We start from the raw sequence: 56,897 nt of genomic DNA, 5'->3' as shown, positions 1-56,897 counted from the left end.
GATCCGCACCGGTGACGACATCGAGATCCGCGGCGCCGGATTCGTGCCGCCGGGTGCACAGACCGCCGACCGCCTCTCCCGCATGGTCGTCCGCATCGGCGCCGTCCACGTCCATGTGCCCCTCGTCCCGGTCACGGGCGGCTTCAGCAACCCCACCGACGCGGTCCTCACCGTCCCGGTCCCGGTGGAGGTCGAGCCCGGCCGGGTGGAGGTACAGGTGGTCACCGCGGCCGGCGTGGAGACGAACCGCTACGCGATCGACGTGACGGACTGAGACGGGCGGGGCCCGGCCTTGCGGGGCCCGAATGCCCAGGGCCCGAACACCCAGGGTCCGCAAGAGGTGTTCGGCGACCTGACCGACCATTGAGCGCACCGCCCCCTCCGTACGTATGGTTTGTCGAGGGCTCCACCACTGCGGGCGACGGGCGGCTACGGGCGATGACTCACGGCAGGCGGACGGACACGCACTCCCTCCATCGCGACGGCGGCCGCGGCAGTCGGCGGGACACCGCCACCCGCTACGCCCTCCTCCCGCTCCGGATCTTCCTAGGCGTCACCTTCGTCTACGCCGGCCTGGACAAACTCACCGACGGCGCCTTCCTCAAGGACAGTGGCGCCGGCTCGATCGGCGACACCATGCGGGCCGTACGGGACTCCTCGGCCATCCCCGCCCTGGTCGACCTCGCGCTGAAAAGCCCCACCGGCTTCGGCTACGCCATGGCCTTCGGTGAACTCGCCGTCGGCATCGGCACCCTTCTCGGCGTCCTCGCCCGCCTCGCCGCCCTCGGCGGCGCGCTGATCTCCCTCAGCCTGTGGCTGACCGTGAGCTGGGCCTCCGACCCGTACTACTACGGCAACGACCTCGCCTACCTCATGGCGTGGCTGCCGCTCGTCCTCGCCGGTGCCCCGGTCCTCTCCCTCGACGCCGCCTGGCACACCAGGAGGCGTCAGCGGTCCGGAGGCTTCCTGTAGGCCGTGCCGCCCCCGGCACGGCCCCCTTCCGGGGCAGTTCCTCCGCCGGCCCTGCTCCCGCTTCCGAGGTCAGCTTCCCGCCGGCCCCGCTCCCGCGCCCCGTTCCGCGGAGGCATCCGGCTTTCCGTCCCGGTGTCCGCGGATCGCGCGGGCCACGAGGCCGGTGACGGCCGCCAGACAGAGACCCGCCACGACGACGGGTATGACGGTGAACCAGGGCGTCTCCCAGTGACCGCCCGCGTCACCCGCGTACATGACTCCCGCGAGGACGAAGGCGGAGCCGGCGACCAGCCGGCCCGGCCGGAACTCATGACGCAGCACGGGCCACCTCCGCCTGTCCCGCCCCGACCTGGAGGTCGAGGTCGATCGTCCCGGTGTCCTTGCCGCCGGAGACGGGGGACAAGGTCACCTCCTTGTGCTTGCCCGGCTCCACGTCCACGTCCTTCTGGTCGTCACCCGGCAGTCGGATGTCGCCCAGGCCCACGTCGATCCGGACGGTCACCGTCACGTCCGGCGGCACGATCACCCGCAGCCGGCCGAGTCCCACCTCGGCGTCGGTGCTCACCGTCTGTCCCTTCGCGGGCCGGAGCCGGGAGAGGTCCAGGGTGGCGTCGCCGGTGCCGAGGTCGTAGCCCTCCCGGACGTCCGCCACCGCCGTGGGCCGCCATGTCGTGTCGACCCAGCGCGTGCCGACGTTCTTCGGCACGGTGGTCGAGCCGGCGAGCAGACCGGCCGTGACGATCGCCAGGAGGACCGACCCCGCGCCGGTGCGCCCCAGCAGCGAGCTGACCGCGATCCCCGTGCCGAGCACGACCAGCGCGACGGACAGGCCGGCCTGGAGGCTGGTGCCCAGCGGGTGCTCGTCCCAGGCGAGCCGGGTCGCCAGGCCGCCCGCGAGCAGCGCGAGCAGGAAGGACCAGCCGCCGATCCAGCGGGGACCCCGCGGCCGGGGCGCCCGGCCGTACGGGGCGCTTATCGCCTCGCGGGTGTGCGCGTGCCCGGTGAGGTCCACGTCGATCGAGGACACGAAGTCCGGGGCGTCGGAGCTTCCGGGGCCCCACAGGTATCCCGTGCCGCCGTCGTGTGTGCCGTCCTTCACGATCGGGTCGCGCCACCAGGACGGGTACGCGGCCGGGACCGGGGGCGCCTGGGCCTCCGGCGGGGCGTCGGCGACGGCCTGGGCGGCGAGCGGGTCGGCGTCGGAGGCCTCCCGGTACCGCGACCAGTAGCCGGCGCCGGCCAGCAGGAGGGAGAGGACGACGGCAAAGGTGAGCACACCGCCGTTGTTGAGCATCGACAGGAACACCCCGCAGCCCACCAGCGCGAACAGCACGGCCGCGAGGGCCTGGCCGTCGACCCGGCCGGTCAGCAGCTTGCGCACCTCGTTCTGGCCGTCGTCGGTGTAGGGGACGAAAAGCCAGGCGAAGCCGTAGAAGATGAGGCCGATGCCGCCGGTCGCGGAGAGCACGGCCAGCGTGATCCGGAAGATCACCGGGTCCATGTCGCACTGCCGCCCGAGGCCCGCGCACACGCCGGCGAGCATCTTGTGCTCGCGGTCGCGGCGGAACCGGTGCGGGGGACGCTCGGCGAGGCCGGGGCCGCCGCCGGGGTGGGAACCGGGGCCGGGCGCCGACGCCCCGCCGTGGGCGCCGGCGGGCGGGATGGCCGCGTCGGGTGCGCCGCTCCCGTCCGGTCCGGTGCCCGCGGCGTGCTGGTGATCCGTCATGAGTCCATGGTGGCGGGCGAGCGGCCCCGGCGGCAGTCGGAACGACCCTGGTCGGACCCTGATATCGGCCCTGAGCCGCCGCCCGGGACGCGTGCGACGTGCGGGGCCGTCGAAGATCAGGGGCGTCTCGGGGGCGAACCCTGATGCCCGGGACCTGCGGCCGTGTGACCATCGTTGGCATGCCGGAAGCCGCAGCAGCGCCACTCGTCGAACCGCGGCCGCCGCGCAAGCTCTACCGCAGTGGCGACGGACGCTGGCTGGGTGGTGTGGCGCGGGGGCTCGCCGGACATCTCGGGCTGCCCGTGATCTGGGTGCGGCTCGTGTTCGTCGGCCTGTTCATGGCGGACGGCCTCGGCGCCCTGCTCTACGCGGCCTTCTGGTTCTTCGTGCCGCTCGGCATCGGCGGGGTCGGCGACCAGCGGCCCCCCTCCTTCGTCGCCACCGGGACCGCGCCCGACGGCCGCCGCAGACTCGTCGCCCGCAAGCCCGACAAGGGCCAGATCGTCGCCCTGCTCCTCATGGTCGTCGTCGCCATGGTCTTCGTCGGCAATGTGAACGTGGGCAGTGGCGCCAAGGCCTACCTCCTGCCCGCCGTGCTGGTCGGGGCGGGGGTAGCCCTCGTCTGGCGCCAGGCGGACAACGCCCGGCGGGCCCGCTGGGTCGAGGTCGGCCGCCGACGCCGTACGCTCACGCTGCTGCGCGCCGGCGCCGGTGTCCTGCTGGTCACCGCGGGCGTCTCCGGCATCTTCGTCCTCCAGGGCTCCGCCGCCCACCTCGGCTCGGTCCTGCAGGCGGCCCTCGCCGTCCTGGTCGGCATCACCCTGCTCGCCGGGCCCTATCTGGTGCGCATGACGCAGGACCTGTCCGAGGAGCGACTGATGCGCATCCGCGCACAGGAGCGGGCCGAGGTCGCCGCCCATGTGCACGACTCGGTGCTGCACACCCTGACCCTGATCCAGCGCAACGCGGAGAACGCGGGCGAGGTGCGCCGCCTCGCCCGCGCCCAGGAGCGCGACCTGCGCACCTGGCTGTACAAGCCGGAGGGCACCGGCAAGGACGAGGCGGACGAGCCCACCGCCCTCGCCGACGCGGTCCGGCGCCACGCCGCCGAGGTGGAGGACAAGCACGGCGTCCCCCTGGAGGTCGTGGTCGTCGGCGACTGCCCGCTCGACGAGCGGCTGACCGCGCAGATGCAGGCCGCGCGCGAAGCGATGGTGAACGCCGCCAAGTACGGTGGCGAGGGCGGCGCCGTACAGGTCTACGCCGAGGTCGAGGGCAGGACGGTCTTCGTGTCCGTCCGGGACCGCGGTCCCGGCTTCGACCTCGATTCGATACCCGCCGACCGGATGGGCGTCAGAGAATCGATCATCGGCCGCATGGAGCGCAACGGCGGCACGGCGCGGCTCCGGGCGGTCCCGGGCGGCGGCACGGAGGTCGAGCTGGAGATGGAGAGGGCGGAGAAGTGATGAGCGACCCGACCGAGACGAACGGCACGACGGGGGCGGCCCCGGCGGCTGCGCCCGCGCACGGCGAGGGCGGCACCGGACGGCACGTGCGGGTGGTCCTCGTCGACGACCACCGCATGTTCCGCACGGGCGTGCAGGCCGAGATCGGCCGGACCGAGGAGACCGGTGTGGAGGTCGTGGGCGAGGCCGCCGACGTCGACCAGGCGGTCACGGTCATCACCGCGACCCGGCCCGAGGTCGTCCTGCTCGACGTGCATCTTCCGGGCGGCGGCGGCGTCGAAGTGCTGCGCCGCTGCGCCCCGTTGATGAGCGACGCCGAGCGGCCCGTGCGTTTCCTCGCTCTGTCCGTCTCGGACGCCGCGGAGGACGTGATCGGCGTCATCCGCGGCGGCGCCCGCGGCTACGTCACCAAGACGATCACCGGCACCGACCTGGTCGACTCCGTCTTCCGCGTCCAGGAGGGCGACGCGGTCTTCTCGCCGCGGCTCGCCGGGTTCGTCCTGGACGCCTTCGCCTCCACCGACGCCCCGCCGGTCGACGAGGACCTCGACCGCCTCACCCAGCGCGAGCGCGAGGTGCTGCGCCTCATCGCACGCGGTTACGCCTACAAGGAGATCGCCAAGCAGCTGTTCATCTCGGTGAAGACGGTCGAGTCCCACGTCTCGGCGGTGCTGCGCAAGCTCCAGCTGTCCAACCGCCACGAGCTGACCCGCTGGGCGACGGCCCGACGGCTGGTGTGACGGGGGAGCCTCAGACCACCCGGGTGGCCCCCGCGTACGGCATCTCGTCGATCGGTGCCACGCGCACCGGGGCCGACGGGTTCGGGGCGTGGATCATCCTGCCGCCGCCGATGTAGAGCCCGACATGGGTGATGCCGGGGTAGAAGAACACCAGGTCGCCCGGCCGGAGTTCGGAGCGGGAGACGCGGCGCCCGGCGTCGATCTGGGCGTACGTCGTGCGGGGCAGGGAGACGCCCGCCGAGCGGTAAGCCGCCTGGACCAGGCCCGAGCAGTCGAAGGCGTGCGGGCCGGTCGCCCCCCACACGTAAGGGCTGCCCAGCTTGGCGTAGGCGTAGGAGACGGCCGCCGCCGCGCGGGAGCCGGTCGCGGTGGCCGCGCCGGGGGCGGGCAGGTCGGCACGGGCTCCCGCCGAGGTCCGTGAGGCACGGGTATCCGTCCCGCCGCCCGTGTCCGCGGTGAGCCGCGCCCGTTCCTCGGCCGTGAGCCGGTTCAGCAGGCGCCGCGCCGCACCCAGCTTGTCGGTGATCGTCTTCTTGTGCCGCTTCAGCTCCGCCTGCCGCGTCTTGAGTGAGGTCAGCTGGACGCGGGCGGCGCCGCGCAGCTGCTCGATCTCCCGCAGCTGCCTGCCGACCCGGGTGACGGCGGCGGACTGGCGGTCGCCCGCCCGTTCGGCGAAGGCGGCGTTGTCGAGGTACTGGTCGGGGTCGTCGGAGAGTGCGAGCTGCACCGCCTGGTCGAGGCCGCCGCCGCGGTACTGCGCCGCGGCCATCGTCCCCAGCGCCTCGCGGGCCGTGTTGAGCCGGGCCTCCTTGCGCGCGGCCTCGTCGCGCAGCGTCTCCAGGCGCCGTTCGGCGGCCTTCGCCTTCTCCTGGGCGCCGTTGTACTTCTCGGTGGCGGCCTCGGCCTCCTGGTACAGCTTGTCCACCTTGGCCTTCACCTGTGCCGGGGTGGGGTTCGGCTCGGCGTGCCCGATCCCGTCGAAGGCGGTCGCGCCGGCCACACCGGCGAGGGCGATGGTCGCCGCCGCGCGGGCCGTGTGGCCGCCGGCCGAACGCTGACGGGGCTTGCGGTGCGCTGCCACGTGGGACTGCACGTCCTTTCGTCGACCGCCTCGTCGGTACGGCCGCCGGGGACCGGGGCCGCGGGGACGGGCCTCGGCCGCCGGGGGGAGCGGACGCACGGCCGCGCGGTGCGGCTGACGCGCCCGGCGACGCCCGCACGGGGGAGCGGAACGCCGCCGGACTCTCGGCGGTGGTGTCCGGCTGCCGCCCCGGGCCGGGCGGCGGTGGGAAGCCGGTCACCTGGGGGAGGACGCTAAGCCCGTTCGGGCCGGTCCGGTGACGCGATGTACGGAAGTGACAGGAGCGGACTGCCGGGTGACCGGAAGTGGCCCTACCGCCGGTCCCAGGTCGTCGACTTCACGCGGCGGGCCGACCGATGCGGTGAATCCGGGGCGCCCCGGAGCGGCACGCTGCTATGCGGCGCGCAGGTGCCCGAGGGGGCGGTGGGTGCGGGCCGGTGTCGGGAGGTGTCCGGCCCGGTGGCTAGCATCCGGCCTCATGGACCTACTCATCCACCTCTTCGTCGGCCTGCACATCGTCGGCATCGCCGCGCTGCTCGGCGGTTTCCTCACGCAGCTGAAGGCGATGGGGCAGGGCACGGCCCGCTTCGTCCCCGCGATGCTGCACGGTGCCGCGACGATGCTGGTCACCGGCGTGATCCTGGTCGGCCTCAACCAGGCGGACGACCAGGCGGTCAACAACATCAAGATCGGGGTGAAGCTGGCCCTGCTGATCGTGATCCTCGGCCTCGTCTACGTGAAGCGGGACGACGAGCGGGTGGAGAAGCCCCTGTTCGGCCTGGTCGGCCTGCTGACCGTGGCCAACGTCTTCATCGCGGTGCTCTGGACCTGAGCGACGCCCGCCCGTCCGCGACCGCGCCCGCCGCGACGGCCGGCCACGCCGCCACCGCGACCCACAGCAGCACCTCCCCGGAGCCCTGCAGCCACGGCACGCCGACGACGGCGACCCACAGCGTCGCCACCGCCGTCATCCCAGGGGGAACACGGTCACCCGGCGGCGCGTCCGGTGCGGGGCACGCCGCCGATGCCAGGGAGCGTACGGAGGTTTCCCCAGGACGCGCGCGGGGGCGCAGGACGACGCCCGCCCCCGCGCGCGGCACTCCCGTCAGGCCGGGCGCACCACGCTGTGGATCGACGACTCCCCGTCGTAGTAGATCGACTCCTCGCGCACGTACGCGCCGGGCTTCGGGGCGTGGATCATCATGCCGTTGCCTATGTAGATGCCGACGTGGGTGACGTCGGCGTAGAAGAAGACCAGGTCACCGGGTTGCGCGGCGGAGAGGGAGACCGTCGTGCCGGCGTTCACCTGGTCGTAGGTGACGCGCGGCAGGGAGACGCCGGCGGCCTTCCAGGCGGCTTGGGTGAGACCGGAGCAGTCGTAGGAGTCCGGACCGGTCGCACCCCACACGTACGGCTTGCCGATCTGCGCGCGGGCGAACGCCAGCGCCCTCTCGGCCTTGGTGGCGTACGAGGAGTCCGTGGACGTGGAGGGGGACGACGAGGGCGTCGACGTGCCGGTGCCCGCCGGATCCGACGCGCCGGCGCTCTCCTGCTGCGCGGCCGCCGTCTGCGCCGCCTGCTGCTCGGCCAGCTCGGCGGCCTTGCGGGCGGCCTCCTGCCGCTTCCGCTCCTCGATCTTCGCCAGTCGCGCCTTCTCCTCGGCCGTCAGCTGCGACAGCAGCGCGCGGGCGGAGCCGAGCTTCTTCTGGACGGCGGCCTTGGCGGTCCTCAGGTCGTTCTGCGAGTCGGTCAGCGTCCGGAGGCTCTGGGAGGCCTCCTGGCGCTTCTTCATCGTCTCCGCCTGGTCGGCGAAGTAGTCGTCGACCGCGCCCTTCTGGCGGTCGGTCACCCGCCCCATCAGCTGCGTCTGGTCGAAGTAGTCCTGCGGGGAGTCCGCGAGCAGGAGGGTCGCCGTGTCGGGGGCGGAGGCGCCGGTGCGGTACTGGGCTGCGGCGTAGGTTCCCAGCTCCTCGCGCGCGTCGTTGAGCTTCTGCGCGCGCTGCGCGACGTCGTCGAGGAGGGTGTCGACCTTCTTGCGCTGCTTGGTCGCCTTCTCCTTGGCGGCGTTGTACTTCTCGGTGGCCGACTCCGCCTGGCGGTAGAGGTCGTCGACCTTCTTCTCGACCTCCTCCAGGCTCGGCCTGTCGTCGGTGGAGGGGGCGGCGGTGGCCGTCTGCGAGAGCAGGGCCACCGAGGTGAGGGCGGCGGTGGCGAGAGCGGGCGTACGGATGCCTGCCATGCGCGTGCTCGCGGGACGCGGCTTGCGGTGCTGCGACGCCAAGGGAGGCGACTCCTTCCAGTTTCCGCCTACCGGGTTAGCTGTCGGGTTCGGGCGAGGATGCTTCGGAAGGGTTGCCCTACGGCTCGTCCTCCCCGGAGGGGAGTGAGCCGATTCACCCCAAGGTCTCGGTGGGTCCCCGGCTCCGGCTGCCGCGGGGCGCACCGGACTCGGCGGAGGCCGCGCGGCCCGGCGAGGTTCGCCGGAAGGGGTCGAGCGGCCTGCCCGGCACGGTAGCCAACTGGTGTGCCCCCTGTGAAGGTTGGTGGGTGATATGCCCGATACATTTTCGTGACCTCCGGACGGTTTGCCGTCCGCGGTCACCGACGGTGCAAGGGGGGCGCCGGAAGGTGAGGGGTCGGGATGTTTCCCGGACGGCCTCGGGTTGTCGGTGGGGCGGCCTAGACTCGGAGAGCGATGAGCAGCCTCTTTGACGACAGCTTCCTGGCGGACCTCCAGGCCCCCCGCGGCCACGACGAGGAACCCCCGCCACCGCCCGAGGACGATCACTCTCCGGAACCGGTTCCGGACGATCTGTTCGGCGGGAAGTTCGACGTGCCGCCGGACCGGGACACCCACTACCGCGACGGCGCCCCGCGCCCCCCGATCGACGCGGCGGCACTCCTGGAGGGGCTCAACGAGAACCAGCGCGCGGCCGTCGTCCACTCCGGCACCCCGCTGCTCATCGTCGCCGGTGCCGGCTCGGGCAAGACGCGCGTGCTGACCCACCGCATCGCCCACCTCCTCGCCGAGCGGCATGTCCATCCGGGCCAGATCCTCGCGATCACCTTCACCAACAAGGCCGCGGGCGAGATGAAGGAGCGCGTCGAGCAGCTCGTCGGCCCGCGGGCGAACGCGATGTGGGTGATGACCTTCCACAGCGCGTGCGTGCGCATCCTGCGCCGTGAGAGCAAGCGGCTCGGCTTCACCTCGTCGTTCTCGATCTACGACGCCGCCGACTCCAAGCGCCTGATGGCCCTGGTCTGCCGCGACCTCGACCTCGACCCCAAGCGCTTCCCGCCCAAGTCCTTCAGCGCCAAGATCAGCAACCTCAAGAACGAGCTGATCGACGAGGAGGACTTCGCCGCCCGGGCCGCCGACGGCTTCGAGAAGACCCTCGCGCAGGCCTACGCCATGTACCAGTCGCGGCTGCGCGAGGCGAACGCCCTCGACTTCGACGACCTGATCATGACGACGGTCAATCTCCTGCGCGCCTTCCCCGACGTCGCCGAGCACTACCGGCGCCGCTTCCGGCACGTCCTCGTCGACGAGTACCAGGACACCAACCACGCCCAGTACGCCCTGGTCAGGGAGCTCGTCGGCTCCGTCGAACAGCCGGTGGACGTACCGCGGAACGCGGACGACCTGCCGCCCGCCGAGCTGTGCGTCGTGGGCGACGCCGACCAGTCGATCTACGCCTTCCGCGGGGCGACCATCCGCAACATCCTCCAGTTCGAGGAGGACTACCCGGACGCCACCACGATCCTGCTGGAGCAGAACTACCGCTCCACCCAGACGATCCTCACCGCCGCCAACGCCGTCATCGAGCGCAACGAGTCCCGCCGTCCCAAGAACCTGTGGACCAATGCGGGCGAGGGTGCGCGCATCACCGGCTACGTCGCCGACACCGAGCACGACGAGGCACAGTTCGTCGCCGACGAGATAGACCGCCTCACGGACGCGGGCAAGGCCAAGGCCGGTGACGTCGCCGTCTTCTACCGGACCAACGCCCAGTCCCGCGTCTTCGAAGAGGTCTTCATCCGCGTCGGCCTGCCCTACAAGGTCGTCGGCGGCGTCCGCTTCTACGAGCGCAAGGAGGTCCGGGACGTCCTGGCCTACCTGCGCGTCCTCGCCAACCCCGAGGACTCGGTCCCGCTGCGCCGCATCCTCAACGTGCCCAAGCGCGGCATCGGCGAGCGCGCCGAGGCGATGATCGACGCCCTCTCCCAGCGCGAGAAGATCAGCTTCCCGCAGGCCCTCAAGCGCGTCGACGAGGCCTACGGCATGGCCGCGCGCTCCACGAACGCCGTCAAGCGGTTCAACACGCTGATGGAGGAGCTGCGCACGGTCGTCGAGTCTGGCGCGGGACCGGCGACCGTCCTGGAGGCCGTGCTCGAACGCACCGGCTACCTGGCCGAGTTGCAGGCCTCCACCGATCCGCAGGACGAGACCCGTATCGAGAACCTCCAGGAACTCGCCGCCGTGGCCCTGGAGTTCGAGCAGGAGTCCGGCGAGGGCGAGGCGACCGGCTCGCTCTCCGACTTCCTGGAGCGGGTCGCGCTGGTCGCCGACTCCGACCAGATCCCGGACGAGGGCGAGGACGGCTCCGGTGTCATCACGCTCATGACCCTCCACACCGCCAAGGGCCTGGAGTTCCCGGTCGTCTTCCTCACCGGCATGGAGGACGGCGTGTTCCCGCACATGCGCGCCCTCGGCCAGACCAAGGAGCTGGAGGAGGAGCGCCGCCTGGCCTACGTCGGCATCACCCGCGCGCGGGAGCGGCTCTACCTGACGCGCTCGGCGCTGCGCAGCGCCTGGGGGCAGCCGTCGTACAACCCGCCCTCGCGGTTCCTGGAGGAGATCCCGGCCGTGCACGTGGACTGGAAGCGGACGGGGGCGACCTCGCCCGTGTCCTCCGGCCCGGTGTCCGGGGTGGCGGCTTCGCTGTCGTCGTCCCGATCGCGCTCCTCGGCGGCCGGCGCGTCCGGCTTCGCCACGCGGCGCACCGCGGAGAAGCCGGTGATCGCCCTGGCCGTCGGCGACCGCGTCACCCACGACCAGTTCGGCCTCGGCACCGTCGTCGGTGTGAAGGGCACCGGCGCCAACGCGGAGGCGACGGTCGACTTCGGCGAGGCCAAGCCGAAGCGGCTGCTGCTGCGCTACGCGCCGGTGGAGAAGCTGTAGCGCGCACGACATGAGCCCCCGGCGTCGGGTCGACGACGGGGGCTCATCGCGGAGTCGAGGGGGCTACGTCGGGTCGAGCCCGTGGCTGCGCAGCCACGGCAGCGGGTCGATCGCGGAGCCTCCGCCCGGCCGGACCTCGAAGTGCAGGTGCGGTCCGGTGGAGTTGCCGGAGTTCCCGGAGTACGCGATGGAGTCGCCGGCCTTCACCGTCGTACCGGAGGCGACGCGGTAGCTGGAGAGGTGGCAGTACCAGGTCTCCGTGCCGTCCTTCGCCGTCACGATCATCATGTTGCCGTAGGCGCTGTTCCACTGGGTGCGGACGGTGCCGTCGGTCGCCGCCATCACGGTGGTGCCGTAGGACACCGGGAAGTCGATGCCGGTGTGCTGGGACATCCAGTTGATGCCGGACTGGCCGTAGTAGGCGCTCAGGCCGTGGTTGCCGACCGGCAGCGCGTACTTGGGGCGCAGCCGCTCCTTGCGGGCCGCCTCCGCCGCCGCCTTCTTCTTCTCGGCTTCCTGCTGCGCCTTGAGGTCGATGCGTTCCTGCGTGCGGCTGGCCCGGTCGGCGAAGGCGTCGGCCTCGGCGGTGAGCGTCTGGAGCTGGGTGTCCAGCTTGTCGTTCGCGGCGGACGGCTTCACCGCCTGCGCCTCGGAGGCGGACGCCGTGGTGTCCTGGTCGTCGCCACCGGTCAGGGTGCCCACGGAGGCCGCCGCGATACCGGCCACGCCCATGACGCACGCCGAGGGCACGGCCACCGTCAGCAGCGCGGAGCGCCGCGCGGGCGTACGGCGCCGGGAGCGGTTCGCGTTGCGGGTGGCGGCCCGTCCGAGCGAGGCCGGGACGGCCTCCTCCTGGTCGTCGAGGAGGAGCGGGGCGGCATCGGCCGACCCGTCGGCGCCGGGACCGGAGTCGTCGCGGCCGACCTGCTCGAAGGTGGCGGTGGCCTGCTGGTCGAAGGGGATCTCGGTCTGCTGGTCGAAAGCGGCCTCGCCCGGTCGCCCGTACTCGTCGCCGCTCTCCGTGGCCTCGCCGCCGTCGGAGTTCCACTGGGTCGCGTCGTAGGCGCCGGTGTCGAAGGTCTGCGTGCCCCATTCCCACTGCTGGGTGGGGTCGGCGGGGGCGTCGGTGCCGTCGGGCGTGCGCCAGGTGCCGGTGTCGCTCTCCGCGAGGGGGGACCCCCAGCCGCCGTCGGCCGCTGTGGCCTGCGGCGGGATGCCCGACAGCTGCTGCTGGTCCGTGGACCAGGCGGTGGTGTCGTAGGCGCCCGTGTCGTAGGCGGCGTGGTGCTGGGCCGCGTACGGGTCGTGGTTCAGGATCTGGTGGCTGCCCGTGGACCACTGCGTGGCGTCGTACACCCCGGGCGGTGCGGGCGGTGCGGCCTCGCCCGGCATGTCGCCGAAGAGGGGGTCGACCGTGAAGTGTCCCGTGGCGTGCGCGCCGGTGTCGTAGGTGCCGGAGTCGTAGCCGTGGTACGTGGTGAAGTCGCCGTACTGGGCTTCCGGGGAGCCGTACGACGCCTGGTGCGCCGGTTCGGCGTCGGAAGCCGGAGCCGGGGTGGTCATGGTCCCCGACGGGTGACGGTCGTCCACCAACTTCTCTCTCGCCTAGACAACAGGGTCTGCCAGAGCACAACAGGGGCTGCCAGAGCAGTGCGGCGACTGTACCCGGCGGTATGCGGGCGCGACAATCTTCCGCAGGTTTCATGCCCGCGGGAAAGGGGCATTCGGTGGGGTTTCGGGGAAGGGCGGGCGCGGGTTTGGCTCTATGTTCGAAATTCGTTCGAAATTCGGCGGTCGTCCCGGTGCGGTGCGGGCCCGTCAAGTCGGCCGCGCGGAGAGGCCGTTATGCCACCGCGTGTCTCTTCGTGACCGAAAGTGGCGCTGAACGTCCGATCGCGGGCCGCTTGTGATGCTTTCCGGTCGTCCGGACGGTTGTTCTCAGGCGACCGTCAGATCGCCGGTGTGCGCTCCCGGCGTACCGGGTGCGCCGGGCGTGGCGTCCGCCGCCGCGCCGTCTCCGTCGAGGGCGTCCCGGATACCGGTCGCGACGGCCGGGTGCACGGGGAGGGCGAGGTGGCCGATGCCGCTCACCTGCACGTTCTCGGCCAGGAGATCGGGGTGGTCGAGGCGGGCGGCCTCCAGCGGCACCATCAGGTGGTCCAGATCGCTCCAGAAGCTGACGAAGCGCGTACGGCAGCCGGGCGCGGGCCGGGACAGTTCCTCGATGACCTCCGAGCCGGGACGCATCTGGCGCACGATCGGGTGGGCGTTCGCCAACGGCGCCACCCGGGTCCCGGCGTGCGGGGTGCCCAGCGTGACCAGCGTCCGCACGCGCGCGTCGCCGCCCAGCCGCTGCACGTAGTAGCGGGCGATCAGCCCGCCGAGGCTGTGCCCCACGACGTCCACCCGGCTGCTGCCGGTGCGCTGGCAGATCTCCTCGATGTGCCGTCCGAGCAGTTCCGCGGCGATCCGGATGTCGCAGGTCAGCGGGGAGTAGTTGAGCGACTCCACACGGTGCCTGCCGTGCTGGGCGAGACTGCGGCGCAGCAGGACGAAGACGGAGCGGTTGTCGATGAAGCCGTGCAGGAGGACGACCGGGGGCGGGGCCTGCGTCGGCAGCCGCGCCGGTTCCTCGACCCCTCCGGCCCGCGCGGCGCCGCCGTCCGGGGGAAGCACGGGCGCGGTCCCGCCGCGGCGCTCCTGGACGATGCCGGACGGGTACAGGAGGAGATGCCCCGTGAGGATCGCGAGCTCCAGGGCTGTCGCCTTGAGGAGCGTCGCGGAGAGTCCCATCAGCCCGCTCGGCAACAGGCGCCGGCAGAGGCGGTACGGGAGAAAGGGCTCCAGGGCCCGGGTGACCTGCATGGCCGACCTCCTGTCGGCACGCCGAGGACGGCTCTGACCCCTGTGTGCCCTCATGGAAGTCGCGGCGGAGGCGGTCGGCGGAGCGCGAAGGGCGTTGCGGTGGGGTGAGCGATCTGCTCTCGGCGCTCCTGACGTCGACGACCCTGTCCCGCCTGCCCATCGAGCCTGCGCGATGAGCCACGCTGCCACGGCGCGCGGTCTGCGACGCGGCGGTGCGGCGACCTCTGTGCGGCTCCCGTTGCGCGGATCTGTCCCGGGTTCCCCGTCCGGGGAGAGACAACCGCGTTCGGTGAACGTGTCCCATTGTGTGATTTCCCCCTCTGTGCGCACCGTAAAACCGCCGGTTGCGAGATGCTGGGGATAACGTTCGTTCACTTCCCCGGCCGGTGTGGTGGTACCTCTCGGTACGCAGGGATACGCAGGGAATCGGTACGGATGGATGTAGTCGCTTCATGGAGGCAGTGATGGGTGTGGCAGCCGGTCCGATCCGCGTGGTGGTGGCCAAGCCGGGGCTCGACGGCCACGATCGCGGGGCCAAGGTGATCGCGCGTGCGCTGCGCGACGCCGGTATGGAGGTCATCTACACGGGCCTCCACCAGACCCCCGAACAGATCGTCGACACCGCGATCCAGGAGGACGCCGACGCGATCGGCCTGTCCATCCTTTCCGGGGCGCACAACACGCTCTTCGCCGCCGTGATCGAACTCCTCAAGGAGCGGGACGCGGCGGACATCCTGGTCTTCGGCGGGGGGATCATCCCCGAGGCGGACATCGCGCCGCTGAAGGAGAAGGGCGTCGCGGAGATCTTCACGCCCGGCGCGACCACGGCGTCGATCGTGGACTGGGTGCGGGCGAACGTGCGGCAGCCGGCGGGAGCGTAGGGCGGTCCCGAGCGAGGCGGGGTGGTCCGCGGTGGTCGTCCGGGGCGGCGCCCCCGCGCCCCGGGTCACCCCTGACGGACCGCACGCGGCGCGGACGGGCGACCCACGGGCTCCGGCGGTCGCCGGCACGGGCGGGCGCCGACGGAGACGGGCGCGCGGAGACACGCGGGCCGGGAGACGTGCAGGGCACGGACGTGCAGGACGCGGACGTGCAGGGCGTGTACGCGCAGGCGTGCGGGTGCGGGGCGGCGTCGTGGGCCGGTGTCATCGCACCGCGCCCAGTTCCTCGCTCATCACGGCCCGCAACCGTAGCGTCGTCCCCAGGCGCTGGAACGCCTCCGCCCAGTAGCCTCCGGCACCGGGCGAGGCGTCCTCCGGCTCCTCCGGAACCGCCAGCAGGCCGTCGAGGCGGGCGGCCTCCGCCGGGTCGAGGCAGCGTTCCGCCAGACCCATCACCCCGCTGAAACTCCACGGGTAACTCCCCGCGTCCCGGGCGATGTTGAGGGCGTCGAGAACCGCCCGGCCCAGCGGTGCGGCCCACGGCACCGCGCACACCCCGAGCAACTGGAACGCCTCCGACAGGCCGTGCGTCGCGATGAAACCGGCCACCCAGTCGGCCCGTTCGCCCGTCGGCAGGGTGCCCAGCAGTCTGGCCCGCTCCGCGAGGGAGAGCGCCCCCGGTCCGCCCGCCTCCGGCGCCGACGGCGCTCCGAGCAACGCCCGCGACCAGCCGGCGTCCCGCTGCCGTACGGCCGCCCGGCACCAGGCCGCGTGCAGTTCGCCCACCCAGTCGTCGGCCACCGGCAGCGCGAGGATCTCCTCCGGCGTACGGCCGCCCAGCCGCGCCGGCCAGGAGACGAGCGGGGACGACTCCACCAACTGGCCGAGCCACCAGGACCGTTCGCCCCGGCCGGGCGGCGCCTTGGGCACCACGCCGTCGCGCTCCATGGCCGCGTCGCACTCGTGCGGCGCCTCCACGACGATCGTCGGAGCGTCCCGCGTGTGGTCGACGGCCACGCATGCGGTGGCCCGCACCGCCATCCGCGCGGCCAGCGCCGACCCCGGCAGTGCCGACAGCAACTCCGCCGCCGTGGCACGCACATTGCGGCTGCGGTCGGCCAGCGCCTGCTCCAGGAAGGGCTCGTCCCGGGGGCCGAGGCCGGTGCGCAGCGAGTCGAGGAACATCAGGCGGTCCTCGGCGCGCTCCGTCGGCCAGGTCGACTCCAGCAGTGCGCGGGCGGCGTCGGGATCGCGGGAGCGGATCGCCGCGAGCAGGGCGACCCGCTCGGCGAACAGGCCCTCCTGCCACAGCTCCGCGATCCGGCCGGTCTCCTCCGGGCCCGGCAGGGACGTCCCGCCGCCCGGTGTCGAACGCAGGGCGAACCGCCACTCCGGATTGAGCCGGGCCAGCCACAGCGCACGCGGGCCCGCGAACGCGAGCGCCGCCGGGCGCAGATCGGTCCGGCCGCGCGCCGCGTCCAGCAGAGCGGGCAGAGTCTCGGCGGGAGCGGCGAAGCCACGGGCGTTGGCGGCCGCCAGCCACTGGGGCAGCAACTCCATCAGGTCCGGCGCCGTACCCCTGCGGCCGCCTCCGCCGGTGCCGGGACGGTCCGCCAGCAGGCGGGCCAGCCTACGGGCCGCGGCGGCGGGCAGCGTCGGGCGCGGGTCCTCGGGCGCCGGCTCGGGGCGCGGCGCCGCCCGCCCCGGCCGCAGCCCGGCCCGCCGCCGTACGGTCTCGGTGGCCGCCGCGTCCAGCAACGCCGCGGCCGCGGAGCGGCCGGGCGCCACGCCCGGCGGCGTACGCCGGTCCGTCCCGAGCAGGGCCATGGCGACGAGGTCGTCCCAGGAGGCCGGTGCGGTGCCGGTCATGCGGTTCCCTTCTTGACTCACCGAGTCGGGTGGCGGGGCGTGTCGCGGACGTGGGCTTCCGGTCCCGACGAGGTGGTCGGCGGGGGTGGCCGAGGTGTCCGTCCGAGGCCGGTGCCGCGGTGGCTGCCGGGGTGGGGTGGACGGCGGGGCGGTCACGGGCCGGGTGCGGGTGCCGGCTCACCCCGCGGGGCCCGGGCGGAGTCCCGGGGGGTCAGCACAGGTGGACCGCCCTTCCCGGGGTCGGCGGCCAGGCGGTCAGGGGGGTGAAGCCGCGGTGGCCGCACTCGCCGAAGACCGTGACGGGAGCGCCCCCCGAGAGGGCGACCAGACGCCACAGCCCGGGTCGGGCCGTCGCCCCCGGTGTGAGCGGCAGCGCCGTGTCCCCGTCGGCGTCCGCCAGCTGCCAGGAGGCCCCGTCCGGGGTGGGGACGACGGAGTCCAGGGTCACCGGCACCGAGTCGAGCCAGGGATCGTCCCGCAGCGCCGAGCCGTAGCGGGCGGCGGCTTCCGCCGTGGTCACGCCACCCGGCCGGACCGCGGTGGGCACGGGCGGCGAGAACTGCTCACCCAGGGCACCCCGCCGCTGCCCGGTGCCCGGATACGCCGACACCTCCGCTTCCAGGGCGAGACCGACCGGCAGCGAGAGCTCGGGTGCGCGGCCGGCGGCTCCGTAGGAGAGGAGGAGCGTCGTACGGCCCGACGTGGTGCCGTACAGCCAGATGCGGCGGGTCGTCAGTTTCGGGTCCGGGACGTCGTACTGGGCGAGGACCAGCCAGTCGTCGCGCAGCGGCGGTCCGTCAGGCGACCGGGGGAGACCGACACGGGTGCGGACCGTCGTCGCCAGGGCCTCCGGCAGCCGGTCGCGGCGCAGCCAGCCCTGGTCGAGGAGGTGGAGCAGCGCGCACTCCTCCAGCAGTCGCACCGGCCAGCCGGCCCCGGACGAGGGGATGGCCCCCAACTCCCTTACGCGCGAAGCCAGTCCGGGAGCCTGGGCGTCGACCATCCGGGCCGCCGCCTCCTCCCACAGCCCGTACCCCGCCTGCTCGGCCGCGGCCAGGCCGGAACGCAGGAGGTCGGCGAGCCGTTGCTCCAACTCCGTCGCCCCCGCGGTGACGCGCTCGGCGCGGCGCTCGGCTCTGCGACGGGCCGCCTCCGGATCGGCGGGGCCCGCTCCGGAACTCCGCGAACCCGACCCCCGTTCCCCCTCCGTGCGCCCCCGCCGCGCCGCGAGCCAGGGCCGCGCCCAGTCCGGCGCCCGCTCCTCCGCTCCGGCCTGCACCGCCTCCTCCCCCTCCGACCAGAGCAGCAACAGCCCCAGCGCGTGTTTGCACGGGAACTTCCGGCTCGGGCAACTGCACCTGTACGCAGGTCCGGACGGGTCCCCGACATCGACGACCGTCCGGTACGGGCCGCCGCCACCGCCGCCGCCCCCGCACAGCCCCCACACCGCCCCCTCGCCGGAACAACCCGTCCCGGACCACGGACCGGCCGCGCCGAATTCGCTCCCCGCTGTGCGTGACCCGGCGTCAGGTGCCAGTGCCAGCACCTGGTCCACGGTCCAGCGCACCCCCTGCTGTGTCATGTCGTCGAAGGTAGATCCCCCCACTGACAATCGGTCCCATGAAGGCCCTCGCAGAAGTGTTTTCGCAGGTCGGAGCGGGTTGTCAGTGGGGTGGTGCAAGGTGGACACCAGATCCGAACCGGCCGAGCTGGAGGGGGCCTCAGCCATGTCAGTCAGCGCTGGACCGACGTCCGCCGAACCACGCCACGACCACTCCGCGTCCGCGAACGGCACACCCGGTCGGGAGGTCCTCAGGCCGCACGCCGAGGACGCCTTCGCCCACGAACTCGCGGCGCTGGCCGCTCAGGACGATCGCCCGCGCCCCGCCCGCTGGAAGCTCTCGCCGTGGGCGGTCGCCACCTACCTCCTCGGCGGCACCCTGCCGGACGGCACCGTGATCACACCGAAGTACGTGGGCCCGCGCCGCGTCGTCGAGGTCGCGGTCACCACGCTCGCCACCGACCGTGCCCTTCTCCTGCTCGGTCTGCCCGGCACCGCCAAGACCTGGGTCTCCGAACACCTGGCCGCCGCCGTCAGCGGTGACTCGACCCTGCTGGTGCAGGGCACGGCGGGCACCCCGGAGGAGGCGATCCGCTACGGCTGGAACTACGCGCAGCTGCTCGCCCACGGCCCCAGCCGGGCCGCACTGGTGCCCAGCCCCGTCATGCGGGCCATGGCGGAGGGCATGACGGCACGGGTGGAGGAACTGACCCGGATCCCGGCCGACGTGCAGGACAGCCTCATCACCATTCTGTCGGAGAAGACGCTGCCCGTACCGGAGTTGGGGCAGGAGGTGCAGGCGGTCCGAGGCTTCAGCCTGATCGCCACGGCCAACGACCGCGACCGGGGGGTCAACGAGCTGTCCAGCGCCCTGCGCCGCCGTTTCAACACGGTGGTGCTGCCGCTGCCGGAGAGCGTCGAGGCCGAGGTCGACATCGTCACGCGGCGCGTCGGCCAGATCGGCCGCTCCCTCGACCTGCCGGCCGGGCCCGACGGCATCGACGAGATCCGCCGCGTGGTGACCGTCTTCCGCGAACTGCGCGACGGGATCACCTCCGACGGCCGGACGAAGGTGAAGTCGCCGAGCGGCACCCTGTCGCCCGCGGAGGCGATCTCCGTGGTGACCAACGGTCTCGCGCTGGCCACCCACTTCGGCGACGGCGTCCTGCGCCCGGCCGACGTCGCCGCGGGCCTCCTCGGCGCCGTCGTCCGTGACCCGGCCGCCGACCGGGTGGTGTGGCGGGAGTACCTGGAGGCGGTCGTCCGCGAGCGGGACGGCTGGGCGGACTTCTACCGGGCGTGCCGGGAGGTGACCGCGTGAGGGGGCGCAAGGACAGGACCCGGGGCTGCGTTCCGGCGGCGCGCGGGCGGGCACGGGCCGGGCGGGGGAGCCGAGGGACGGCGGCCGGACGGGGAACCACGGGGGAGGAGCCGGGATGCCGGACGGTGAGGTGACTGAGGACGGCCGGGTACGGGGCCCGGACGGCGATGCCGACGGCGACAGTGACGGAGCGGCCGGTGACGGGGCGGCCGAAGCTGTCGGGAAGGGGGCCGTCGGGAAGGGGGCGGGCGGGGAACGGCGGATGCGGGCCGCCGGGGGAGAGCCGGGCGGGCGGTCCGCGGCCGGCTCGGGCCAGGCCCTGCTGCTCGGGGTGCGGCACCACGGGCCGGGGTCGGCGCGGGCCGTCCGGAGGGCGTTGGACGCCGCCCGGCCGCGGACCGTGCTCATCGAGGGCCCGCCCGAGGCCGACGCGCTGATCCCGCTGGCCGCGGACGAGGACCTGCGGCCCCCGGTCGCCCTCCTCGCGCACGCCGTGGACGAGCCCGGACGGTCGGCGTTCTGGCCGATGGCCGAGTTCTCCCCGGAGTGGGTCGCACTCCGCTGGGCCCTGGAACACGGCGTCCCGGCGCGCTTCATCGACCTGCCGGCCGCGCACACCCTGGCCTGGCGGCGGAAGCCGGACGAGGACACGGCGCCCGAGGACACGCAGCCCGGCGGCACCGGGCCCGGGGGCACGGCGCCCGGGGCGCGACCGCCGGGCGACGACCTCCGCGTCGACCCGCTCGCCGCGCTCGCCGACGCCGCCGGGTACGACGACCCCGAGCGCTGGTGGGAGGACGTCGTCGAACACCGGGGGGCCGGACGGCGCGACCCGCTGGCGCCCTTCGCCGCGATCGAGGAGGCCATGACGGCCCTGCGGGACGGGCACGGCGCCGCGGGCACCGAGCGGGACCGCGTGCGGGAGGCGTACATGCGGCTCCAGTTGAGGGCGGCGCTGAAGGAGTTCGGGGACGGGTCCGTGGCGGTGGTGTGCGGGGCGTGGCACGTGCCCGCGCTCCGGCGGACCACGGCGCTCACCGCCGACCGGGCACTGGTGAGAGGGCTGCCGAAGATCAAGACCGACCTGACGTGGGTGCCGTGGACCCACCGCAGACTGGCGCGAGCCGGGGGATACGGCGCCGGCATCGACTCGCCGGGCTGGTACGCGCATCTGTTCGCCGCCCCCGACCGGCCGGTGGAGAGGTGGCTGACCAAGGTGGCCGGCCTGCTGCGGGACGAGGACCGTGTCGTCTCCCCGGCGCACGTCATCGAGGCGGTCCGGCTGGCCGAGACGCTCGCCGCGCTGCGCGGCCGCCCGCTGCCCGGACTGGGCGAGACCACCGACGCCGTGCGGGCGGTGCTGTGCGAGGGATCGGACGTACCGCTGGCGCTGATCGAGGACCGGCTGGTCGTGGGGGACGTCATGGGGGAGGTCCCCGCCACCGCGCCCGCGGTGCCCCTGCAGCGTGACCTCGACCGGCGCCGGCGCCGGCTGCGGCTCACACCGGAAGCGGCCGAACGGGAGCTGGAACTGGACCTGCGCAAGGAGACCGACGCCGAGCGCAGCAGGCTGCTGCACCGGCTGCGCCTGCTGCGGGTGGACTGGGGCGAGCCGGTGGTCTCGAGGGGGAGCACGGGCACGTTCCGCGAGACCTGGCGGCTGCGCTGGCAGCCCGAGCTGTCCGTCCGGGTCGCCGAGGCCGGGGTGTGGGGGACGACCGTACCGGCCGCCGCCACCGCCAGGGTGGAGGCGGACGCCGTCGCGGCGCGGGGCCTCGCCGAGGCGACCGCCCTCGCGGAGCGCTGCCTGCCGGCCGGGCTGCCGGACGCCTTGCCGACGGTGATGCGGGTCATCGCCGAGCGGGCCGCCCTGGACACGGACGTCGGCCATCTCGCCCGGGCGCTCCCCGCCCTGGTCCGCTCCCTGCGCTACGGCGACGTGCGCGGCACCGGCACCGGCGCGCTCGCCGACGTCGCCGTGGGGCTCGCCGAGCGGATCTTCGTCGGTCTGCCGCCGGCGTGCGCCGCACTCGACGCCGACGCGGCCGAGGAGATGCGCGGCCACGTGGACGCGGTCCACGGTGCGGTGGGGCTGCTCGAGGAGGAGGCCGGGGCGGAGCGGGCCCCGCTGCACAGCAGGCTCCGGGACCGCTGGCGGGACGTCCTGCGGCTGCTGTCCGCACGGGGCGGCGTGGCGGGGGTCGTGCGGGGGCGCGCCGTACGGCTGTTGCTGGACGACGGGGAGCTGGCGGCGGACGAGGCGGCGCGGCTGATGGGGCTCGCGCTGTCGCCGGGGACGCCGCCGGCGGACGCGGCCGCCTGGATCGAGGGCTTCGTCGGGGGCGGGGCCGGCGGCGGGCTGCTCCTCGTGCACGACGAGCGGCTGCTCGGCCTGGTCGACGGCTGGCTGTCGGGGGTGTCGGCGGAGGCGTTCACGGACGTCCTGCCGCTGCTGCGGCGGACGTTCTCTGCGTACGAGGCGGGGGTGCGCCGGACGCTCGGGGAACTGGTGCGCAGAGGGCCCGGGGAGAGAGGAACCGTGGTGCGGGCGGGTGCCGGGACCGCCGGGTTCGCGGACGAGATCGACGCGGGACGCGCGGACGCCGTCCTCCCCGTGGTGCGGCTGCTGCTGGGACCGGACGGGACGCGGCGGGGCGACGACCATCCGGCAGGAGTGAGGACATGACCTTCCGGACGAGGGAGACGGACCCCGCGCGGGAGCGGCTGCGGCGCTGGCGGCTCGTGCTCGGCGGCGGCGAGGCGGACGGCACCGGGCAGGAACTGTCCGGGCGGGACGCGGCCGTGGACGGCACGCTCGCCGCGCTCTACGGCAAGGGGGACAGGGCGCGGCCGGGGCGGGACCGTTCGGCGGGGCTCGGGGCGTCGGCGCCGTCGGTGGCGCGCTGGCTGGGGGACATCCGGACGTACTTCCCCTCCTCCGTCGTCCAGGTCATGCAGCGCGACGCCATCGAGCGGCTCGGGCTGGCCGCGCTGCTGCTGGAGCCGGAGATGCTGGCGGCGGTGGAGCCGGACGTGCACCTCGTCGGCACCCTCCTCTCGCTCGACAAGGCGATGCCGGAGACGACGAGGGAAACGGCGCGGGCCGTCGTGCGCAAGGTCGTCGAGGACCTGGAGAGACGGCTCGCCGGCCGTATCCGTGCCACCCTCACCGGTGCGCTCGATCGCGGCGCCCGGGTCGCCCGGCCCCGCCACCACGACATCGACTGGAACCGCACGATCGCCGCCAACCTCAGGCACTACCTGCCCGAGTACGGGACGGTCGTGCCCCAGCGGCTCGTCGGCCACGGGCGGGCCTCGCAGTCCGTGAAGAAGGAGGTGGTCCTCTGCGTCGACCAGTCGGGGTCCATGGCGCCCTCGGTCGTCTTCGCCTCCGTGTTCGGGGCGGTGCTGGCGTCGATGCGGTCGATCAGCACCCGGCTCGTCGTCTTCGACACGGCGGTCGTCGACCTCACCGACCAGCTCGACGACCCCGTGGACGTCCTCTTCGGCACCCGGCTCGGCGGCGGTACGGACATCAACCGGGCGCTCGCCTACTGCCAGTCGCAGATCACCCGCCCCGCCGAGACGGTCGTGGTGCTCATCAGCGACCTCTACGAGGGAGGCATACGCGACGAGATGCTGAAGCGGGTGGCGGCGATGAAGGCGTCGGGGGTGCAGTTCGTCGCCCTGCTCGCGCTCTCCGACGAAGGAGCGCCCGCCTACGACCGGGAGCACGCCGCCGCCCTGGCGGCGCTGGGCGCGCCCGCCTTCGCCTGTACGCCCGACCTGTTCCCGGACGTGATGGCGGCGGCGATCGAGAAACGCCCGCTTCCCGTCCCGGACCTGGACACCGGTGCGGCAAAAGGGACATGACCCCCCATCGGTGACGGGGAGCTTGCACGACCTCAGGACTCCCGTGCGAGGATCGAACGCCTCGTTTCGTCGCACGGGAGGTTCCTCCCCCTTGGCCCGCCCCGCTCGTCCGCCCGCCGTCGCCGCAAGCGTCGCGCTGCGCGGCGTGCTGCTGCTGGGCGGGTTGTTCGGGCTGGGACTCCTCCTCGGCGGGCAGGCGCAGGCGGCGGACGGAGCACCGTCGGCCGCGGTCACGTCGTCGGCGTCCACGGCGAGGGCGGCAACCGCCTCGCTGTCGCGGACCGTGGCCGAACCGACCTCGTCGCACGCCGTTCCCGGATCCGGACCGGCATCCGGTTCCGTCTCCGCGCCCTCCGCCCCGGCCCCGACCCCGGCCCCGGTTCGGGCCGAGGAGACGCCGGCGGATCCGGCAGCCCCGACGAATCTCGTGCTTCCGGTTCGGGAGCGGGTCGTGAAGCCCGCCGGTGAAGTGCTGGAGGACCTGAGCGAGCAGTTGGCGGAGGCGGTGGCGGAGGCGGCGCCCACGGCGTCGCTGCCGAGCGTCTCCGAACCGCCGACGCCGCCCCCGCCGGGCTCCTTCCCCGAACTGCCGGACGCTCCTTCGCTGCCGCCCCTGCCGCCCCTGCCGCCCCTGCCGGCACCCGCCCCGCCGCTGCCCGAGCCGCCGGGTCTCCCGGCGTCGGGCCATCCGGCGTCCGGAGGCCCGGCGTCGGGCTCCGGACCGGACTCCGGGACCGTCGGCCCGGCGGCGCCGCGACCGTCGTACGGCCCTCGGGGTCTCGTGCCCGAGGCACCGGGGGGACCGGTCGTGCACGGCGGAGGGCAGGTCCGTGCCGGGCATGCCGGGACCGGCACTCACGCGCCCGCGGAACGAGCGCCCGCCGGGGCGCCCGACGGCGCGCCGGGCGGCGCGTCACAGCTCGACGGCGGTGCGTCGCGGCACGGTGACGCGCACGCCGTGACGCCGCAGCAGCGGATGCCGCTGCTGCCGGTGCCCGGCGGCACCACGCGTACGGACGCGGCCGAGATCCAGGACGGGCACCGGGACATCCCCGTCTTCCCCGGCTAGGGCGGGCCGCCCTCCCCCTCGCCGCGCGACTGCCGCGCGGGGTGGGGACACGTTGCCCGCCGGCCCGGAGCCCGTCTTCCCGCTCCGGCGTCCGGATGCCTTCCAGCCCCGAGGATCCGACGTGCGCATGAACGAGAACACCCGCCGTTTTTTCGGCACGGCCGCCGGTGGCACGGGCGTGTGGGCGCGCGGCTCCACCGCCGCGAGCGCGGACGGGACGCCGGCCTCCGCCCCCGCCACTCCCTTCGCGCGGACCGTCACCCGTACGGCTGACCGGCTCGCCGGGCATCCGACGGCTCCCGTCATCCCCTTCGTGTACGAGGTGACCGGTGGCGTCGGTTCGACGGCGTACGGCGTGGCCGGTACGGCCGGTTCCGCCGCCCGGGCGGCCGCCGGGCACGCCCACACCGGTGCCGCGGCGGCTGCGGACACGGTCGCCCCCGCGCGGGGGCCGGACGCCACCGAGGCCCGGCGCGGCTGATCCCCCGGCCCGCGCACGCGGTGAGCGCACCCGCGCCCACCGTGCCCCGCGGCCCCGCACGCTCCCCGTCGGCCGCGCGCCGCCGGGGCATCCGCTCCGCGGGAGGCAGGACCCGGACGGCCGAAGCCGTCGGTCGTTCCGGCCGTACCCCCGCGGGACGGGGCCGGGTCGCCCCCATTGGGGTGGGGACGACCCGGCCCCGAGCCCCTCCGGGGCTGTTCCACGGGTCTCACCGGGCCAACCCCAGCCCGGTGAGACCCTCCCGGGCTCCGCCCCGGTCGCGTGCCGCCGCCGTCACCGCCTCCTCACAGGCGGCACGGCGTGCCAGTGATGTCGGCATCATGTGACAGGTATCACCGCTCAGGTGTGACCCTCGATTTAGGGGCCCCCCGCAAGCAGCGATAACCTGCGAGACGGACATGCCGCGCGCTCGGACACCGTGTGCGCCTCCCTTGTGACTGACAGACGGCGGACGTCACGTTGCCCTCGCGGCACGCCCACGCAGACAACGAACCGCGAGATCACTGATAGGGACGGAAGCGCGTGGACCTGTTCGAGTACCAGGCGAGGGACCTCTTCGCCAAGCACGATGTACCGGTGCTGGCCGGTGAAGTCATCGACACGCCTGAGGCGGCCCGCGCAGCCACTGAGCGTCTCGGTGGCAAGTCCGTAGTCAAGGCCCAGGTGAAGGTCGGCGGCCGTGGCAAGGCCGGTGGCGTGAAGCTCGCCGCCACCCCGGACGAGGCCGTCGCCCGTGCGACGGACATCCTCGGCATGGACATCAAGGGCCACACGGTCCACAAGGTGATGATCGCCGAGACGGCCCCGGAGATCCTGGAGGAGTACTACGTCTCCTTCCTCCTGGACCGCACCAACCGCACCTTCCTCTCTATCGCGTCCGTCGAGGGCGGCATGGAGATCGAGGAGGTGGCGGCCACCCGCCCCGAGGCCGTCGCGAAGACCCCGATCGACGCCAACGAGGGTGTGACCCCCGAGAAGGCCCGCGAGATCGTCGAGGCCGCGAAGTTCCCGGCCGAGGTCGCGGACAAGGTCGCCGACGTCCTCGTGACGCTGTGGAAGACCTTCATCGAGGAGGACGCCCTCCTCGTCGAGGTCAACCCGCTGGCGAAGGTCGCCTCCGGCGACGTCATCGCCCTCGACGGCAAGGTCTCCCTGGACGAGAACGCGGACTTCCGCCACCCCGACCACGAGGCGCTCGTCGACCACGCGGCGGCCAACCCCCTCGAGGCCGCGGCCAAGGAGAAGAACCTCAACTACGTCAAGCTCGACGGCGAGGTCGGCATCATCGGCAACGGCGCGGGTCTCGTCATGAGCACCCTCGACGTCGTCGCGTACGCCGGTGAGGCCCACGGCGGCGTCAAGCCCGCCAACTTCCTCGACATCGGCGGTGGCGCCTCCGCCGCCGTCATGGCGAACGGCCTGGAGATCATCCTCGGCGACCCGGACGTCAAGTCCGTCTTCGTCAACGTCTTCGGCGGCATCACCGCCTGCGACGAGGTCGCCAACGGCATCGTGCAGGCGCTGCAGCTGCTCGCGGACAAGGGCGAGGAAGTCACCAAGCCGCTGGTCGTCCGCCTGGACGGCAACAACGCCGAGCTGGGTCGCAAGATCCTCTCCGACGCCAACCACCCGCTGGTCCAGCGCGTGGACACCATGGACGGCGCGGCCGACAAGGCCGCCGAGCTCGCGGCTGCGAAGTAAGGAAGAGGGACAGACACAGCCATGGCTATCTTCCTCGACAAGGACAGCAAGGTCATCGTCCAGGGCATGACCGGTGCCACGGGCATGAAGCACACCAAGCTCATGCTGGCGGACGGCACCAACATCGTCGGCGGCGTCAACCCCCGCAAGGCGGGTCAGTCGGTCGACATCGACGGCACCGAGATCCCCGTCTTCGGCACGGTCGCCGAGGCGATGGAGAAGACGGGCGCCAACGTGTCCGTCCTCTTCGTGCCGCCGGCCTTCTCCAAGGCCGCCGTCATCGAGGCGATCGACGCCGAGATCCCCCTCGCGGTCGTCATCACCGAGGGCATCGCGGTCCACGACACCGCCGCGTTCTACGCGTACGCGGGCTCGAAGGGCAACAAGACCCGGATCATCGGCCCGAACTGCCCCGGTCTCATCACGCCGGGCCAGTCGAACGCCGGCATCATCCCGGGCGACATCACGAAGCCGGGCCGCATCGGCCTGGTCTCGAAGTCCGGCACGCTGACGTACCAGATGATGTACGAGCTGCGCGACATCGGCTTCTCGTCCGCCGTCGGCATCGGTGGCGACCCGATCATCGGCACCACGCACATCGACGCGCTCGCCGCGTTCGAGGCCGACCCCGACACCGACCTGATCGTCATGATCGGTGAGATCGGCGGCGACGCGGAGGAGCGGGCCGCGGCCTTCATCAAGGAGAACGTGACCAAGCCGGTCGTCGGCTACGTCGCGGGCTTCACCGCGCCCGAGGGCAAGACCATGGGCCACGCCGGCGCCATCGTCTCCGGCTCCTCCGGTACGGCCGCCGCCAAGAAGGAGGCCCTCGAGGCCGCCGGCGTCAAGGTCGGCAAGACGCCGACCGAGACGGCGAAGCTGGCCCGGGAGATCCTGGCCGGCTGAGCGGCTTCCGCCGACTGAACGCCAGTCTGAACGTCAGTGGGCCCGTCCCCCCCGGGGGGACGGGCCCACCGGTGTGTCCGCGGACGGCGCGCAGGGCGGGGCCGTCGCGTCAGCGGGACTCCGGCCGGAGTCTCTCCGGGCCGTTCGCCGCTTCCGCCCGGAGTTTGGCCCGCAGCGCCAGTTCCGCGGCCGAGAGGGGGCCCGGGGCCGTCCTCGGGGGGACGCCGCGGACCGTCTCGCCGGGCGGGACCGGGGCTTCGTAGCGGGTGGGGGCCGATCTCAGGGTGAGGGCCGTCGCACCGATGATCGCCACCGTGATGGCGATCGCCGCCCTGGTCCAGAACCGGGCCCGGCGTTCGCTGCCGATCCGTACCGTCGGGGGTTTGGCGGCGCGCAGGCGTTCCGTCGACGCCGTCTCCGCCAGGCGGCGGTGCAGCTCGCGCGGTTCCGCCAGTTCCGGCAGCCGGGCGGCGACCGCCGCGCGCGCGTGCAGCAGGCGGTTCGCCGCCGCCGGTGTGCTCGCCTCCGTCTCCGCCGCGGTCTCCGGCAGCCCCAGGCCGACCCCGTCGTACAGCAGGAGGGTGCGGCGGTAGGACGGCGGGAGCGTCAGGAGGACGTCGAGCAGGGCGCGGTCGGAGGCGTCGGCCGGCGGTGGTTCGGGGTGGCGGTAGCGGGGGCGGAACCGGTGCCAGGGGGACAGCGCGTACTCGTACGCCGTCGCGCGGACCCAGCTCGGCGGGTCGGGGTCGACGGCCACCTCCGGCCAGCGCTGCCAGGCGATCTGGAAGGCCTGCTCGACCGACTCGCGGGCCAGTTCGCGGCGGCCGGTGAGGAGGTACGCCTGGCGGACGAGGGCCGGGGCGCAGAACGCGTACAGGGCGTCGAAGGCCTGAGCGGGAGTCAGGGGAGGGGAGAGGGGGGACGGTGGGGCGAGCGCGGCCGTGGGGGCGGCGGCGGAGACGGGCTCGGGGGCGGAGGGCGTCCCGGCCGTGTCCGGGCCGGCCGTCGGTTCGGGGGCGGGATCGGCCTTCTGGGGGCCCGCCATTTCAGCCGTCATCTCGGCCGGCGGCTCGTCCGCCAGCTCGGCCAGCAGTTTCGCGTACGACTCCCTCTCGAGGCCGCTCGGAGTGGAGCGGCCGGTCTCCCATGCGCGCACCGTCTCCCTGCTGACACCCAGCCGCGCCGCCAGCTGAGCCTGCGTCAGTGAGCCCCTCTCGCGCAGGCGTCGGCGTTCCTTGGGCGGGGGGAGCGGGGTGTCGAAGCACTGTGTCACAGGGCACCCCTTCGTACGAAAAAGTACATAAACGTATATTGAGCGACACAACGGTGGTTCGCCCGTTACGACGGGAAGACGCGTGTCGTTGGGACCATGGCGGGCGTGATCCAGATGACCGCTCGTCGTTCGTCGTTGTCGCTCCTTCTCGCCCGGTCGCGCCACCGTTCCCCCGGACTGGCCGCCGGACTGCTCGGCGGTGCGCTGGCCGCGGGGCTCGGGCTCGGTTCGTTCGCCGTGCTGGTGACGGTGCTGTGGATCAGCTCGCCCTATCCGGACAGCGGGGCCGGCGGCGCGCTGCATGCCGCCGCCGCGCTGTGGCTGCTGGCGCACGGGGTGGAACTGGTCCGCGCCGACACCCTGTCCGGGGTCCCCGCGCCGGTCGGCGTCACCCCCCTGCTGCTGCTCGTCCTGCCGGTGTGGCTGCTGCACCGGGCCGCGCGGGACGCCGTGGACGGGACCGGGGAGGAGGGCGCTCCCCTGGTGAGCGCGCGGACCGCGTGGACGGGGGTGGTCCTCGGGTACCTCGCCGTCGCCGCGGCAGCCGCGGGGTATGCGGCCGGTGGCGCCCTGCGGCCCTCCTGGCTCGGGGTCGTGGTGTCGCTGCCGGTGCTCGTGGCCGTCGCGGCGGGGGTCGGGGTGTGGGTGGCGTACGGGCGTCCCCGCGGACCGGTGGAGCGTGTACTGGCGCTGTTGCCGCGCGGGGCGCGGCGGCTGGTGCTGGGGACGGAGGGACGGGAGCGGGTGGCGGTGGCCGTGCGGGCGGCGGGGGCGGGGGCCGCGGTGCTGGTGGGGGGCGGTGCCCTGCTGGTGGCGGTCTCGTCGGTGTGGCACCTCGGGGCGGCGCGGGGGGCGTTCCTGGAGCTGACCGGGGGCTGGTCGGGGCGGTTCGCGGTGCTGCTGCTGTGCGTGGCGCTGGTGCCGAACGCGGCGGTGTGGGGGGCGGCGTACGCGCTGGGCCCCGGGTTCGTGCTGGGGGCCGGGCACGTGGTGGCGCCGTCGGCCTCCGACCCGGCTCCGCTGCTGCCGCCGTTCCCGTTGCTCGCGGCGGTGCCGGAGGCGGGGGCGGGCGGGGTGCTGAACTGGGGTGCGGCGGTGGTGGCGCTGCTGGGCGGCGGCGCGGTGGGGATGTTCGTGGGGCGGGGTGCCGTGCGGCCCGGCGGACGGGTCTGGTCCTGGAAGCGGACGGTGGGCGTGGTGGGGCTGGCGGGGGTGCTGTGCGCGGTGGGGGCCGGCGTGCTGGCGGGGATGGCCGGAGGGCCGTTGGGAGTGGGGAGCCTGGCCCGGTTCGGGCCGGTGGGGTGGCAGGTGGGGGCGGCGGTGTGGGTGTGGGTGGTGGGGGTGGGGGTACCGGTGGGACTCGCCCTGCGGTGGTGGTGGGGGCGGGGCGGGGCGACGGGTGCGGCCGCGTCTGTGCGGACGTCGGCGCCGGTGCCGCCGCCGGTGGTGCCCGCGCCGGCATCCGGGGCGGACGCCGAGCCGTACGACTTCGAGCGCGAGGAGGGCACCGGGACGCCGTGAACGGCGGGGAGCGTTCTCGTCCCCGCCGCCCCTTCCCGACCCGACTCCGGGGGTTGCCGCCCCCGGACCCCGGCTGCCGGCCCTGAACGGGCCTCGTCCTCCCCCTCCGGAGGGGGACCCCCCGGCCGGGACGAGAGGCCCTAGCTGTTGCCGCCCAGGACGTCCCTCAGCTGTTCCGGCAGAAGGTCGTTGCAGGCCTGCTCGGACTCGTTGGTCAGGGCGTCGTTCGTGCAGGTGTAGTAGTCGCTGTAGACCAGCTGTGCCGTGAAGGTGAGGGCCACCAGGGCCAGCGCCAGGGAGGCGGTGACGATGCCGCTGACGGCCGCCGTGGTCTGGGGGCGGGCGGGCGGCTGGGGGTTGTCCGGGTCGGGGGTGCGCGGCTTGGCGCGCAGTGCGCTGATGCCCCAGTTGAGGGCCAGCGCGCCGAGCAGGAGGGCCACGTAGGGCCAGCCGAAGAGGGCGAAGAAGAAGGCCCACATGCCGCACAGGAGGGCGTAGCGCGCGCGGCGCTGGGACGGGTCGGTGGGGTCCCAGCGCGGGCCGGGAGTGGGGCCGGAGCCGGGTCCGCCCTCGGGAGGACCGCCGGGGCGCTCGCCGAAGCCGCCGCCGGAACGGCCGGGCTGGCGGTCGCTCCACTGGCTGCCCCAGGGGGAGTTCCCGGACGGGGGCTCGCCCTCGCCCTGGGGCGGGCGGCGGGGCTGCCACGGGCGGTCGGGGGTGCCTTCCGGGGGCGGGGCGAAGGGGTTGTCGTCGTTCGGCGGGGAATCCTTCGACGAGGAGCCCTCGTCGCCGCTCGCCCGGCCCGTGGACGCGTCGGGCGGGGTCGCTGGGCGCTCCCGCAGCAGCACGGCGCCGCGCTCCCCTCCCTGCGGTGACTGCGGGGGGAGCGTGAGGAGTCGCAGACTGCGGTCCGGCATCAAGAGAGCGTCTTCCCCTAAGTGATCACGACGGTGCTCACGGCTTGCTGGCCGAGGCGACCGCATACGGCTGTCGGATGTGAGCGGTCACTGGGGAAACGCTCCGCACGACGACCGCGTTCCCGAGCCCGCTCGCCCCAGACGCTACCTTCCGGCCACGCCCCCGTCCCGCGGGGGCCGTCCGGTGTGCCGGTATCGTTGCTGACGGTCGGCCGCTTCGTAGACTTCCCCGTATCCCGGGGCGCGAAGCATTCGTACGAATGCACAAGCGTGGCGTCGTGAGTCGGCCGACGGACAGACGCTCCCCCGAGAAAGGGCCCCATCGTGGCCGCCAAGCCCGAGGCCAAGCGCCTCGTCGTGCTGGTCTCCGGTTCCGGTACGAATCTTCAGGCGCTCCTCGACGAGATCGCCGCGACCGGTGTCGAGGCGTACGGCGCCGAGATCGTCGCCGTCGGCGCCGACCGGGAGGGCGTCGAGGGGCTCGCGCGGGCCGAGCGGGCCGGGATCCCCACCTTCGTGCGCAAGGTGAGGGACTACGACACCCGCGAGGCGTGGGACGCCGCCCTCGCGGAGGCCGTCGCCGCGCACGAGCCCGACCTCGTCGTGTCCGCCGGGTTCATGAAGATCGTCGGCAAGGAGTTCCTGGCGCGGTTCGGTGGGCGGTTCGTGAACACCCACCCCGCTCTGCTCCCCAGTTTTCCGGGTGCCCACGGGGTGCGGGACGCGCTCGCGTACGGCGCCCGGGTGACCGGCTGCACCGTCCACTTCGTCGACGACGGCGTCGACACCGGCCCGATCATCGCGCAGGGCGTGGTGGAGGTCCGGGACGAGGACGACGAGAGCGCGCTGCACGAGCGCATCAAGGAAGTCGAGCGAAGGCTGCTCGTCGAGGTCGTGGGGCGCCTCGCCCGCAACGGCTATCGCATCGAGGGACGAAAGGTAGTTATCCAGTGACCGCCGAGAGCAACGAGAGCACCCAGCGGCCGATCCGTCGCGCGCTCGTCAGCGTCTACGACAAGACCGGCCTCGAAGAGCTGGCCCGCGGGCTGCACGAGGCCGGTGTCACCCTCGTCTCCACCGGGTCCACCGCCTCCCGCATCGCCGCCGCCGGCGTCCCCGTCACCAAGGTCGAGGAGCTGACCGGCTTCCCCGAGTGCCTGGACGGCCGCGTCAAGACCCTGCACCCGCGCGTGCACGCCGGCATCCTCGCCGACCTGCGGCTGGAGGACCACCGGCGGCAGCTCGCCGAGCTGGGCGTGGAGCCGTTCGACCTCGTCGTCGTGAACCTCTACCCGTTCCGCGAGACGGTCGCCTCCGGCGCCTCGCCCGACGAGTGCGTCGAGCAGATCGACATCGGCGGGCCGTCCATGGTGCGCGCCGCCGCCAAGAACCACCCGTCGGTCGCCGTGGTCACCAGTCCGGACCGGTACGCCGACGTCCTCGCCGCGGTCGAGGGCGGCGGCTTCGACCTCGCCACCCGCAAGCGGCTGGCCGCCGAGGCCTTCCAGCACACGGCCGCCTACGACGTCGCCGTCGCCTCCTGGTTCGCCGACGACTACGCGGCCGTCGACGACAGCGGCTTCCCCGACTTCCTGGGCCACACCTACGCGCGCAAGAACACCCTGCGCTACGGCGAGAACCCGCACCAGGGCGCGGCGCTCTACGTCGACGGCACCGGCGGCCTCGCCGAGGCGGAGCAGCTCCACGGCAAGGAGATGTCGTACAACAACTACACGGACACGGACGCCGCCCGCCGTGCCGCGTACGACCACGACGAGCCCTGCGTCGCGATCATCAAGCACGCCAACCCCTGCGGCATCGCGATCGGCGCGGACGTCGCCGAGGCGCACCGCAAGGCGCACGCGTGCGACCCGCTGTCGGCGTTCGGCGGCGTCATCGCGGTCAACCGCCCGGTCTCCAAGGAGATGGCGGAGCAGGTCGCCGAGATCTTCACCGAGGTCATCGTCGCGCCCGGCTACGAGGAGGGGGCCCTGGAGGCCCTCGCCAAGAAGAAGAACATCCGGGTGCTCAAGGCCGAGGGCGCCCCGGCCAACCCGGTCGAGGTCAAGCCCGTCGACGGCGGCGCGCTGCTCCAGGTCACCGACCGGCTCCAGGCCGACGGCGACGACCCGGCCCGGTGGACACTGGCGACCGGCGAGGCCCTGAGCGAGTCCGAGCTGGCCGAGCTGTCCTTCGCCTGGAAGGCCTGCCGGGCCGTGAAGTCCAACGCGATCCTGCTCGCCAAGGACGGCGCCTCGGTCGGCGTCGGCATGGGCCAGGTCAACCGGGTGGACTCCGCGAAGCTCGCCGTCGAGCGGGCCGGCGCGGAGCGCGCGCAGGGGGCGTACGCCGCCTCCGACGCGTTCTTCCCCTTCCCCGACGGGCTGGAGATCCTCGTCGGGGCCGGGGTGAAGGCCGTCGTGCAGCCGGGCGGTTCGGTCCGTGACGAGCTGGTCGTCGAGGCCGCGAAGAAGGCGGGCGTCACCATGTACTTCACGGGGACGCGCCACTTCTTCCACTGACGCCGACGGTCCGCCGCTGACGCGGGGCGGGCGGCCCGGCACCTGCCGGACCGCCCGCCTTCCGCCGTCGGCGCCCGTGGCTCAGGTCAGCCACACGTTGCAGCTGCTCACCCACTTGTGCGAGCGGATGTTGTTGTTCGCGCTCTGGCCGTTGCTGAACGCGTTGTCGGAGAGGTTGTCGGCGAAGTACTCGTACGGCGACAGGCAGGCGTACCCGTCCTGGTACTCCTGGACGTACCAGAACTGCACGACGTCGTTGCCGCCGGTGTAGCCGGCGTTCATGACGGACGACGCCTTGTCCCAGGCGTTCGCGAAACCGCCGCCGGCCGCGTCCCAGTCGGGGTCGTTGCCCGCGGTGACGCCGAGCGGCGTGCCCTGGCAGTCCAGGGCGTCCCAGGCGTAGACGTTGCCGTTGCGGCCCGGCCACTTGTTGTTGCAGCCGGTGGCCCGGACGTCCGGCCCGGCCGCCTGGGCGGTCGTGGCCGGCAGGCCGAGGCCCAGGGCGGTCAGCCCGAGGACGGCCGCCGTGATGGCGAACTTGCGCATGATGATGTCCCCTCGTCGGTTTTCCACGGTGGTGCGGTGGTGATCCGTCAGGCGCGTGGCGGCACGATCCGCACCGCCCGGTCGTACGCCTGCCGTTGGAGGCGCTCGTAGGTGTCGAGCGCGTCGCCGTACCGGTCGCGCAGCCGGTCGACGTAGTGGGCCTCGCGGGCCGCGACGACGGACCTCAGGTCCGCCTCGCGGGCGCAGCGGGCGTCCGCGACCGCCGTCCGGCGCTCCAGCGCGAACGCCTCGTCGGCGCGGGCCGGGCCCAGCCGGGCGGTGTTCGCGCGGATCGCGTCGCGGGCGGCCTGCGGGTCGGCGTGGGCCAGGCCGGCCCCCCTCATGCACCGGGACCAGGCGCGCACGGCCGCGGTCAGTTCCCGGTCGCGCATCAGGTCCTCGCCGTACAGCGCGCGCAGGCCGGTCGCGGTCCTCGCGGCGCGGAACCAGGTGGCGGGGTCGCCGTAGAGGGCCTCCTCCGCCTCGGCCGAGCAGCCGCCGACCCGTTTGCCGACCTCGGTGCCGGTGCCCGGCAGCCGTACCGAGAGGGTCCGGGCGTCGTCGCCGCCGTCGAGGGCCCGGTCGAAGGCGGCCCGGCGGCCGGCGGAGAGCCTCTGCCGGTAGGCGGCGTTGGGGTGGTGCAGCCGGGTCCGTTCGTTCTTCGCCTCGACGGGGCCGCCGTAGCCGTACGTCCGCGCCCAGGCCACGTCGTCCTGCACGTACCGCACGGGGCGGCTCTCGCGCAGGGTGAGGGTGCGGTCCTCCCAGTAGGTGAAGCCGTGGCGGTTCATGCACCGTTTCGTCAGCCGCTGCAGGGCGTCCGTGACGCGCAGCTCCTGCTGCCAGGTCGGCGGCGCCGCTCCGGCCCGCCCGCCCGGACCGCCGTCGTCACCGCTGTCGCCGTCGCCGGTGCATCCGGTCGCGGCGGCCGTGACGACCGCCGCGACCAGGCACATCCGGGCGAACGCGTGCTTGCCGGTCATCGCCCGACCCCCGTTTCCCCCGTGGGTGTCCCGCCCCCGCCGCGAGGGGCGGTGGTTCCACGGTGGCGGCGCGGGAGGCCGACGGGTACCTCGGACGTCTCAGGGTCACTTCCGGCCGGGCGGCGTGTACTCCTTGAGGTGGTGGGCGACGCGGGCGGCGTAGTCGCGGTACTTCGGGGGAACCCCGCCCGCGTCGTTCACCTTCTTGTACGACGTCCGGTAGGCGACGGCGATCAGCACCCGGCGGTCGCCCGGCAGCCGGCGGTCCAGGCGGGGCGCGATCCAGCACAGGTAGCGGCCCATCGCCGGAACGGACTCGGCCGGCGGGAACGGCGGCGAGGGCACGGACTCGCCGGGGGTGCCGTCCTCGTTCATCCACCAGCGCAGCACGCTCGGCGTCCAGCGGGCGATGCCGTACTCGTCCTTGGCGGGGTCGGCGAGGTCCGGGTCGAAGTCGCTCTCCACCTTCAGCATCGCGGCGATCAGGGAGGGGGTGACGTCGCCCTGACGGCAGTCGTGCGCGGTCTCGACGATCAGCAGCCGGTAGGCGGCGGGGACGCCCCGGCCGGTGCGCAGGTCCTCCGCGCCGTACACGGCGGCCGGTACGGCCGTCCCGGTGGCGCCGGCGGTTTCCCGGCCGCCCGCCCCGTCGCCGCCGTCCGCCGACCGGGAGCTGACGCCCCAGCCGAGGACGGCCGCCGCTACCGTGGCGCCCGCCGCCGTGGCCGCGGTCGCGCGCCGGGAGCGGCGGCGCGGCCGGGGCACGGTGCCCGCGGCGGCGGCCTCGACCCGGCGCAGCAGCGCCCCGGCGGCCACGCGCTCCTCGTGCGTACGGGTCAGGCAGTCCCGCACGATCTCGCGCCAGGCGTCCGGTAACCGGGAGGACAGGCGCAGCTCGTCGGTGCCGCGGGCGTAGGCGGCGGCCGCGTCGCGGCGGGCCGTCGGGGTGCCGCCGGGCAGCGGGAAGGCGTGGGTGAGGACGAGGTGGGCGAGGACCCCGAAGGCCCAGACGTCGGCGGAGGGGCGGATGCGGCGGCCGCGTTCGCCGATCTCGGACCACAGGAGTTCGGGCGGGGTGTAGTCGGGGGTGGAGAAGGCGGGCGCGTAGGCGTGGGTGCCCTCGAGTTCGGCGGCCATGTTGAAGTCGGCGAGGCGGACCGAACCGTCCCGCATCAGCAGCACGTTCGCCGGTTTCAGGTCCCCGTGCACCCAGCCCGCCCGGTGCAGCTGGTGGAGGCCTTCGCAGATCTGCGCGAGCAGCTCGGGCCCCTCGGCGGGCCGGGGCGAGCGGGCGAGCAGCGCGGCCAGGGAGCCCTCCGCCTTCTCCAGCACGAGGACGGTGGCGCCGTCGAGTCCGGGGCGGCCGGGGTCGTCGACCGTCAGCGTCTCGTACAGGCGGATCAGCCGGGGGTGGCTCAGCCGCCGGTACAGCTCCACCTCGCGCTCGACGAGGTCCCGCAGATGCGCCAGCCGGCGGGGCGTACTGGTGCCCGTGGGCAGGAACTTCAGCGCCGCCGTCCCCGGCAGCCCCACCCGCGTGCCGGTGTACCGGGCCTCGTAGACGCTGCCGAACGCGCCCGTCGCGAGCGGCGCCCGCACCTCCCAGTCGCCCACCCGGTAGCCGGCCGGCACCGGCACCGCGTACGGCTGCCCGGTCACCGCGCCGTTCGTCTCTCGGCGACGCCCGCCAGCACGACCAGGTCGTCCTCGCGCACCAGGTCGAAGCGGAGGGCCAGGGAGACCAGCGACTCCTTCTTGCCGTTGAGCCGCGGGCCGGTGTCCGCGGTGTCCGGGCCCGGCTTCAGGCGCAGTTTCACGGCCAGGTAGTCGATGTTCCACTGGACGGAGGTGCGGGAGGCCCCGGGCCAGGTGGGGCGCAGCCGGTCCACGACCTGGTCGACGGTGGGCGGCGGGGCGTGCGGCTCCCCGCGCAGCCGGGGCTCGCACAGGGCGGCCAGCACCGCGAAGTAGCGCTTCGTGCGGTCCATGGAGAAGGCGGGCGCGGTGGTGTCGCCGTCCGGACCCGCCCCGTCGGGGCGCCGGTAGTCGTGGCGCGGCGCCCAGACCTGGATCGACAGCAGGTCGCCCGCCGCGGGCAGCACGATCCGCGAGAACTCGAACGGCACGGGGGCGTCGAGCCGGCCCGGCCCGACCTTGATGTGCTCGCCCGCGCCCTCGGGGTTCTCCACCACGTAGGTGTGCCGGGCGGAGAGGTTGCTCAGTATCCAGAAGGCGCCCTGCGCGGTGATCTCGCCCGCCCTGCGGGAGACCCCGTCGTGCGCGATGCGCAGGTCGTTGTCGGCCGCGGACCGCCCGAAGGTCAGCCGCTCGCCCGGCGCGAGCCGGACCTGGCCGCCCCCTCGCGGGTCCTCGGCGGTCGGCGGAGGTACCACGATGATGCTGTACAAGGTGCGTCTCCCCGTGCCCGACGGCTACCGCAGTCAGGTTAGGGCGACGCGCCGGGGCCGTGTCCCCCTTCGGACGGGTCCGACACGGCCCTCGGGCGTGAATGGCGCGAACCGTTCGGCGCACGCGGTACGACGGGCGCCCCCGGTGATCAGAACGGGCGCCCCCCGGCACCGGGTACGGGCGCCCCGCGGGTCCGGGGCCTGCCGGTGGGTCCGGGGCCGCTGGGTCAGTGACGCGGCCGGTGGGTCAGTAGCGCGGCCGGCGGAACCAGCCCGCGCTCTCGCGCTTCGCGCAGAAGACGATCACCAGGATGCTGACGGCGATGAGGATGAGGCCGAGACCCCAGGCCGACAGCATGAAGATGCCGGTGACGATGGCGAACGAGCCGTACACGATGGAGCACACGCGCACGGCGTTGCCGCCCTTGGCGTACTGCAGGAGCAGCACGACGCCGAGGACCGCGAACACGGTGGCCAGGCCCGCCATGAACACCACGATGCCCTTGCCCAGGTCGGCGTAGCGCTCCACGTCCGGGTCGTCGGTCACCCCGGCCTTCAGCATCTCCTCGTCCCACCGGGACAGCACCCACACGTACGAGCCCGCGACGATCAGGTGGGCCAGGGCGATCACGCCCACCAGGGCCTGCGCGACGCGCGTCGGCCGCGGCATCTGCGCCGGGCCGCCGGGGTGGTGGCCGCCCTGGAAGTACGGGTCCCCGCCCGGGTGCGGGTACGCCTGCTGCGGATACGGCTGCTGCTGGTACGGCTGCTGCTGGTACGGCGGGGCCTGCGGGACGCCGTGACCGGGGGCGGGCGGCTGCTGCGGGTGGCCGTAGCCGGGTGCGGCCGGGGGCTGCTGGGGCGGTGGCCCGTAGGGGTTGTTCGGCTCGCCGAAGCTCATGGCGGTCCTTCCTCCGTGTGCACTCGGGTGCGGGGACGACGCGTGGCACGTGCGGAGGAGGGTCGTACGGATGCGGTGCGTCCCCCCGGTGCTGCCCGCGGTACCGGACGTCAATCGTTCGTCAGCGGCCGGTTCGTTGTCCAGCAGGTGACCCGGGACGTTGTGCAAGTGCAACCCGGTGGATCACCGCCGGAGCGGTCGTCGTACCGGCCCGGCGGGGACGTCCGGCGGCGGAGTCACCCGGATTGGAACCGGGAGGGCGTCATCCGGGAGGATGGGTCCATGACCGCCCAGATTCTCGATGGCAAGGCCACCGCAGCCGAGATCAAGTCGGACCTGACCGCCCGAGTGGCGGCGCTGAGGGAGAAGGGCGTCACGCCCGGCCTCGGCACGATCCTCGTCGGGGACGATCCCGGCAGCCAGAAGTACGTCGCCGGCAAGCACCGCGACTGCGCCGAGGTGGGCATCGCCTCCCTCCAGCGCGAACTGCCCGGCACGGCCACGCAGGAGGAGATCGAGGCGGTCGTCCGCGAGCTGAACGAGGACCCGGCCTGCACCGGCTACATCGTCCAGCTCCCGCTGCCCAGGGGCATCGACGAGAACCGCGTACTCGAACTGATGGACCCCGCCAAGGACGCCGACGGCCTGCACCCGACGAACCTCGGCCGCCTCGTCCTCAACGAACCCGCCCCGCTGCCCTGCACCCCCAACGGCGTGCTGACCCTGCTGCGCCGCCACGGCGTCGAGATCAAGGGCGCCGAGGTCGTGGTCGTCGGCCGCGGCGTCACCATCGGCCGCTCGATGCCGCTGCTGCTGACCCGGCGCAGCGAGAACGCCACGGTCACCCAGTGCCACACCGGTACCCGCGACCTCTCGGCGCACCTGAGGCGGGCGGACATCATCGTCGCCGCCGCGGGCTCGGCCCACCTGATCCGCGCCGAGGACGTCAAGCCGGGCGCGGCCGTCCTCGACGTGGGCGTCTCCCGCAACGCGGAGGGCCGGATCGTGGGCGACGTCCACCCGGACGTCCGCGAGGTGGCCGGCTGGATCTCCCCGAACCCGGGCGGCGTCGGCCCGATGACCCGTGCCCAGCTGCTCGTCAACGTGGTCGAGGCGGCGGAGCGCAGTGTCGGCTGACCGCGGGAACCACCCCGACCGCACCGACGCCGGCGACCGCACCGAAGCGGGCGGCCCCACCGACGCCGCGGAGCACTCCGACGCCACGGACCGGGCCGACGGCGCCGCGGCGGCCCGGTCCGCCGAGGAGCAGGCGTTCGTGGAACCTGTCGTCCGCGACCCGGTCAGCGCACCCGACGCCGACGGCGTCCCGCGCCGCACCACCCGCCGCTTCCCCCTGTTCACGCGGGACACCGCCCGCCCCGAGGGCGGCGGCCGGGCCGCGCCCCGAGACGCGCCCGCGCCCGCCCGGCAGTGGCCCGTCCTGGCCGTCCTCGGCCTGGTCGCCCTCGGCCTGCTGGTGACCGCCTTCGACCAGTTCCGCGTCGGCACGATCCTGATCGGCGCCGCCCTGCTCGGCGGCGCCGCCCTGCGCTGGTTCCTGCCCGGCGTCGGCATGCTCGCCGTCCGCTCCCGGTTCACCGACATCGCGACGTACGGCGTGCTGGGCGCGGCGATCGTCCTGCTGGCGCTGATGGCACAGCCCGGCCCGTGGCTGCAGATCCCCTTCCTGAAGGACACCCTGCACTTCACGGTCGACGGCTGACGGCCCCGCCTCCGCGCGCGTACGGCGGCCCGTCCTCTCCCCCGAGAAGGACGGGCCGCCGTCGTGTTCCACGCTGCCGCACGAGGAGCGCGCCGTTCAACGCCCGGCCGCGCGCTGTGGCACAGCGGTGACCGTTCCGCCACCGTGTGCGCGCCCGGCCACAGTCACCCCCGGACCGGGAACCGATCCCGCCGGGGGAGCCGCGGTGCCCGGCCGGACGCTACCGTGGCCGCGGGGGGACACGGCGGTGGGAGGGGGGACCGATGCCTCGCTGGAAGGATCTGCCGGACGCACTGGATCCGCAGGTCCGGGAGTTCGTCACGCGGCTGCGCCGGATCGCGGACGACAGCGGTGCGAGCCCGGCCGCGCTCGCCGACGGCACCGGCTACGGCGAGGCGTCCTGGGAGCGCTACCTCGACGGCCGGCTGCTCGCCCCCAAGGGCGCGGTCGTCGCCCTGGCCGAGGTCACCGGCACCGACCCGGTCCCGCTGATCACCCTGTGGGAACTGGCCGAGCGGGCCTGGAGCCGCTCCGCACTGCGCCACGGCGACGCCACCGAGGCCGTCCTGCTGTCCCGCGCCCGCACGGTGACGAGCCCGGTGCCCGGTCCCGGCCGGCCCGCGCGGCGCCCGGCGGTGTTCCTGGCCGGCGCGCTCGGCGCGGTGGTCGTCGCCGTGGGCGCCTTCCTCCTGACCGACGGCGGACCCGCCGACAGCGGCCGGACCGCCGCCCGGACCCCCGCCACCTCCGCCGCCCCCACCCCCGGTCTGCCGCCGGGCGTGCTGTGCGCCGGCCCCGGCTGCACGGGCAAGGACCCGGAGAAGATGGGGTGCACGGGCGAGCACGTCACCACGGCACGGAGCGTCACCGTCGGCGCGGCCCTGCTGGAGGTCCGCTACAGCGACACCTGCGGCGCCGCCTGGGGCCGCCTCACCGGGGCGGTACCGGGCGACACCGTCCGGGTGACCGTGGGCGGGACGAGCGGGACCGGCGGCATCACCGGCGGCGGCGAGACGATCGCGTACACCCCGATGGCGGCCGTGAAGGAGCCGGGCGAGCTGCGCGCGTGCGCCGAACTGGCCTCGGGGCAGCGGGGCTGCACGTAGGCGGGGACGGCTCCGGCCGCCGGAACCGGCCGGAAAGAAACCGGCGCGCGCGGGAATATCTCGCTCCGCCCCGGGCAGGCGGACGGTACCCCCACGGGAGTCCGGCACGACCCGGCACCCCCACCGGCGGCCGCCCGGTTCCCCCCTCTCCCGGACCGGCGGCCGCCTTTCGCGCCGTCGGGCCGGGGAACGCACGACGTGGTGCGGCGACCGCGACCGGATGTCACTCTGTGGGACGGGCCACACAGCCCCGGACGTACGGCATCCCGGATGCGCGATAGCCTGACCGCTGGTCGATCTCTTGACGCCAAGAGATCGATCAAACGTCCGGGGCAGGGACGCCCCACCGCCAGCTGTCATACGGAGAACGCCATGACCCGCACTCCCGTGAACGTCACCGTCACCGGCGCGGCCGGCCAGATCGGTTACGCACTGCTCTTCCGCATCGCCTCCGGCCAGCTGCTCGGCGCGGACGTGCCGGTCAAGCTGCGCCTCCTGGAGATCACGCCCGCGCTGAAGGCCGCCGAGGGCACCGCCATGGAGCTGGACGACTGCGCGTTCCCGCTGCTCCAGGGCATCGACATCACCGACGACCCGAACGTCGCCTTCGACGGCACCAACGTCGCCCTCCTCGTCGGCGCCCGCCCCCGCACCAAGGGCATGGAGCGCGGTGACCTCCTGGAGGCCAACGGCGGCATCTTCAAGCCGCAGGGCAAGGCCATCAACGACCACGCCGCGGACGACATCAAGGTCCTCGTCGTCGGCAACCCGGCCAACACCAACGCGCTGATCGCCCAGGCCGCCGCCCCGGACGTACCGGCCGAGCGCTTCACCGCGATGACCCGCCTGGACCACAACCGCGCGCTGACCCAGCTCGCGAAGAAGACGGGCTCCACGGTCGCCGACATCAAGCGCCTGACCATCTGGGGCAACCACTCCGCCACGCAGTACCCGGACATCTTCCACGCCACCGTCGCGGGCAAGAACGCCGCCGAGGTCGTCAACGACGAGAAGTGGCTGGCCGAGGACTTCATCCCGACCGTCGCCAAGCGCGGTGCGGCCATCATCGAGGCGCGTGGCGCGTCCTCCGCCGCCTCCGCCGCCAACGCGGCCATCGACCACGTGTACACCTGGGTCAACGGCACCGCCGAGGGCGACTGGGCCTCCATGGGCATCCCGTCCGACGGTTCCTACGGCGTCCCGGAGGGCCTCATCTCCTCCTTCCCGGTCACCACCAAGGACGGCGCGTACGAGATCGTCCAGGGCCTGGACGTCAACGAGTTCTCCCGCGCCCGCATCGACGCCTCCGTGCAGGAGCTGGCCGAGGAGCGCGAGGCGGTCCGCGCGCTCGGCCTCATCTGAGCCACAGTTCACCGCACCACCGCACCAGCGCACTTCCCGATCCCCGGGCGGCACCGGCCGTCCGGGGATCGGTGCGTCCGGGGCCCTGCCGGGCCCACGCCGTCCGGGGTTCCGCCCGTTTCCGTCCACTTCCGCCCGCGTTCTCCGTGACGCCGCGCACTTTCGGCCGTGGATTGCGCATGCCATCAGGGCCGAAGGGCATGCGCTCACGGTCCCGAGGGGTGACGCCGGTGTCACCGAGGGGAACGGAACCGGAACGGAAGGCGATCCCGATCATGACGGACAGCGCGGACAGGGCGGACGGTACGGAACTCCAGGCGCGCAGGACCATCTGCGCGGGCGGCGAATGGCGCGCGGCCGTGTCCGGCGCCACGCGCGAGATCCTCGACCCCGCGGACGCCCTGCCGTTCGCCCTGGTCGCGGAGGGCGACGAGAAGGACGCCGATCTCGCGGTGGCGGCGGCCCGGCAGGCCTTCGACCACGGCGACTGGCCGCGCACCCCCGCCGCCGAACGCGCCGCGCTGCTGCGCCGCGTGGCCGGGCTCCTCGTACGCGACCGCGAAGAGCTCGGCCTGCTGGAGAGCCGGGACGCGGGCAAGACCGTCGAGGAGGGCCGCGTCGACATCGACTGTGTCGCCGACGCCTTCCGCTACTTCGCCGACCTCGTCGCCGCGGAGGCCCCCGGCCGGGTCGTCGACGCGGGCTCGCCCGACGTCCACAGCGTCGTCGTCCACGAACCGGTCGGCGTGTGCGCGCTGATCACCCCCTGGAACTACCCCCTCTTGCAGGCCAGTTGGAAGATCGCCCCGGCGCTCGCCGCCGGCAACACCTTCGTGGTCAAGCCCAGCGAGATCACCCCGCTGACCACGGTCGCGCTCATCGGCCTGCTCGCCGAGGCCGGCCTGCCCGACGGCGTCGCCAACATCGTCACCGGCCCCGGTCACTCGGTCGGCGCCCGCCTCGCCGAGCACCCCGACGTCGACCTGGTCTCCTTCACCGGCGGCCTGGCCAGCGGCACCAAGGTCGCGCAGGCCGCCGCCCCCGGCGTCAAGAAGGTCGCCCTCGAACTCGGCGGCAAGAACCCCAACGTCGTCTTCGCCGACGCCTGCGCCACCGAGGAGGGCTTCGACACCGCCGTCGACCAGGCCCTCAACGCGGCCTTCATCCACAGCGGCCAGGTCTGCTCGGCGGGCTCCCGCCTCATCGTCGAGGAGTCCGTCCGCGACCGCTTCGTCACCGACCTCGCCCGCCGGGCCGGCCGGATCCGCCTCGGCCGCGGCACCGAGGACGGCGTCGAGTGCGGCCCCCTCGTCTCCGCGCAGCAGCGCGCGAAGGTCGAGGCGTACGTCGAGTCGGCGCTCGCCGAGGGCGCCGTACTGCGCTCCGGCGGCAAGCGCCCCGACCCCTGCCCGCAGCGGCCGCGGGACGGCTACTTCTACGAGCCGACCGTCCTCGACCACTGCCACCGCGAGATGCGCGTCGTCCGCGAGGAGGTCTTCGGCCCGGTCCTCACCGTCGAGACCTTCCGCACCGAGGACGAGGCGGTCGCCCTCGCCAACGACACCGAGTACGGCCTCGCGGGCGCCGTCTGGACCGCCGACGCGGGCCGCGCGCGCCGGGTCGCCGGCCGGCTCCGCCACGGCACCGTCTGGATCAACGACTTCCACCCCTACCTCCCGCAGGCGGAGTGGGGCGGCTTCGGCAGGAGCGGCGTCGGCCGTGAACTCGGCCCCGCCGGCCTCGCCGAGTACCGCGAGACCAAGCACGTCTACCAGAACCTGGCGCCGAAGCCGGTCCGCTGGTTCGCGGGCTGACCCGCAACCCTCACGCCCGGCCCACCCGCGACCCCGCTCGCCCGGCCCACCCGCGACCCCGCTCGCCCGCCCCCTCCAGGAGTCCTCATGCCCGAGACCCCCCACGTCTACGACTACGTCGTGATCGGCGGTGGCACCGCCGGCTCCGTCATCGCCTCCCGCCTCACCGAGAATCCCGACGTCACCGTCGCCGTCGTCGAGGGCGGCCCCAGCGACGTCGGCCGCGACGACGTCCTCACCCTGCGCCGCTGGATGGGCCTGCTCGGCGGCGAACTCGACTACGACTACCCCACCACCGAACAGCCGCGCGGCAACTCCCACATCCGGCACAGCCGTGCCCGCGTCCTCGGCGGCTGCTCCTCCCACAACACCCTCATCGCCTTCAAGCCGCTCCCCTCCGACTGGGACGAGTGGGAGGCGGCCGGTGCCGACGGCTGGGGCGCGGCCGCCATGGAGACGTACTACGCCCGCCTGCTGAACAACATCGTCCCGGTCGACGAGAAGGACCGGAACGCCATCGCCCGCGACTTCGTCGACGCGGCGCAGGCCGCACTCGGAGTACCCCGCGTCGAGGGCTTCAACCAGAGGCCGTTCACCGAGGGGGCCGGCTTCTTCGACCTGGCCTACCACCCCGAGGACAACAAGCGCTCCAGCGCCTCGGTCGCCTATCTGCACCCGGTCATGGACGAGCGTCCGAACCTGCGCATCCTCCTGGAGACCTGGGCCCACCGGCTGGAGCTGGACGGCACCCGGGCGACGGGCGTGCGGGTACGCGCGGCCGACGGCGAGGAGTTCACCGTCCGGGCCCGCCACGAGGTCCTGCTGTGCGCGGGCGCCGTGGACTCGCCCCGCCTGCTCCTGCACTCCGGCATCGGACCGAAGGCCGACCTGGACGCCCTCGGCATACCCGTCGTCCACGACCTGCCCGGCGTCGGCGAGAACCTCCTCGACCACCCCGAGTCGGTGATCGTGTGGGAGACGCACGGCCCGATCCCCGAGAACTCCGCGATGGACTCCGACGCGGGCCTGTTCGTGCGCCGCGACCCCGAACACGCGGGCCCCGACCTGATGTTCCACTTCTACCAGATCCCCTTCACGGACAATCCGGAGCGCCTCGGCTACGAACGCCCGCCCCACGGCGTCTCGATGACCCCCAACATCCCGAAGCCGAGGAGCCGCGGCCGCCTGTACCTGACCAGCGCGGACCCCGCCGTGAAGCCCGCCCTGGACTTCCGCTACTTCACCGACGAGGACGACTACGACGGCCGCACTCTCGTCGACGGGATCAGGATCGCCCGCGAGATCGCGAAGACCGAGCCGCTCGCCGGCTGGCTCAAGCGCGAGGTGGCCCCCGGCCCGCACCTCACCGGCGACGAGGAACTGAGCGAGTACGCCCGCAAGGTCGCCCACACCGTCTACCACCCGGCGGGCACCTGCCGCATGGGCGCGCCCGACGACGGACTGGCCGTCGTCGACCCGCAGCTGCGGGTCCGCGGCCTGGACGGGCTGCGCATCGCCGACGCGTCGGTGTTCCCGACCATGACCGCCGTGAACCCCATGATCGGTGTGCTGATGGTCGGCGAACGGGCGGCCGAACTGGTCGGCGGACGGCCGGACGCCGAAACCGCCGAAACCGGTGGAAACAGTGAAAGGGCGGACGGCGTGACCGCCGAGCGGGCCGCGGGCCCGGTCGGAGGCGGTGCGCGATGACCACGAGCCCCGCCACCCCCGCGGTCCCCGCCCCCGTCTTCTCCGTCGAAGGCCTCTGGAAGGTCTTCGGCCCGAAGCCCGAACGCGTCCCCCTCGACCCGGAGCTGGCCGCCCTCCCGGCCGCCGAGCTGCGCTCCCGCACCGGCTGCACGGCCGCCGTCCGGGACGTCTCCTTCGATGTCCGCAAGGGCGAGGTCTTCGTCGTGATGGGCCTGTCCGGCTCCGGCAAGTCCACCCTCGTGCGCTGCCTGACCCGGCTGATCGAGCCGACGGCCGGCACCATCGTCGTCGACGGCGAGGACGTCCGCGCGATGGACCGCACCCGTCTGCGCGAACTCCGCCGCCACCGCGCCGCGATGGTCTTCCAGCACTTCGGCCTGCTCCCGCACCGCACGGTCCTCGACAACGTGGCGTACGGCCTGGAGATCCAGGGCGTCGGCAGGTCCGAGCGCCGCGAGCGGGCCGGCGAGGTCGTCGCCAAGGTCGGCCTGGCGGGCATGGAGCACCGCAGGCCCGGCCAGCTGTCCGGCGGCCAGCGCCAACGGGTCGGACTGGCACGGGCGTTGGCCGTGGACCCGGAGGTCCTCCTCTTCGACGAGCCGTTCAGCGCGCTCGACCCGCTGATCCGCCGGGACATGCAGGAGGAGGTGATCCGCCTGCACCGCGAGGAGGGCCGCACGATGGTCTTCATCACCCACGACCTGAGCGAGGCGCTCAAGCTCGGCGACCGCATCGCCCTCATGCGGGACGGCCGCGTCGTCCAGCTCGGCACCCCGGAGGAGATCGTCGGCTCGCCCGCCGACGACTACGTCCGCGCGTTCGTCCGCGACGTCCCCCGCGAGCAGGTCCTCCCCGTCCGCACCGCCATGCGCGCCGCGACCCCGGCGGACGCGGGCCACGGCCCGGCCGTCGCCTCCGACGCCACGGTCTCCGAGGCCATCGAAGCGGTCGCCCGCACCGGCACCCCGGCCCGGGTGATGGACGACGGCCGCTGCGTGGGAGTCGTCGACTCCGACGCCCTGCTGGGGGTCGTCGCGGGGACGACACCCGGTGCCGCGACGGGGGCGGAACCCCGTCAGGAGGCCGTCTGATGGCGACGATCACCGCCCCCGCCCTCCGCGTCCCCCTCCTCGGCGTCCTGCGCAGCCGCGTCGTCCGCAAACTCCTCGTCCTCGCCCTCGCGGCGGCGGTCCTCGCCCCCCTCGCCCACGCCCGCTGGCACAGCGGGACCTGGCCCGCCGCCCTCACCGTCGACCTGACCGGCCCGCTGACCCGCGCCAACGACTGGATCATCGACAACCGGGACAGCCACCCCCTGTTCCTCTACTTCTTCGGCCACATCAGCAACGCCGTCGTCCTCTCCGTGCGCGCCGTCTACCTGTTCCTGCTGGCCGCGGGCTGGGCCGGCGTCACCGCGCTCGGCGCGGTCGTCGCCTGGCGCACGGCGGGCGTACGGCTGGCGCTCGGCACGGCCGCCGCGTTCCTGGCCTGCGGCCTGCTCGGCATGTGGGTGCCGACCATGCAGACCCTCGCCCTCATGGTGGTCGCCGTCCTCGCGTCCGTCGTCGTGGGCGCGCTGCTGGGCCTCGCCGCCGGCCTCTCCGACCGCATGGACCGCGCCCTGCGCCCGGTCCTGGACACCATGCAGGTGCTGCCGGCCTTCGCCTACCTGCTCCCCGTGGTCCTGGTGTTCGGCATCGGCGTCCCGGCGGCCGTCCTGGCCACCGTCGTCTACGCCGCCCCGCCCATGGCCCGCCTCACCTCGCTCGGTCTGCGCGGCGCCGACAAGGAGGTCCTGGAGGCGGTCGAGTCGCTCGGCGCCACCGCCCGCCAGCGCCTGCTGACCGCCCGCATCCCGCTGGCCCGCAGGGAACTCCTCCTCGGCCTCAACCAGACGATCATGATGGCGCTGTCGATGGCGGTCATCGCGTCGGTGATCGGCGGCGGCGGACTCGGTGACCGCGTCTACCAGGCGCTCGCCTCGGTGGACGTGGGCGCGGCCCTCGCGGCCGGCGTCCCCGTCGTGCTGCTCGCGGTCGTCCTCGACCGGGTGACGGCCGCCGCCGGACGCGGCACCGAACCGGCCCACGGCCGCCGCACCACGTACGCCCTGCTCGCCGCCGCCGCGGCCCTCGCCGTCGCCGTACGGCCGGCCGGCCGATCCGACTGGCCGGACGCGTGGACGGTCGCCGTCGCCGAACCGGTCAACCGCGTCGTCGACTGGATGACCGGCCACCTCTACTCCGGCGTGCCCGTCGTCGGCGGCACCGCCGACTGGGCGGCCCACTTCACCACCTGGGTCCTGGACCCGGTCCGCGACGGCCTCCTGTGGCTGCCCTGGTGGTCGGTGCTGCTGCTGGTCGCCGCGCTCGCCTGGCCGATCGGCACCTGGCGCACCGCGCTGACCGCCACCCTGGCCATGGCCGCGACCGGTGTGCTCGGCGTGTGGGAGCCGTCCCTGGACACGCTGTCGCAGGTCCTCGCGGCGGTCGCCGTCACCCTCGTGCTGGGCTTCGCCACCGGAGTCGCGGCGGCCCGCAGCGACCGCGTCGAGCGGCTGCTGCGCCCCGTCCTGGACGTCTTCCAGACGATGCCGCAGTTCGTCTACCTCATTCCCGTCGTCGCCCTGTTCGGCGTCGGCCGCGCACCGGCGGTCGCCGCGGCCGTCGTCTACGCGCTGCCCGCCGTCGTGCGCATCACCACCCAGGGCCTGCGCCAGGTCGACCCGGCCGCCCTGGAATCCGCCCGCTCGCTCGGCGCGACCGGCGGCCAGCAACTGCGCCAGGTCCAGCTCCCGCTGGCCCGGCCCGCGCTGCTGCTCGCCGTCAACCAGGGCGTCGTCCTGGTCCTCGCCGTCGTCGTCATCGGCGGCCTGGTCGGCGGCGGCGCCCTCGGCTACGACGCCGTCTTCGGCCTCGCCCAGGGCGACCTCGCGACCGGTCTGGTGGCCGGCGCCGCGATCGTCTGCCTCGGCCTGATGCTCGACCGCGTCACCCAGCCGGCCGCCCGGCGCACCGAGAAGGGAGCCTGACATGCGACTGCGTACGACCGCCGCGGCGGCGGGCCTGCTGCTGCTGACCGGCTGCGGCGCCGCCGACATGACCGAGCAGGCCTCGCCCTTCGCAGGCGCCGGCGGCGCGAGGACCGTGACCCTGTCCGTCCAGTCCTGGGTGGGCGCGCAGGCCAACGTGGCCGTCGCCCAGTACCTGCTGGAGCACGAACTCGGCTACCGCGTCGACACCGTCCAGGTCGACGAGGTGCCCGCCTGGGACGCCCTCAGCCAGGGCCGCGTCGACGCGCTCCTGGAGGACTGGGGCCACCCCGACCAGGAGCGGCGCTACGTCGACGACAAGAAGACCATCGCGCGCGGCGGCGACCTCGGCGTCACCGGACACATCGGCTGGTACGTCCCCACGTACTTCGCGAAGGCGCACCCCGACGTCACCGACTGGAAGAACCTGAACAAGTACGCCGCGCGGTTCCGCACCGCGGAGAGCGGCGGCAAGGGCCAGCTGATGGACGGCTCCCCGTCGTACGTCACCAACGACAAGGCCCTGGTGGAGAACCTGGACCTGGACTACCAGGTCGTCTTCGCCGGCTCCGAGGCCGCGCAGATCACCCAGATCCGCCGGTTCGCCGAGGAGCGGAAACCCTTCCTGACCTACTGGTACGCCCCGCAGTGGCTGTTCGAGAAGGTCCCGATGACCGAGGTGAAGCTGCCCGCGTACGAGGAGGGCTGCGACGCCGACCCGCGGAAGGTCGCCTGCGGCTACCCGCACACCCCGCTGGAGAAGTACCTCAACGCGGACTTCGCGAGGACCGGCGGCCGGGCGGCGGCCTTCCTGAAGAAGTTCAGGTGGACCACCGAGGACCAGAACATGGTCTCCCTGCTGATCGCCGACCAGAAGCTCAGCCCGGAGGAGGCGGCGAAGAGGTGGGTGGACAGCCACGAGCCGACCTGGCGCGCGTGGCTGTCCTGACGGGACCCGGCTACGGCCTGTCGCGCAGCCGCGCGGCGATCTCCGTGACCGCAGCCGTCGCCCGCTGCTGCACCCCCGGCCCGAACGTGACCCGGGTGGCCCCGAGTTCGCCGAGTTCGGCGGGCGAGGGGCCCTCGCCGACCCGCGCGAACACGTTGACCGGCCCCTCGGTCCCCGCCCGCAGCAGCGGCAGCACGGCGGTGGGGGCGCCGATCGGGTACACGCAGTCGGCGCCGGCGGCCACGTACAGCGCGGCCCGCTCGAGGGCCCGCGCCGGGTCGGGCTCGCCCCGCAGGAAGGTGTCGATCCGCGCGTTCACGAACAACCGGCCGGCGGCGGCCGCGCACACCTCGGCGAGCCAGTCGGCGTGGGCACGCGCGTCCTTGAGGACGCCCCCGCGCGAGTCCTCCAGGTTGCAGCCCACGGCCCCCGCCTCCAGCAGCCGCTCGACCAGTTCCCCCGGCGGCAGGCCGTAGCCGTCCTCGACGTCCGCCGAGACCGGCACGTCCACGGCGCGGGTGATGCGCCCGACCGCCGCGAACATCTCCTCGGCCGGCGTCTCCCCGTCCGCGTGGCCGAGCGAGGCGGCGACCCCCGCGCTCGGCGTGGCCAGCGCCGGGAAACCGGCGTCGGCGAGGGCGCGGGCGCTGGCCGCGTCCCACGGCCCCGGCAGGACCAGGGGGTCGTCGGGGAGCCGCCCGCGGTGCAGGGCGCGGAAGGTGTCGGCCTTGGTCACCATGACGCGCTCCCCGGTGCCGCGTCGCGGGTGTCCGCCGTGCCGAGGATCACCGGTGCTGCCCCGGCCGGTAGTGACCGGGCACCAGCCGGCAGGTCACGCCGAACCGGTTCCACGCGTTGATCACCGTGATCGCGGCGATCAGCTGCGCCAGCTCCGCCTCCCCGAAGTGCCCGGCGGCCCGCTCGTACACCGCGTCCGGCACGAACCCGTCCGTCAGCACCGTCACCGCCTCGGTGAGCGCCAGCGCCGCCAGCTCCCGCTCGGTGTAGAAGTGCCCGGACTCCTCCCAGGCGCTGAGCTGCACGATCCGCTCCACGCTCTCCCCGGCCGCGAGGGCGTCCTTGCTGTGCATGTCCACGCAGAGCGCGCAGCGGTTGAGCTGCGAGGCGCGGATCTTCACCAGCTCCAGCAGCGTCGCGTCGAGGCCCTTGCGGGCGGCGGCGTCCAGCCGGACCATCGCCTTGTAGACCTCGGGGGCCAGCTCGGCCCAGGCCAGTCGGGGGGTGTGCTCGGGGGCGTGGGCCACGGTCGTCGTGCTGTCGGTTCCGTTCGTCATGCCCTCGACCCTAGGAGCCGGGCTGCCCACGGGTATGGTCCATTTCCATGGCGGAATCCTGGGCCACTCTGGGCGTCGACCTGCACCTGGAACCGGCCGGTCCCGGTCTGCGGCGCGGGCTGACCGACGCCCTGCGCGAGGCCGTCCGCGGCGGCCGGCTGGCACCCGGCACCCGGCTGCCCTCCTCCCGCACGCTCGCCGTCGACCTCGGCATCGCCCGCAACACCGTCGCCGACGCCTACGCCGACCTGGTCGCCGAGGGCTGGCTGACCGCCCGGCAGGGCTCCGGCACACGCGTGGCGGACCGCGCCGTCGTCCCCCCGGCCGGTGCGGCGGCCCCGCACCGGCAGCACCGCCGCCCGGCGTTCGACCTGCGCCCGGGCACCCCCGACCTCGCCTCCTTCCCCCGGGCCGAGTGGCTCAAGGCCGCCCGCCGCGCCTTCACCGCCGCCCCCAACGACGCCCTCGGCTACGGCGACCCGCGCGGCCGCGTCGAGCTGCGCACCGCCCTCGCCGGCTACCTCGCCCGTGCCCGCGGCGTGCGCACCGACCCCGGACGCGTCCTCGTCGTCGCCGGGTTCGTGCACGCCCTCCAGGTGCTCGGCACAGTGCTGCGCGCCCGCGGGGTCCGCACGGTCGCCGTCGAGTCGTACGGCCTCGACGTGCACGAGCAGCAGCTGAGGGCGGCCGGACTGCGGACCGTGCCGCTGCCCTTCGACCGGCTCGGCACCGACCCCGCGGGCCTGAGCGGCGTCGGAGCGGTCCTCCTCACCCCCGCCCACCAGTTCCCGATGGGCGTGCCCCTGCACCGCGACCGGCGGGCGGCCCTCGTGCACTGGGCGCGCAGCACCGGCGGACTGGTCCTGGAGGACGACTACGACGGCGAGTTCCGCTACGACCGCCAGCCCGTCGGCGCCCTCCAGGGCCTCGACCCCGACCACGTCGTGTACCTGGGCACCGCCAGCAAGTCCCTCGCCCCCGCCCTGCGGCTCGGCTGGGCGGTACTGCCGCCCGGCCTCGCCGAGGAGGCCGCCGGCGCCAAGGGCGGCATCGACACCTGCGGCGTCCTCGATCAGCTGACCCTGGCCGAGTTCCTCACCTCCGGCGCCTACGACCGCCACGTCCGCTCGGCCCGCCTGCGCTACCGCCGCCGCCGCGACGCCCTGGTCACGGCCCTGGCCGAACACGCCCCCGAAGCCCACGTGACCGGCATCGCGGCCGGCCTGCACGCCGTGGTGGGCCTCCCGCCCGGCACCGAGCAGCCGGTGGTCCAGGCGGCGGCCTGGCAGGGCCTGGCCCTGTACGGCCTCTCCCGCTTCCGCCACCCATCGGCCCGCACCGCCCCCCTGGACGCCCTGGTGGTCGGTTACGCCACCCCACCGGACCACGCCTGGACAGGAGCCCTGACCGCACTGTGCCGGGCCCTGCCGTGACCGCCGGACGCCCTCGGCCCGCCGGGCCCGCACCCCGGTGAGAAGGGCGTACGCCCGTTCCGGGGGCGGGGCCGACCGCCCCCTCCGCCGTCGCTCGCATGGTGGACGTCGCGCCTTCGGTGTCCGGCGGCCCCGGTAGGCTGGCGGGCAGGCCGTGACTGGCGCGCTGGGATGGGACGGACCATCGGGGAGCGGCCTGCAGTGACCGAGTGCCGTGCGCCTGGGCCAGACCGAGACCGTGACCGCTTGCACGCCACGCCATCCGGAGGCCGACGTCATGTCAGAGCAGCAGCCCCTCTCCACCGAGTCCACCGCCTTCCGCGCCGCCCTCGACGTGGTCCGCGCCGTCGAGCCGCGCGTCGCCGACGCGATCGGCCAGGAGCTCGCCGACCAGCGCGAGATGCTCAAGCTGATCGCCTCCGAGAACTACGCCTCCCCGGCCACCCTCCTCGCGATGGGCAACTGGTTCAGCGACAAGTACGCCGAGGGCACCGTCGGCCGCCGCTTCTACGCCGGCTGCCGCAACGTCGACACCGTCGAGTCCCTCGCCGCCGAGCACGCCCGCGAACTCTTCGGCGCCCGCCACGCCTACGTCCAGCCGCACTCCGGCATCGACGCCAACCTGGTCGCCTTCTGGGCCGTCCTCGCCGACCGGGTGGAGGCGCCCTTCCTGGAGAAGACCGGCGACCGCCAGGTCAACGACCTCTCCGAGGCCGACTGGGCCGAACTGCGCCGGGCCTTCGGCAACCAGCGCATGCTCGGCATGTCCCTGGACGCCGGCGGCCACCTCACCCACGGCTTCCGCCCCAACATCTCCGGCAAGATGTTCGACCAGCGCTCCTACGGCACCGACCCGGCCACCGGCCTGATCGACTACGACGCGCTGCGCGCCACGGCCCACGAGTTCAAGCCGCTCATCATCGTCGCCGGCTACTCCGCGTACCCCCGGCTGGTGAACTTCCGGATCATGCGGGAGATCGCCGACGAGGTGGGCGCGACCCTGATGGTCGACATGGCGCACTTCGCCGGCCTGGTCGCGGGCAAGGTGCTGACCGGCGACTTCGACCCGGTCCCGCACGCCCAGATCGTCACGACCACCACCCACAAGTCGCTGCGCGGCCCGCGCGGCGGCATGGTCCTGTGCGACGACTCCCTCAAGGATCAGGTGGACCGCGGCTGCCCGATGGTCCTCGGCGGCCCGCTCCCGCACGTCATGGCCGCGAAGGCGGTGGCCCTGGCCGAGGCCCGGCAGCCCGCCTTCCAGGACTACGCCCGGCGCATCGTCGACAACTCCCGCGCGCTGGCGGAGGGGCTGACGCGCCGCGGCGCGACCCTCGTCACCGGCGGCACCGACAACCACCTCAACCTGATCGACGTCGCCACGTCCTACGGCCTCACCGGCCGCCAGGCCGAGTCGGCCCTCCTCGACTCGGGCATCGTCACCAACCGCAACGCGATCCCCGCCGACCCCAACGGCGCCTGGTACACCTCCGGCATCCGGGTCGGCACCCCCGCGCTGACCACGCGCGGCCTCGGCACGGCCGAGATGGACGAGGTCGCGGCCCTGATGGACCGCGTCCTGACGACGGCGGAGCCGGGCACGACGAAGTCGGGCGCCCCGTCGAAGGCCTCCCACGTCCTGGACGAGAAGGTCTCCGACGAGATCTCCCGGCGGGCGACCGACCTGGTGGCGGGCTTCCCGCTGTACCCGGAGATCGACCTCGGCTGAGGCACCCCGCGCGGGGGGGCGGGGCCGCGACCGGCCCCGCCCCCGCGGCACTCCCCACCCTCCTGAACCACCCCCGCGGCTCTGAGACAATGGTGGGCATGGCGAATGACCGTCCCCGCGTGCTCTCCGGGATCCAGCCCACCGCAGGCTCGTTCCACCTCGGCAACTACCTCGGCGCCGTCCGTCAGTGGGTGGCCCTCCAGGAGTCCCACGACGCGTTCTACATGGTCGTCGACCTGCACGCGATCACGGTTCCGCAGGACCCGGGGGAACTGACCGCCAACACCCGGCTGGCCGCCGCGCAGCTGCTCGCGGCCGGGCTCGACCCGGACCGGTGCACGCTGTTCGTGCAGAGCCACGTCCCCGAGCACGCCCAGCTCGCCTGGGTCATGAACTGCCTCACCGGCTTCGGCGAGGCCTCCCGCATGACCCAGTTCAAGGACAAGTCCGCCCGGCAGGGCGCCGACCGTGCCTCGGTCGGCCTGTTCACCTACCCGATCCTCCAGGTCGCGGACATCCTGCTGTACCAGGCCGACGAGGTGCCGGTCGGCGAGGACCAGCGGCAGCACATCGAGCTGACCCGTGACCTCGCCGAGCGCTTCAACGGCCGCTTCGGCGAGACCTTCACGATCCCGAAGCCGTACATCCTGAAGGAGACCGGCAAGATCTACGACCTTCAGGACCCGTCGATCAAGATGAGCAAGTCGGCGTCCACGCCGAAGGGCCTCATCAACCTGCTCGACGAGCCGAAGGCCACCGCGAAGAAGGTCAGGAGCGCGGTCACGGACACCGACACGGTCATCCGCTACGACACCGAGAACAAGCCGGGCGTGAGCAACCTCCTCGGCATCTACTCGACCCTCACCGGCACGAGCGTCCCGGAGCTGGAGCGGCAGTACGAGGGCAAGCTGTACGGCGCCCTCAAGACGGACCTCGCCGAGGTCGTCGTCGACTTCGTCACGCCGTTCCGGGACCGCACCCAGCAGTACCTGGACGACCCCGAGACGCTCGACTCGATCCTGGCCAAGGGCGCGGAGAAGGCCCGCGCCGTCGCCGCGGAGACGCTGGCCCGGACGTACCAGAAGGTGGGCTTCCTGCCCGCCAAGCACTGAGGGCGCACCACCGCACGCACGTTCCACCGGGCAGAGCGCTGCACATCACTTCCGCTGCGCCTGCCCTCGACACGGCCGTGGCCGTACAGTCGATAGCCGTACGACTGAGCACGAACCAGGCACCGGGCCGGCGCCCGGCACATCCGACGCGACGAAGGAGACGACGTGGGGACCGTAACGATCGGCGTGTCGATCGCGGTCCCGGAGCCTCACGGCAGCCTGCTCCAGGAGCGGCGCGCGGGCTTCGGCGACGCCGCAGCTCACGGTATCCCCACCCACGTCACGCTGCTGCCGCCGACCGAGATCGACGCCGGCGCCCTCCCGGCCGTCGACGCGCACCTGACCTCGGTGGCCGAGGCGGGCCGCCCGTTCCCGATGCGGCTGAGCGGCACCGGCACCTTCCGGCCCCTGTCGCCCGTGGTGTACGTGCAGGTGGTCGAGGGGGTCTCGGCCTGCGCCTGGCTGCAGCAGCGGATCCGTGACGCCTCCGGGCCGGTCGCCCGCGACCTCCAGTTCCCCTACCACCCGCACGTCACGGTGGCGCACGGCATCGACGAGGCGGCCATGGACCGCGCGTACGAGGAACTCGCCGACTACCGGGCCGAATGGTCCTGCACCGGCTTCGGCCTCCACGAGCAGGGCGCCGACGGCATCTGGCGCAAGCTCCGCGAGTACGCCTTCGGCGGCCCGGTCGTCCCCCCGCAGGCCGCCCACGGGGACCGCGACTCCCTCCCCCGCCCGCTGATCGACAGGGCCTAGGGCGTGTTTCGAAAGTAGCGTCGTCTGCCCGAAGGGCAGGCCCGGCGGCGTCTGGTGCGTGCGATCGCAAGGCGGAGGGTCGCCCCGA

Annotated in this window: 48 protein-coding genes and 2 riboswitches (1 of these 50 running past the window's edge); of the genes, 30 read left to right on the top strand and 18 right to left on the bottom strand. The window is 73.9% G+C overall.

Translation table 11 applies throughout. The annotated features are described in order from the left end of the window. Together AB0N31_RS29260 and AB0N31_RS29255 are read left to right on the top strand one after the other, a co-directional pair. Positions 1-274: the end of a hypothetical protein gene (locus AB0N31_RS29260; protein ID WP_366061447.1), read on the top strand. 1,004 nt of this gene lie to the left of the window's left edge; 274 of the gene's 1,278 nt are visible here — the last part of the coding sequence; the start codon falls outside the window, past its left edge; the stop codon is at positions 272-274. 164 nt (positions 275-438) lie between these two features. Beyond that, complete coding sequence (locus AB0N31_RS29255) at positions 439-972, top strand: DoxX family protein (RefSeq protein WP_366061446.1); 534 nt, start codon at positions 439-441, stop codon at positions 970-972. Between the two features lie 69 nt (positions 973-1,041). On the opposite strand, the gene AB0N31_RS29250 is transcribed toward AB0N31_RS29255, so the two are convergent. After that, positions 1,042-1,293 carry a hypothetical protein gene (locus AB0N31_RS29250; RefSeq protein WP_366061445.1) on the bottom strand — a complete coding sequence of 84 codons (252 nt, stop codon included), beginning with the start codon at positions 1,291-1,293 and terminating at the stop codon, positions 1,042-1,044. Then, positions 1,280-2,698 (bottom strand): PspC domain-containing protein, encoded by a 1,419-nt coding sequence (locus tag AB0N31_RS29245; RefSeq protein WP_366061444.1) that lies wholly within the window; start codon positions 2,696-2,698, stop codon positions 1,280-1,282. Before AB0N31_RS29245 ends, AB0N31_RS29250 begins: the two co-directional genes overlap by 14 nt. Positions 2,699-2,841: 143 nt before the next feature. Between AB0N31_RS29245 and AB0N31_RS29240 the strand changes: the two genes are divergently transcribed. Together AB0N31_RS29240 and AB0N31_RS29235 are read left to right on the top strand one after the other, a co-directional pair. Continuing rightward, positions 2,842-4,164, top strand: coding sequence for a PspC domain-containing protein (locus AB0N31_RS29240; protein WP_366061443.1), 1,323 nt, complete (start codon positions 2,842-2,844; stop codon positions 4,162-4,164). Beyond that, positions 4,164-4,904, top strand: coding sequence for a response regulator transcription factor (locus tag AB0N31_RS29235; RefSeq protein ID WP_366061442.1), 741 nt, complete (start codon positions 4,164-4,166; stop codon positions 4,902-4,904). Before AB0N31_RS29240 ends, AB0N31_RS29235 begins: the two co-directional genes overlap by 1 nt. Positions 4,905-4,914: 10 nt before the next feature. Here the strand turns inward: AB0N31_RS29235 and AB0N31_RS29230 are convergent, their stop codons facing one another. Then, positions 4,915-5,985, bottom strand: coding sequence for an NlpC/P60 family protein (locus AB0N31_RS29230; RefSeq protein ID WP_366061441.1), 1,071 nt, complete (start codon positions 5,983-5,985; stop codon positions 4,915-4,917). Between the two features lie 478 nt (positions 5,986-6,463). Between AB0N31_RS29230 and AB0N31_RS29225 the strand changes: the two genes are divergently transcribed. Next, complete coding sequence (locus AB0N31_RS29225) at positions 6,464-6,817, top strand: hypothetical protein (RefSeq protein ID WP_366061440.1); 354 nt, start codon at positions 6,464-6,466, stop codon at positions 6,815-6,817. Here AB0N31_RS29225 and AB0N31_RS29220 read toward each other — a convergent pair. Continuing rightward, positions 6,795-6,947, bottom strand: a complete 153-nt coding sequence (locus AB0N31_RS29220; protein WP_366061439.1) for a hypothetical protein — start codon at positions 6,945-6,947, stop codon at positions 6,795-6,797. The genes AB0N31_RS29225 and AB0N31_RS29220 overlap by 23 nt on opposite strands. 143 nt (positions 6,948-7,090) lie before the next feature. Beyond that, the gene (locus AB0N31_RS29215) at positions 7,091-8,224 is read right to left on the bottom strand and encodes an NlpC/P60 family protein (RefSeq protein ID WP_366061449.1); all 1,134 of its coding nucleotides are present in this window, start codon (positions 8,222-8,224) and stop codon (positions 7,091-7,093) included. A 49-nt stretch (positions 8,225-8,273) separates the two neighbouring features. Beyond that, positions 8,274-8,449: riboswitch (cyclic di-AMP (ydaO/yuaA leader) on the bottom strand. A gap of 231 nt (positions 8,450-8,680) precedes the next feature. Here AB0N31_RS29215 and pcrA point away from each other — a divergent pair. Further along, positions 8,681-11,167 (top strand): DNA helicase PcrA, encoded by a 2,487-nt coding sequence (pcrA, locus tag AB0N31_RS29210; protein ID WP_366061438.1) that lies wholly within the window; start codon positions 8,681-8,683, stop codon positions 11,165-11,167. Positions 11,168-11,230: 63 nt separating this feature from the next. On the opposite strand, the gene AB0N31_RS29205 is transcribed toward pcrA, so the two are convergent. Both AB0N31_RS29205 and AB0N31_RS29200 read right to left on the bottom strand, forming a co-directional pair. Next, positions 11,231-12,757, bottom strand: coding sequence for a M23 family metallopeptidase (locus tag AB0N31_RS29205; RefSeq protein ID WP_366061437.1), 1,527 nt, complete (start codon positions 12,755-12,757; stop codon positions 11,231-11,233). Between the two features lie 348 nt (positions 12,758-13,105). Beyond that, entirely contained in the window at positions 13,106-14,032 is a 927-nt protein-coding gene (locus tag AB0N31_RS29200; protein WP_366061436.1) for an alpha/beta fold hydrolase, read from the bottom strand. Between the two features lie 464 nt (positions 14,033-14,496). Here AB0N31_RS29200 and AB0N31_RS29195 point away from each other — a divergent pair, with 464 nt between their 5' ends. Further along, complete coding sequence (locus AB0N31_RS29195) at positions 14,497-14,913, top strand: cobalamin B12-binding domain-containing protein (RefSeq protein WP_099936101.1); 417 nt, start codon at positions 14,497-14,499, stop codon at positions 14,911-14,913. Positions 14,914-15,177: 264 nt separating this feature from the next. Here AB0N31_RS29195 and AB0N31_RS29190 read toward each other — a convergent pair whose 3' ends face one another. After that, the gene (locus AB0N31_RS29190; protein ID WP_366061435.1) at positions 15,178-16,782 is read right to left on the bottom strand and encodes a DUF5691 domain-containing protein; all 1,605 of its coding nucleotides are present in this window, start codon (positions 16,780-16,782) and stop codon (positions 15,178-15,180) included. 211 nt (positions 16,783-16,993) lie between these two features. Continuing rightward, a complete protein-coding gene (locus AB0N31_RS29185; RefSeq protein WP_366061434.1) occupies positions 16,994-18,364 on the bottom strand; it encodes an SWIM zinc finger family protein in 1,371 nt (456 codons plus the stop codon). 145 nt (positions 18,365-18,509) lie between these two features. Here AB0N31_RS29185 and AB0N31_RS29180 point away from each other — a divergent pair, with 145 nt between their 5' ends. From AB0N31_RS29180 to sucD, 7 genes are all read left to right on the top strand, one after another. Continuing rightward, positions 18,510-19,664, top strand: coding sequence for an AAA family ATPase (locus tag AB0N31_RS29180; RefSeq protein WP_366061433.1), 1,155 nt, complete (start codon positions 18,510-18,512; stop codon positions 19,662-19,664). 262 nt (positions 19,665-19,926) lie between these two features. Beyond that, the gene (locus AB0N31_RS29175; RefSeq protein ID WP_366061448.1) at positions 19,927-22,350 is read left to right on the top strand and encodes a DUF5682 family protein; all 2,424 of its coding nucleotides are present in this window, start codon (positions 19,927-19,929) and stop codon (positions 22,348-22,350) included. Then, positions 22,347-23,537, top strand: a complete 1,191-nt coding sequence (locus AB0N31_RS29170) for a VWA domain-containing protein (RefSeq protein WP_366061432.1) — start codon at positions 22,347-22,349, stop codon at positions 23,535-23,537. Before AB0N31_RS29175 ends, AB0N31_RS29170 begins: the two co-directional genes overlap by 4 nt. 91 nt (positions 23,538-23,628) lie before the next feature. Next, entirely contained in the window at positions 23,629-24,606 is a 978-nt protein-coding gene (locus AB0N31_RS29165) for a hypothetical protein (protein ID WP_366061431.1), read from the top strand. Positions 24,607-24,733: 127 nt separating this feature from the next. Then, positions 24,734-25,087: a hypothetical protein gene (locus tag AB0N31_RS29160; protein WP_366061430.1), complete on the top strand. Its 354-nt coding sequence runs from the start codon at positions 24,734-24,736 to the stop codon at positions 25,085-25,087. 543 nt (positions 25,088-25,630) lie between these two features. Next, positions 25,631-26,809, top strand: coding sequence for an ADP-forming succinate--CoA ligase subunit beta (sucC, locus tag AB0N31_RS29155; protein ID WP_366061429.1), 1,179 nt, complete (start codon positions 25,631-25,633; stop codon positions 26,807-26,809). Positions 26,810-26,830: 21 nt separating this feature from the next. Next, positions 26,831-27,715 (top strand): succinate--CoA ligase subunit alpha, encoded by an 885-nt coding sequence (gene sucD, locus AB0N31_RS29150; protein WP_363091233.1) that lies wholly within the window; start codon positions 26,831-26,833, stop codon positions 27,713-27,715. Between the two features lie 109 nt (positions 27,716-27,824). On the opposite strand, the gene AB0N31_RS29145 is transcribed toward sucD, so the two are convergent. After that, positions 27,825-28,988, bottom strand: a complete 1,164-nt coding sequence (locus AB0N31_RS29145; RefSeq protein WP_366061428.1) for a helix-turn-helix domain-containing protein — start codon at positions 28,986-28,988, stop codon at positions 27,825-27,827. A gap of 96 nt (positions 28,989-29,084) precedes the next feature. On the opposite strand from AB0N31_RS29145, the gene AB0N31_RS29140 reads away from it, so the two are divergent. Beyond that, entirely contained in the window at positions 29,085-30,509 is a 1,425-nt protein-coding gene (locus tag AB0N31_RS29140) for a DUF6350 family protein (RefSeq protein WP_366061427.1), read from the top strand. Between the two features lie 140 nt (positions 30,510-30,649). On the opposite strand, the gene AB0N31_RS29135 is transcribed toward AB0N31_RS29140, so the two are convergent. Further along, positions 30,650-31,426 (bottom strand): hypothetical protein, encoded by a 777-nt coding sequence (locus AB0N31_RS29135; protein ID WP_366061426.1) that lies wholly within the window; start codon positions 31,424-31,426, stop codon positions 30,650-30,652. Positions 31,427-31,750: 324 nt separating this feature from the next. Between AB0N31_RS29135 and purN the strand changes: the two genes are divergently transcribed. Continuing rightward, positions 31,751-32,380, top strand: a complete 630-nt coding sequence (purN, locus tag AB0N31_RS29130) for a phosphoribosylglycinamide formyltransferase (protein WP_366061425.1) — start codon at positions 31,751-31,753, stop codon at positions 32,378-32,380. Continuing rightward, positions 32,377-33,948 (top strand): bifunctional phosphoribosylaminoimidazolecarboxamide formyltransferase/IMP cyclohydrolase, encoded by a 1,572-nt coding sequence (gene purH / locus AB0N31_RS29125; RefSeq protein WP_366061424.1) that lies wholly within the window; start codon positions 32,377-32,379, stop codon positions 33,946-33,948. Before purN ends, purH begins: the two co-directional genes overlap by 4 nt. An 81-nt stretch (positions 33,949-34,029) precedes the next feature. Here the strand turns inward: purH and AB0N31_RS29120 are convergent, their stop codons facing one another. The 5 genes from AB0N31_RS29120 to AB0N31_RS29100 all read right to left on the bottom strand — a co-directional run bounded on the left by AB0N31_RS29120 (position 34,030) and on the right by AB0N31_RS29100 (position 38,786). Beyond that, complete coding sequence (locus AB0N31_RS29120; RefSeq protein ID WP_366061423.1) at positions 34,030-34,494, bottom strand: hypothetical protein; 465 nt, start codon at positions 34,492-34,494, stop codon at positions 34,030-34,032. 47 nt (positions 34,495-34,541) lie between these two features. Further along, positions 34,542-35,477 (bottom strand): hypothetical protein, encoded by a 936-nt coding sequence (locus AB0N31_RS29115; RefSeq protein WP_366061422.1) that lies wholly within the window; start codon positions 35,475-35,477, stop codon positions 34,542-34,544. A gap of 105 nt (positions 35,478-35,582) precedes the next feature. After that, entirely contained in the window at positions 35,583-37,136 is a 1,554-nt protein-coding gene (locus tag AB0N31_RS29110) for a protein kinase (RefSeq protein ID WP_366061421.1), read from the bottom strand. Next, positions 37,133-37,885: an FHA domain-containing protein gene (locus AB0N31_RS29105; protein ID WP_366061420.1), complete on the bottom strand. Its 753-nt coding sequence runs from the start codon at positions 37,883-37,885 to the stop codon at positions 37,133-37,135. The genes AB0N31_RS29110 and AB0N31_RS29105 overlap by 4 nt, the downstream gene beginning before the upstream one ends. Before the next feature lie 247 nt (positions 37,886-38,132). Further along, the gene (locus AB0N31_RS29100; RefSeq protein ID WP_366061419.1) at positions 38,133-38,786 is read right to left on the bottom strand and encodes a hypothetical protein; all 654 of its coding nucleotides are present in this window, start codon (positions 38,784-38,786) and stop codon (positions 38,133-38,135) included. Positions 38,787-39,068: 282 nt separating this feature from the next. Between AB0N31_RS29100 and AB0N31_RS29095 the strand changes: the two genes are divergently transcribed. The 9 genes from AB0N31_RS29095 (at position 39,069) to AB0N31_RS29055 (ending at position 50,481) form a co-directional block, all read left to right on the top strand. After that, complete coding sequence (locus AB0N31_RS29095) at positions 39,069-39,923, top strand: bifunctional methylenetetrahydrofolate dehydrogenase/methenyltetrahydrofolate cyclohydrolase (RefSeq protein ID WP_366061418.1); 855 nt, start codon at positions 39,069-39,071, stop codon at positions 39,921-39,923. Next, a complete protein-coding gene (locus AB0N31_RS29090; protein WP_366061417.1) occupies positions 39,913-40,509 on the top strand; it encodes a DUF3017 domain-containing protein in 597 nt (198 codons plus the stop codon). The genes AB0N31_RS29095 and AB0N31_RS29090 overlap by 11 nt, the downstream gene beginning before the upstream one ends. A 263-nt stretch (positions 40,510-40,772) precedes the next feature. Next, positions 40,773-41,615, top strand: coding sequence for a DUF2690 domain-containing protein (locus AB0N31_RS29085; RefSeq protein WP_366061416.1), 843 nt, complete (start codon positions 40,773-40,775; stop codon positions 41,613-41,615). Between the two features lie 372 nt (positions 41,616-41,987). Continuing rightward, on the top strand, positions 41,988-42,977 hold the full coding sequence (locus tag AB0N31_RS29080; RefSeq protein WP_366061415.1) for a malate dehydrogenase: 990 nt from the start codon (positions 41,988-41,990) through the stop codon (positions 42,975-42,977). Positions 42,978-43,252: 275 nt separating this feature from the next. Further along, positions 43,253-44,791, top strand: a complete 1,539-nt coding sequence (locus AB0N31_RS29075) for an aldehyde dehydrogenase family protein (RefSeq protein WP_366061414.1) — start codon at positions 43,253-43,255, stop codon at positions 44,789-44,791. 87 nt (positions 44,792-44,878) lie between these two features. Then, entirely contained in the window at positions 44,879-46,501 is a 1,623-nt protein-coding gene (locus AB0N31_RS29070; RefSeq protein ID WP_366061413.1) for a GMC oxidoreductase, read from the top strand. After that, entirely contained in the window at positions 46,498-47,592 is a 1,095-nt protein-coding gene (locus AB0N31_RS29065) for a glycine betaine/L-proline ABC transporter ATP-binding protein (RefSeq protein ID WP_366061412.1), read from the top strand. The genes AB0N31_RS29070 and AB0N31_RS29065 overlap by 4 nt, the downstream gene beginning before the upstream one ends. Beyond that, on the top strand, positions 47,592-49,532 hold the full coding sequence (locus AB0N31_RS29060) for an ABC transporter permease subunit (protein WP_366061411.1): 1,941 nt from the start codon (positions 47,592-47,594) through the stop codon (positions 49,530-49,532). Before AB0N31_RS29065 ends, AB0N31_RS29060 begins: the two co-directional genes overlap by 1 nt. A gap of 1 nt (position 49,533) precedes the next feature. After that, complete coding sequence (locus AB0N31_RS29055) at positions 49,534-50,481, top strand: ABC transporter substrate-binding protein (protein ID WP_366061410.1); 948 nt, start codon at positions 49,534-49,536, stop codon at positions 50,479-50,481. A gap of 10 nt (positions 50,482-50,491) precedes the next feature. On the opposite strand, the gene AB0N31_RS29050 is transcribed toward AB0N31_RS29055, so the two are convergent. Next, positions 50,492-51,220: an isocitrate lyase/phosphoenolpyruvate mutase family protein gene (locus tag AB0N31_RS29050; protein WP_366061409.1), complete on the bottom strand. Its 729-nt coding sequence runs from the start codon at positions 51,218-51,220 to the stop codon at positions 50,492-50,494. 46 nt (positions 51,221-51,266) lie between these two features. Then, the gene (locus tag AB0N31_RS29045) at positions 51,267-51,776 is read right to left on the bottom strand and encodes a carboxymuconolactone decarboxylase family protein (RefSeq protein ID WP_366061408.1); all 510 of its coding nucleotides are present in this window, start codon (positions 51,774-51,776) and stop codon (positions 51,267-51,269) included. Positions 51,777-51,823: 47 nt separating this feature from the next. Here AB0N31_RS29045 and AB0N31_RS29040 point away from each other — a divergent pair, with 47 nt between their 5' ends. The 4 genes from AB0N31_RS29040 to AB0N31_RS29025 all read left to right on the top strand — a co-directional run bounded on the left by AB0N31_RS29040 (position 51,824) and on the right by AB0N31_RS29025 (position 56,809). Then, positions 51,824-53,209, top strand: coding sequence for a PLP-dependent aminotransferase family protein (locus AB0N31_RS29040; RefSeq protein ID WP_366061407.1), 1,386 nt, complete (start codon positions 51,824-51,826; stop codon positions 53,207-53,209). 144 nt (positions 53,210-53,353) lie between these two features. Continuing rightward, positions 53,354-53,442: riboswitch (ZMP/ZTP riboswitch) on the top strand. Between the two features lie 44 nt (positions 53,443-53,486). Then, a complete protein-coding gene (locus tag AB0N31_RS29035; RefSeq protein ID WP_366061406.1) occupies positions 53,487-54,938 on the top strand; it encodes a glycine hydroxymethyltransferase in 1,452 nt (483 codons plus the stop codon). Between the two features lie 98 nt (positions 54,939-55,036). Then, a complete protein-coding gene (gene trpS / locus AB0N31_RS29030; RefSeq protein ID WP_366061405.1) occupies positions 55,037-56,050 on the top strand; it encodes a tryptophan--tRNA ligase in 1,014 nt (337 codons plus the stop codon). A 165-nt stretch (positions 56,051-56,215) separates the two neighbouring features. Continuing rightward, positions 56,216-56,809, top strand: a complete 594-nt coding sequence (locus tag AB0N31_RS29025; protein WP_366061404.1) for a 2'-5' RNA ligase family protein — start codon at positions 56,216-56,218, stop codon at positions 56,807-56,809. The last annotated feature ends 88 nt before the right edge of the window (positions 56,810-56,897 follow it).

Source organism: Streptomyces sp. NPDC051051 (genome assembly GCF_040682975.1).
Lineage (GTDB): Bacteria > Actinomycetota > Actinomycetes > Streptomycetales > Streptomycetaceae > Streptomyces.
This window is presented reverse-complemented; position numbering and strand designations above follow the sequence as displayed.

Bases quoted from the DNA above. Each gene is read 5' to 3' on its own strand.
- AB0N31_RS29255 (WP_366061446.1), top strand. From the start codon at position 439: ATGACTCACGGCAGGCGGACGGACACGCACTCCCTCCATCGCGACGGC.
- AB0N31_RS29245 (WP_366061444.1), bottom strand. From the start codon at position 2,698: ATGACGGATCACCAGCACGCCGCGGGCACCGGACCGGACGGGAGCGGC.
- AB0N31_RS29240 (WP_366061443.1), top strand. From the start codon at position 2,842: ATGCCCGGGACCTGCGGCCGTGTGACCATCGTTGGCATGCCGGAAGCC.
- AB0N31_RS29235 (WP_366061442.1), top strand. From the start codon at position 4,164: ATGAGCGACCCGACCGAGACGAACGGCACGACGGGGGCGGCCCCGGCG.
- AB0N31_RS29225 (WP_366061440.1), top strand. From the start codon at position 6,464: ATGGACCTACTCATCCACCTCTTCGTCGGCCTGCACATCGTCGGCATC.
- AB0N31_RS29215 (WP_366061449.1), bottom strand. From the start codon at position 8,224: ATGGCAGGCATCCGTACGCCCGCTCTCGCCACCGCCGCCCTCACCTCG.
- pcrA (WP_366061438.1), top strand. From the start codon at position 8,681: ATGAGCAGCCTCTTTGACGACAGCTTCCTGGCGGACCTCCAGGCCCCC.
- AB0N31_RS29200 (WP_366061436.1), bottom strand. From the start codon at position 14,032: ATGCAGGTCACCCGGGCCCTGGAGCCCTTTCTCCCGTACCGCCTCTGC.
- AB0N31_RS29195 (WP_099936101.1), top strand. From the start codon at position 14,497: ATGGGTGTGGCAGCCGGTCCGATCCGCGTGGTGGTGGCCAAGCCGGGG.
- AB0N31_RS29190 (WP_366061435.1), bottom strand. From the start codon at position 16,782: ATGACCGGCACCGCACCGGCCTCCTGGGACGACCTCGTCGCCATGGCC.
- AB0N31_RS29185 (WP_366061434.1), bottom strand. From the start codon at position 18,364: ATGACACAGCAGGGGGTGCGCTGGACCGTGGACCAGGTGCTGGCACTG.
- AB0N31_RS29180 (WP_366061433.1), top strand. From the start codon at position 18,510: ATGTCAGTCAGCGCTGGACCGACGTCCGCCGAACCACGCCACGACCAC.
- AB0N31_RS29175 (WP_366061448.1), top strand. From the start codon at position 19,927: ATGCGGGCCGCCGGGGGAGAGCCGGGCGGGCGGTCCGCGGCCGGCTCG.
- AB0N31_RS29170 (WP_366061432.1), top strand. From the start codon at position 22,347: ATGACCTTCCGGACGAGGGAGACGGACCCCGCGCGGGAGCGGCTGCGG.
- AB0N31_RS29160 (WP_366061430.1), top strand. From the start codon at position 24,734: ATGAACGAGAACACCCGCCGTTTTTTCGGCACGGCCGCCGGTGGCACG.
- sucD (WP_363091233.1), top strand. From the start codon at position 26,831: ATGGCTATCTTCCTCGACAAGGACAGCAAGGTCATCGTCCAGGGCATG.
- AB0N31_RS29140 (WP_366061427.1), top strand. From the start codon at position 29,085: ATGGCGGGCGTGATCCAGATGACCGCTCGTCGTTCGTCGTTGTCGCTC.
- AB0N31_RS29135 (WP_366061426.1), bottom strand. From the start codon at position 31,426: ATGCCGGACCGCAGTCTGCGACTCCTCACGCTCCCCCCGCAGTCACCG.
- AB0N31_RS29120 (WP_366061423.1), bottom strand. From the start codon at position 34,494: ATGCGCAAGTTCGCCATCACGGCGGCCGTCCTCGGGCTGACCGCCCTG.
- AB0N31_RS29115 (WP_366061422.1), bottom strand. From the start codon at position 35,477: ATGACCGGCAAGCACGCGTTCGCCCGGATGTGCCTGGTCGCGGCGGTC.
- AB0N31_RS29100 (WP_366061419.1), bottom strand. From the start codon at position 38,786: ATGAGCTTCGGCGAGCCGAACAACCCCTACGGGCCACCGCCCCAGCAG.
- AB0N31_RS29095 (WP_366061418.1), top strand. From the start codon at position 39,069: ATGACCGCCCAGATTCTCGATGGCAAGGCCACCGCAGCCGAGATCAAG.
- AB0N31_RS29085 (WP_366061416.1), top strand. From the start codon at position 40,773: ATGCCTCGCTGGAAGGATCTGCCGGACGCACTGGATCCGCAGGTCCGG.
- AB0N31_RS29080 (WP_366061415.1), top strand. From the start codon at position 41,988: ATGACCCGCACTCCCGTGAACGTCACCGTCACCGGCGCGGCCGGCCAG.
- AB0N31_RS29075 (WP_366061414.1), top strand. From the start codon at position 43,253: ATGACGGACAGCGCGGACAGGGCGGACGGTACGGAACTCCAGGCGCGC.
- AB0N31_RS29070 (WP_366061413.1), top strand. From the start codon at position 44,879: ATGCCCGAGACCCCCCACGTCTACGACTACGTCGTGATCGGCGGTGGC.
- AB0N31_RS29065 (WP_366061412.1), top strand. From the start codon at position 46,498: ATGACCACGAGCCCCGCCACCCCCGCGGTCCCCGCCCCCGTCTTCTCC.
- AB0N31_RS29060 (WP_366061411.1), top strand. From the start codon at position 47,592: ATGGCGACGATCACCGCCCCCGCCCTCCGCGTCCCCCTCCTCGGCGTC.
- AB0N31_RS29055 (WP_366061410.1), top strand. From the start codon at position 49,534: ATGCGACTGCGTACGACCGCCGCGGCGGCGGGCCTGCTGCTGCTGACC.
- AB0N31_RS29050 (WP_366061409.1), bottom strand. From the start codon at position 51,220: ATGGTGACCAAGGCCGACACCTTCCGCGCCCTGCACCGCGGGCGGCTC.
- AB0N31_RS29045 (WP_366061408.1), bottom strand. From the start codon at position 51,776: ATGACGAACGGAACCGACAGCACGACGACCGTGGCCCACGCCCCCGAG.
- AB0N31_RS29040 (WP_366061407.1), top strand. From the start codon at position 51,824: ATGGCGGAATCCTGGGCCACTCTGGGCGTCGACCTGCACCTGGAACCG.
- AB0N31_RS29035 (WP_366061406.1), top strand. From the start codon at position 53,487: ATGTCAGAGCAGCAGCCCCTCTCCACCGAGTCCACCGCCTTCCGCGCC.
- trpS (WP_366061405.1), top strand. From the start codon at position 55,037: ATGGCGAATGACCGTCCCCGCGTGCTCTCCGGGATCCAGCCCACCGCA.